The sequence below is a fragment of the Microbacterium sp. Au-Mic1 genome, from assembly GCF_021341785.1.
In the GTDB taxonomy this organism is placed as follows: domain Bacteria; phylum Actinomycetota; class Actinomycetes; order Actinomycetales; family Microbacteriaceae; genus Microbacterium.
This window is the reverse complement of record NZ_JAJTTF010000013.1, coordinates 57,672-114,466: the sequence shown is the minus strand read 5'-3', so window position 1 is coordinate 114,466 and position 56,795 is coordinate 57,672. Positions and strand designations below refer to the sequence as shown.

Here is a 56,795-nt window from a genome sequence, read left to right as displayed (position 1 = left end):
CCGACGGATCCGGAGCGCATCGCCGCGATGCTCGGGCGGTGGGCGGACAGCTGGCGGATCCACGGACTCGGATCCTGGATCGTGCGGCTGCGCGACACCGGCGAGGTGATCGGCAACGGCGGCTGCACGATGCTCCCGGTGCACGAGCCGGGGGTGCATGAGCCGGGGGTGCGGCATCCCGGTGCGGACTCCGGCGACTCCGCCCGCGTGTGGAACCTCGGCTACCGCCTCTCCGCGGACCACCACGGCCATGGCTACGCGACCGAGGTGTCGCGGGCCGCGCTCGTCGCGGCGGCGCAGGTCGCTCCGGAGATCCCGGTGATCGCCTTCCTCGTCGAGCACAACCGTGCCTCAGCCGCGGTGGCGGAGAAGGTCGGGCTGCGTCTGGTGCACCGCGCGCCCGATGCGGGCAACCCGGATCCCGCCGTGATGCGGCTCGTCTACGCGGACCGAGCGCTGACGCCGGCGCAGCAGGAGACGGCGCTGCGGTGAACCCGACAGCGAGCGGGCGCCGTGGAGTCCTGGAGGCGCGAGCCCCGCGGGGCTGGTGGGGATGGTCGAAGTCGCGTATAGTCCAATTCGACTAGTCCACATGGACTAGTCGGGATGGAGTGAAGTGAAGGATCCGGCGCTCACCCCGTTGGGGGTGATGGTGCTCGCACTGCTGAGCGAGGGCGACATGCACCCTTACGAGATGGCGCGGCTGCTGCGCGCCCGCCGCGACGACCGGATCATCCCGATCTCCCACGGCACGCTGTACCACACCGTGTCCCGCCTGCACGGACAGGGACTGCTCGAGGAGGTCGGCGTCGATCGCGACGGCAACCGCCCCGAGCGCACCACCTACGCGGTCACCCCGGCGGGCGCGGATGCGGTGCGCGAGTGGGTGCGCCGCGAGCTCGGCGGCAGCCGGCGGCAGACGCCCTTCCGCGTCGCACTGGCCGAGGCGCACAACCTCGACCGGGACGAGGCGGTCGACCTGCTCACCCAGCGGCTCGCGCTGCTCCGCGAGGAGCTCGAGACGCTGGACGGCGTGCTGGACGGTGCGGAGACCCGCGAGGTCCCCGAGCAGTATCTCCTCGAGCCCTTCCGGCACCGCTTGATGCTGCAGGCGGAGATCGACTGGCTCGGCACGCTGATCCCCCGGATCGCCTCCTCCGACTTCTCCTGGGGGCCCGATCCCGACCACCTTCTTGCCAAACGAAAGGCACACAAGAATGGCTGAAACCATCGGCACGTCGACCGGCGCCTACGCCGCCGGCCACAAGCCGAAGAGCCCGTGGCCCGCCCTCTGGGCGCTGGTCATCGGCTTCTTCATGATCCTCGTGGACACCACGATCGTCTCGGTCGCGAACCCGGCCATCAAGGCCGCCCTCGACCCGTCGACGAACAACCTCGACAACGTCGTGTGGGTGACCAGCGCCTACCTGCTCGCCTACGCCGTGCCCCTGTTGATCACCGGCCGTCTCGGTGACCGGTTCGGTCCGAAGAACATCTACCTGATCGGCCTGACGATCTTCACCCTGGCCTCGCTCGGCTGCGGTCTCTCCAACTCCCTCGGGATGCTGATCGCCTTCCGCGCGGTGCAGGGCCTCGGCGCCGCGCTGATGACACCGCAGACCATGGCGGTCATCACGCGCACCTTCCCGGCCGAGCGCCGCGGTGCCGCGATGGGGCTGTGGGGCGCGACGGCGGGCGTCGCGACGCTCGTGGGCCCGCTCGCCGGCGGCCTGCTGGTGGACGCCTTCGGATGGGAGTGGATCTTCTTCATCAACCTCCCGGTGGGCGTGATCGGCTTCGTGCTGGCCTGGATCCTCGTCCCGCACCTGAAGACGCACGAGCACCGGTTCGACATGGTCGGCGTCGTGCTCAGCGCGCTCGGGCTGTTCCTCATCGTGTTCGGGCTGCAGGAGGGCCAGCACTACGACTGGGCCGGATGGATCTGGGTCATGATCGGGGCCGGCGTCGTCGTGATGGGAGTCTTCATCTGGCAGCAGGCGAAGACCCGCAGCGAGCCGCTGGTGCCGCTCGGCCTGTTCCGCGACCGCAACTTCTCGGTCGCGAACTTCGGGATCGCCGCGGTCGGCTTCACCGTGACGTCGATGTCCCTGCCGATGATGTTCTTCTACCAGCTCGCCCGCGGTCTCACGCCGACCCAGGCGGCGCTGCTGCTGATCCCGATGGCGGTGCTGTCTGGTGTGCTCGCCCCGATCGCGGGTCGCATCCTCGACCGGGTGGATCCGCGGATCCTGCTCGTACCGGGACTCGGGCTCACCACGCTCGCGCTGATCTGGTACGGCCTGCTGATGAACCCGGACACCCCGATCTGGATGTTCCTGCTCCCGTCCGCGCTGATGGGCATCGGCCAGGCGGGGATGTGGGGCCCGCTGGCCACCACCGCGACGCGCAACCTCGCGCCGCGGCAGGCGGGCGCGGGTGCAGGCATCTACAACACGACCCGCACCATCGGATCCGTCCTGGGATCGGCCGCCATCGCCGCGCTCATGCAGGGCCGGCTCGAGGCGAACCTCCCGGGGGCCGCCAGCCACGGCGGCGACTTCGGCACCGGCAAGCTGCCCGAGTTCGTGGTGGCGGGGTTCTCCACGGCCATGGCGCAGTCGATGATCCTGCCCGCCGTCGTGCTGTTCCTCGGCGTGATCGGGATCCTCTTCATGCAGCGTCCGGAGCACCTCGTGAAGCGCTGAGGTCGGTCTCGCCGCGGACTGGCCCACCTGGCGCGGGCTCATCTCGCCGATACCCCCTCTGAGCGCCGATACCCCCTCGCACGGACGTCCGTGCGAGGGGGTATCGGCGCCGCGAGGGGGTATCGACGTTGAGCGTGGGTCGACGTCCGCGGCGGACGGAGTCCGGCCCGCCCCGCCTACTGTGCGACGCGGGCGGCGATGTCGGTGCGGTACTGCGCACCGTCGAGGCGGATCCGGCCGATCGCCTCGTAGGCGCGGGCGCGGGCGTCGGCGAAGTCGGATCCGGTCGCGACCACGTTCAGCACCCGGCCGCCGGTGGCGATGAGGTTGCCGCCCGGTGCGTCGGGGCCCGCGGTCGCGGCGTGCACGATGCCGACGCCCTCGACGGCCGCCGCTTCGGCCAGGCCCTCGATCGGGCGGCCGGTCTGCGGCGCCTCGGGGTAGCCCTCGCTCGCGAGCACGACGGTGATCGCGACGTCGCCGGAGAACTGCGGCTGCGGCTGGTCCTCGAGGGTGCCGGTCGCGGCGGCGAGCAGCAGCTGCGACAGCGGGGTGCGCAGGCGCGGCAGCACGACCTGGGTCTCGGGGTCGCCGAAGCGCGCATTGAACTCGATCACGCGCACGCCGGCGGGGGTGAGGATGAGGCCGGCATAGAGCAGGCCGATGAACGGCGTGCCCTCGGCGTCGAGCTGCTTAACGACGGGGAGGGCGACGGTGCGGGTGACCTCCTCGACGAACGCCGCCTCGCTGCCGAACTGCTCGTCGAGCCAGGGCAGCGGGGAGTAGGCACCCATGCCGCCGGTGTTCGGCCCCTCGTCGCCGTCGAGGGCGCGCTTGAAGTCCTGTGCGGGGCTCAGGGCGCGCACCGTGTCGCCGTCGCTGAGGAAGAACAGCGAGACCTCGGGTCCGGTGAGGAACTCCTCGATGAGCACCGGCCCGTGCGGCAGGTAGTGCTCCGCGTGCGCGAGGGCGGCGGCGCGGTCGGAGGTGACGATCACGCCCTTGCCCGCGGCCAGGCCGTCGGCCTTCACGACGTACGGCGCACCGAAATCGTCGAACGCCGCCTCGACCTGCGCCGTCGTGGCCGCGCGCACGGCGCGACCGGTCGGCACGGAGGCCGCCTCCATGATCCGCTTCGCGAACGCCTTGGACCCCTCCAGCTGTGCCGCGGCGCGACCCGGGCCGAAGACGGGGATCCCGTGCTCGCGGACCACATCGGCGACGCCCGCGACGAGCGGCGCCTCGGGGCCGATGACGACGAGGTCGACGGCGTGCTCGTCGGCGAAGGCGCGCACGGCGGATCCGTCCATCGGATCCACCTCGACCAGGGTCGCGTGCTGCGCGATGCCGGCGTTGCCGGGGGCGCAGAGGATCTCGTGGCCCCTGCGCTCGGCGCGCAGGGCGAGGATGATCGCGTGCTCACGGGCACCGGAACCGAGGACGAGGATCTTCACCCCGCAAGCCTACCGAGCGGGCGCATGCGGATGACGGTCGGCAGCGGATGCCCGGGCGGTGTGACGGACACCAGCTCGGGCGGCGGGGTGGCCGGTCGATACAACGGATGCCAGCTCGGGCGTCGGGTGGTGGGGCGGTGCGACGAACACCGGCTCGGGCGGCGGGTGCCCGGCGGTGCGACGGATGCAGGACCGTGCGACGGATGCAGGGCCGGACCGCCGGAACGGTCCTGCATCCGTCGCGTGATCCTGCAGACGGCGCTGCGGATCCGGGCAGGATCCGCACGGCAGCACGGCAGCACGGCACGATGCGGCCGCGCCTCACAGCGTGATCGGGCGCTCCACGGATCGATCCCACGGGATCGTCCACCCGGCGGCCTCGAACAGGCCGTCCAGCACGCCGGCGGTGAAACCCCACACGATCGTGCCGTCGATGTCGAACGCCGGCCCGCGATAGGTCGCACCAGCACGGCTCAGCGTCGAGGTGAACCGGCTGGCGGGGTCGAGCAGCTGCGCGACCGGGACCCGGAACACCTCCACAGTCTCGGCGTGGTCGACCGCAGCGACGCGCGACGGCACCCGCCACCAGGCGAGCACCGGCGTGACCAGGTGGTTGCTCGCGGCGAGCGGCAGATCCGGCAGCGAGGCGAGCACTTCCACCCCGGACGGATCCAGGCCGGTCTCCTCCTGGGCCTCGCGCAACGCCGTGGCCGCGGCGTCCGCGTCCTCCGGCTCGCTGCGTCCGCCGGGGAACGACACCTGGCCCGGGTGGGAGTTCAGGGTGCGCGCCCTGCGCTGCAGCAGCACGTCCAGGTCGGCGGCGACCGTCGCCTCGTCGGCGCGCGCCGGGATGCTGTCGAGGCGGCCGAACAGCATCAGCACCGCCGCGGGCACGGGCTCGTTGACGATCTGCGGGTACGGCGGCAGCCACGACTCGCCGCGCTGCACGGCGGCGAGGAGCTCGGCGCGCGCGCCGCGCAGGGTCTGTGTGTCCGCGGTCATCGCTCCGAGCCTACGCCCGCCCCACCCGGCAGGCGCGGGAACCCCGCCACCCGCCTACGCTGGATGCATGGCGAGCAGGATCGACACGGCGGCGGGGCGCGCGGCGCTCGACGCAGCCCGTGCCGCGCTCGCCGCCGGGGAGCGGCCCGCGCGTTCCGACTACGCCATGGGCGTGCGCTATCTGCTGCAGCTGCTCGACGAGAAGGCTCCGGGCAACAGCGTGGAGGTGCGGGTCCCGCCGTTCGGCGCCGTGCAGGTGGTGCAGGGGCCGCGGCACACCCGCGGCACCCCGCCGAACGTCGTCGAGCTGGATCCGGCCACGTGGATCGCCGTCGCGACCGGAGCCGAGACCTGGGCCGCCGCCCTCGAGGCGGGCCGCATACACGCCTCCGGCACTCGCGCCGACCTCACCGCGCTGCTGCCGCTGCGGCCCTGATCGCCCTCGGGGACGCGCACAGGTGCGCGTGGGACAATGGATCCATGAGCACGTCGCAGCCGCACCGCACGCCCGAGATCGTCGAGGCACGCGTTCGTCGTGCACCGCGCTGGGGCGTCTTCCTCGGCATCGGCGTAGGGCTGGGCGTGGTTCTCGCGTTCCTGCTGACCGTGTTCGGCAACTTCGACGCCTCGGAGGCCACGCAGGTCGCCTACCCGTTCGGGCAGGTGTTCGGCTTCCTGCTGCTGTGGACGGTGCCGGCCGGCGTCGCCGTGTTCGGCGTCCTCGCGCTGCTGCTCGAGCGAGTGGCCCGCCGCAGCGAGCGCGTGGTGCGCGTCGACCACGAGACCATCGCCGAATAGCACGCGCGGAAGCGCGAGCACCGGGCGCGGCTGGCCCCGTTCGAGCACGTGGGCGCAGGGGGCGGCTGGCCTTGCGCGAGCACCCGCGCGGCCGTTTCGGGGCGTGTTTCCACGTTTTGGGGCGCCTCGCGCCGGGTTTGGCGGTGGTGGCGCGCCCCAAACGGCCAGATCGCGCCCCAAACGGGACCACGCGAGCACCGGAGGCCGAGCAACCTCCCGTCCTGAAGGGGCGGAGCAGCTCCACGCGCCGACCGCGTGAGCGCCGTTCAGGCCACTTCGGCGATGACGGGGCGGATGGCGCTGTCGAAGTCGACCGGGTCGTGCCGGAGGCTGTCGGTCACCGCGATGCTGAACGCCCCGATGCGCCAGATCCCGCGCTGCGCGAGCGGCAGCACGTGCACGTTGAGCTCGAAGGAGTGCGCCCGGCGCCCGGTGTCGCGCTCGAACTCCGCGAGCGCCGCGGCGTAGGCCCGGTACGGGTCACCGGTGCCCGAGACCGACTTCGAATAGCGCTGCTGCGCCTCGTTCGCGTAGCGCACCACCTCTGCGGCGAGCGGTGCGATGGCCGCGCGCAGCCGTTCGGCTCCGACGGCCGGCAGCGCGACGATCGTGTCGAAGCCGTCGATGAGCTCGAGCGGAGCGGCGGAGGGGTGCGTCTCCGGTTCGACCGTCATGTCCCAGTACGCCCGCCATTGACGTTCGAGGGCGTCGTCCGCCCCGGCGTCGTCGAACGCGCGCAGCGGATGATCCCTCAGCGTGGGGAGTTCGGCGGGGGTCCGTATCCCGAGTCGCTGGCGCAGCGCGAGCGCGACGAGCACCGGGATCCCGGCCTCCTCGCGCACCAGCCACTGCGGCTTGTCGACCATGGCCCCATCGTACGGATTCCGGGGGGCTCCGGGCGTGGAGATTCCGGGTTCGAGGAGCGATGTCTGTCGGGTTCGGATCCGAAACGCGACAGACATCGCTCCCCGGCCGAGAGATTCGGCCGGGTCGACTCGGTCAGCGGATCGTGCGGGCGACGGCGTCGAAGGCCTTGATCGTCCACAGCAGCCGCTCCGCGTCCTGCGGGGTGGGCCAGCTGGAGAGCTTGGCGGCAACGACGTTCGCCGGGCGGTTGACGTAGATCATCTGGCCGTGGATGCCGAGTGCGAGGAAGACGTCCGACCCCGGGTACGGGAACCAGAACCCGTTGCGGTACATGCCGCCGGGCATGAGCGTCGGCTCCGCGGCGTTGGCGAAGGCCGCCCGGGAGTCCGGTGCGCCTGTCATCGTCTCGGCGATCCACGACGAGGGGAGCACCTGCTTCCCGTCCATCGCCGCCCCGTCGCGCAGGAACAGCGTGCCGAAGCGCAGCAGATCCCGCAGCGACGCCGAGACGCCGCCGTCGAACATGCCCGCGCCGACCGCGTCCACGCCGACGTTGGCGCCGGACTCCGCCCCCATCGGGCCCCACAGCCGTTCGGACATGAGATCGGCCGCGTGCATCCCCGTCGCGCCCTCGAGCACGAACGCGAGCGCGTCCGTCTCGCAGGACTTGTAGTCGAAACGGCCGCCGTGCGGCCCGTCCGCGCCCAGGGTGGCGAGGAAGTCGCGCAGTGTGCCGGGGGTGTCGGGGTGACGGCGGGGCGCCCAGCCGATGGCCTCCTCGAGCAGGCGGACCTCGGCGTTCTCATCCAGATACGCCTCCGAGAACCGCACACCGGTGCGCATGTCGAGAAGGTCGCGCACGCGTGCGCCGTCGTAGCCGGATCCGATCAGCGCCGGGACGTACGCGGTGACCTGCGCGCCCGCATCCAGCGCGCCGGCGCCCATGAGGGTGCCGGCTACCGCCGTCGTGAGCGACTTGCTCACCGACATCAGCAGGTGCAGCACGCTCGGGGACATCGTGCCGACGTACTGCTCGCCCATGACCGCGCCGTCGCGACAGGCGATCCAGCCGTCCGTGAAGGTCGAAGCCATCACGTCCTCGAACGGCGCCGAGCGCGGCTCCCACGGATGCGGGACGTCGATGTGGCTGAGGTCCGCCGGAACCGAGGGCAGCGCGAGCGTGCGTCCTCGCGAGGAGATCTCGTGCACCGGCAGGAAGTCGGCCATGTGCTGCATCGACCAGCGCAGGTTGGGCTCCTGCTGCCAGGCCTCGAGCGGGGGGATGAACCCGTCGATCGGCCGCGGGCCGTCCGGTGCACCGCCCGTCGCCGGTATCGTGCCGTTCCAGGTGTCCGTCGACGGGGGTGTCACATCACCGCTCATGGTGTCGGTTCGGTTCCGATCTGCTCGCGCTCGTGCTCGTCGATCTCCGCCGCGGGCGGCAGCGGCGTGGCCGCGTACATCGCCCGGATGGACTCGATGAGGTGCTTCGCGCGGATGGACAGGCGCCCCGTGGGCGTCTGCAGCCGGCCCTTGGTGACCAGGATCCCCAGATCCGCGCCCTTCCAACGGTAGTCGCCCGGGCCGTAGATCCGCAGGAAGAACGATTCCGACTCGCTGCCGAGCAGGTGCCAGTCCAGGTCGCCCTGCGAGAACGCGAGGCGGCCGTATGCGTCCAGCACATACCTCCCGGTGGGCGGGGCCACGTCGATGTGCTCCACGGTCGGATCCGTGTGCTTGATGATCATGTGGCTCCACTGGTCGGCGGCGGCGAGCTCCTCCCAGCGGTCGTTGATCTCGTCGACGTCGAGGTCGAACTCCACCCCGGCGTACTCGAGGAGATGGAACACGAACAGCGGCACATCGGCGTAGGCGCCCGCCGTCACGTTCGTGATCGCAGAAGCCCCGGAGATGCGCGGGTTCAGCTCGCCGAGGTACACGTCGCCGGTGTCGGTGTCCAGCAGCACGTCGACCTCGAAGAATCCGCGGTAGCCCTCGGCGCTCAGCGCGTCGCCGAGCTTGCGCACGAGGCTGGTGGCGGTGCGCCGGGTCGCGTCGTCGAGCACATCCGGGAACATCTCGTTGCCGGCCCAGCCGCCGCGATACGGCGTGAGCTCCTTGTGCCCGGTGATCTCGGTCATGAAGGGGCCGACGATCGTGCCGTGCCGGGTGAGCACCGCCTCGACGGCGATCGGGCGGTTGTTGATCCGCTTCATGACCTTGAGCTCGGATCCGATGATCTCCTTCGCGTTCTTGCCGAACGAGGCGGGATCGGTGATGAAGTACGTGGTCTTGCCGGAGTCGCCGTAGGCGGTCTGCACGACGAGATCGGATCCGACTCCCGCCTTCTCGGCCTGCTCCTGCAGGTCCTCGAACGAGCTCACGGTCGTGATGATGTTGGGCACGCTGGGCACGCCCACGGAATCGGCGATCCGGGTGGTCACCATCTTCGAGTCGAGGCGTTCCCGCAGCGACGCCTTGGGCAGGATCAGCTCGTAGCCGAGCTCTTCGCAGATGGCCTCGGTCTCCTCGTCGAAGAACACCAGTGCGATGCGCGGCTTCTCACCGGCCGGAGTGAGCCGGGCGATGTGCGCGCGCACCTCGTGATGGCGCAGCAGCCAGTTGTTGATCTGCTCTCCGCTCTCCCACTCGACGTACGGCTTGTGGATCGGGCTGAACACCCGCGGATGAGCACCCTGCCAGCTGTCGTAGTAGGCGATGTAGGAGAACCCCCGCACCCAGCGGTCCAGCCCCAGCAGGTTGAACGACGAGGCGCCCACGAAGAAGATCGGGGTGCGGTTGGTGCGGAAGTAGTGCCGGATCTCGGACATGTTCCTCAGCCCGTGACGGCGGGCCGGGGCCTGTCCGGCCGCGATCTCGGGATCGAGCGTGGGTGCGGCCACCGGCAGCGGACCCGTGTTCGCCGACGTGGCGGGCATCGGCACCGGCTTGCGTGCGCGCGATCGTGACCCGCTCGTCGTCTTCGCCGCCGGCGTGAGCGGATCCTGGGCGACCGCGTCGCTCGACGCGCGGCGTCGAGGGGTGGGCCTCTTCGCGGCGGGCGTCTCCTCCGCCGGAGCAGGGGCGGATCCCTTGTCCTTCTGCGTGCGTGCCACGATCGTCCTCTCCATTCTCGAGGGCACGGCATCGTCGCCGTGCGATCTCGCTTCCGGTGCGTCCATGCACCTTCAGGGGTCTCTCAGGATCGGGGGAGTCAAGTCTTACCAGGTCCGCCGACGATGCACCAGGACATTTCGGATCCGGGCCGTCCCGGACGTGCGGTCCGGTCCAGATCGCGGCGGTCTCCGCCGGGTCTTCGCACAGCCGCCCGCCGGTAGGATTGACGGGTGTCCTCCCGCACCTATGCTGAGGCCGGCGTCGATACGGCAGCCGGCGATCGCGCCGTCGAACTCATGAAGTCCGCCGTCCGTGCCACGCACGGACCCGAGGTGCTCGGCGGGGTCGGCGGATTCGCCGGTCTCTTCGACGCCTCCGCCCTGCTCGGCTATCGTCGGCCGCTGCTCGCCTCGAGCACCGACGGCGTCGGCACGAAGGTGGCGATCGCGCAGGCCATCGACAAGCACGACACGATCGGGCACGACCTGGTCGGCATGGTCGTCGACGACATCGTCGTGGTCGGAGCCAAGCCGCTGTTCATGACCGACTACATCGCCTGCGGCAAGGTGTTCCCCGAGCGCATCGCCGACATCGTGCGCGGCATCGCCGAGGCCTGCGAGCTCACCGGCACCGCCCTCGTCGGCGGCGAGACGGCCGAGCACCCCGGTCTGCTGGGCGTCGACGACTACGACGTCGCGGGCGCGGCGACCGGGATCGTCGAGGCGGACCGGATCCTCGGGTCCGAGCGCGTGCAGGACGGCGACGTCGTGCTCGCCCTCGCCTCCAGCGGCCTGCACTCCAACGGATACTCCCTCGTGCGGCACATCCTCGCCAAGGCCGGCATCGGCTACGGGGATCGCGCGGCCGACCTGGGCGCGACCTGGGGCGAGGCGCTGCTGACCCCCACCCGCCTGTACACGACCCCGCTGCTCGGGCTGACCGACCGGTTCGAGGGCGCCGTGCACTCGCTCAGCCACGTCACCGGCGGCGGCATCGCCGCGAACCTCGCCCGAGTGCTGCCGCAGGGGTCCTGGGCCGAGGTCGACCGCTCCACGTGGTCGCCGGCTCCGGTGTTCCGCGTGCTGAGCGACCTCGCCGGCACCACGCTGGAGTCCAGCGAGGGCACCTGGAACCTCGGCATCGGCTTCCTCGCGGTCGTCGACGCCTCCTCCGCCACCGCGATCGCCGATGCGCTCACGGCCGGGGGCATCGACACCTGGCAGGTCGGGACGGTGCGGCTCGACTCCGTCGCCGCGCGCCCGGCCGGCGAATTCGAACAGGGCGCCAAGGGCGTCGACGGCGGTGCCGTGCGCCTGGTCGGCGCCTACGCGGACGGAGCGAACTGACACCCATGTGCGGCATCGTCGGAATGGTCGGGCACGCCCCGGTCAACCAGGACATCTACGACGCGCTCCTTCTGCTGCAGCACCGCGGGCAGGACGCGACCGGCATCGCCACGGCCGAGCCCAGCGGCGTCATGCACATGGCCAAGGCGGAGGGCATGGTGCGCGAGGCGTTCCGCACCCGCGACATGCGCTCGCTGCTCGGCAACGTCGGCCTCGGCCATGTCCGCTACGCCACCAAGGGCACCGCGTCGAGCGAGGAGGAGGCCCAGCCGTTCTACGTGAACGCGCCCTACGGCATCGTCCTCATCCACAACGGCAACCTCACGAACACGCGCGAGCTCACCGCCGACATGGCGCACCGCGACCGCCGTCACCTGAACTCCTCGAGCGACACCGAGCTGCTGCTGAACGTGCTCGCGCACGAGCTGCAGACCACGACCTCGACCGTCGATCTCGACTCCGAGCGCATCTTCGAGGCCGTGGCCCGCACGCACAAGCGGATCGAGGGCGCCTACGCCGTCATCGCGATCCTCGCCGGGTACGGACTGCTCGCGTTCCGCGATCCGTTCGGGATCCGGCCGCTGATCCTCGGCAAGCGCGTGCGCCCGTCGGGGGCGTCCGGGATCGATCGGGAGGAGTGGGTCGTCGCGAGCGAGTCGCTCGTGCTCGAGAACGGCGACTACGAGATCGTCCGCGAGGTCGAGCCGGGTGAGGCCGTGTTCATCACCAACGAGGGCGAGCTGTTCACGAAGCAGTGCGCGGCGGATCCGGTCCTCGCGCCCTGCGCCTTCGAGTACGTGTATCTGGCCCGGCCCGACTCGGTCATGAACGGGATCTCCGTGTACGAGTCCCGGCTGCGCATGGGCGATCGCCTCGCCGACACGATCGCGAAGCACGTGCCGCTGGACGAGATCGACGTGGTCATGCCCATCCCCGACTCGTCGCGCCCCGCCGCGATGGAGGTCGCCCGCAAGCTCGGCATCGAGTACCGCGAGGGCTTCTACAAGAACCGCTACGTCGGCCGGACCTTCATCATGCCGGGTCAGGCGGTGCGCAAGAAGAGCGTGCGGCAGAAGCTGAACGCGATGTCGACCGAGTTCAAGGGCAAGAACGTGCTGCTCATCGATGACTCGATCGTGCGTGGCACCACCTCGAAGCAGATCATCCAGATGGCCCGCGACGCCGGGGCGAAGTCGGTGATCTTCGCATCCGCGGCGCCGCCCATCCGGCACCCGCACGTGTACGGCATCAACATGCCGTCCAAGCACGAGCTCATCGCCCACGGCCGCACGATCCCCGAGATCGCGGAGGTGCTCGGTGCGGATCGAATGGTCTTCCAGGAGGTCGAGGACCTCAAGGCCGCGATCATGGAGGGATCCGAGCTCACCGATCTCGATCTGAGCCCCTTCGACGGCCGGTACGTGACCGGAACCGTCACCGAGGAGTACCTGGGCTGGCTCGAGGGGTCGCAGAGCTCGTGACGGCGGGCGGCCCCGAGGTCCGCCCGCTCTGGCGCGGGCGCATCCTGGCGGTGCTCGGCATCGTGCTCGTCGCGTTCTCGCTGCGTTCGGCCGTGGCGTCACTGTCCCCGGTCGTCGACCATGTGGCGCGCGACTTCCCGATGCCGGCGGCCGTCGTCGGCCTGATCGGCACCGCACCGCCGGTGTGCTTCGCGCTGTTCGGGCTGCTCACGCCGCTCATGGAGCGACGGCTCGGCCTCGAGCGGGTCGCGGTGATCGCCCTGGGCGCCGTCACCGTGGGGCTGGTCGCGCGCGGGCTCGCGGTCGACGCGACCACGCTGCTGATCGCCACGGCGCTCGTCTTCGCCGGCGTCGGCATGGCGAACATCCTGATGCCCCCGCTGGTGAAGAAGTACTTCCCCGACCGGCTCGGCCTGATGATGACGCTGTACACGACGGTGATGGCGTTCTCGACGTTCCTGCCCCCGCTGATCGCGGTCCCGGCGGCGGACGTCGCCGGCTGGCGGGTGTCGCTGGCCATGTGGGCCGTGTTCGCGCTCGCCGGGACGATCCCGTGGATCGTGATGCTGCTGCGCGCGCGGACCGAGGCCACGGCCGTCGGTGCCACGGCCCCGCCCGCGGAGACCGAGGACGCGGCCGCGGCAGGAACCGATCGTCTCTCGTTCGAGGACGCCACGGCCCTCTCGACCGGCCCGATCGTCACCGCCCCGTCCAGCTCCCGCGCGTTCTCGCGCCTCGCGCGCATCCCGCTGGCCTGGGTCCTCGCGGGCGTTTTCGGCACCTCCGCGAGCATGGCGTACACGGCGTTCGCGTGGTTGCCGACGATGCTCGTCGAGCACGCCGGGACGACCCCGCAGCAGGCCGGCTTCCTGCTCTCGCTGTTCGCGTTCACCGGACTTCCGGCATCCCTCATCGTGCCCGTGCTGATCGTGCGGTTCCAGGCGACGACCGCGCTCTACGTGATCGGCGCGGTGGGCGCGGTGACGGGTCTGCTCGGGCTCCTGCTGTTCCCCGCCCCGTCGATCGTCTGGCTGTGGGTGCTGTTGTACGGGCTCGCCGGCCTGCTCTTCCCGCTCGCGCTCGTGCTGATCAGCATCCGCGCGCGCGAATCGGAGACCGCGGTCGCGCTGAGCGGGTTCGTGCAGAGCTGCGGCTACGTGCTCGCCGCGGTCTTCCCCTTCCTGCTCGGCGTCGTGCACACCGCGACCGGCGGCTGGCAGGTGCCGCTGATCGTGCTCACCGCGCTGCTCGTGGCGTCGATCCCCGCCGGTGTCTACGCCGGGCGCCCGGTCACCGTCGAAGCCGCGTGGGAGCGCCGCCACGGCCGGCGCTGGTGAGCGCTGACCGTCCGCTGACGCGGTGCGAGACTGCTAGGAGCAGCGAAGATGATGGGCATAGCCATTGCAGCGATATCCCTACTGGTACTCGGCGCCATCGTGGGGCGAGTCGGTCGGAAGCTGGGCACTGCCATTGCGGGTGTGCTCGTGCTGGCCTGGTTCGGCGTGCTGGGCTGGTTCGGACTCACGGGTGAACTCGACGGCCCGGTGGTTCAGGATCTCGCGCTCTACCTCTTGGTCGGCGTCGTCGCTTTTCTCATCGGATCGAATCTCACGAGTCGCTTCTCGCCTGTGACCAATTAGTCGAGACGAAGACGTGGGCCGGCGCTGGCAGCAGCGCGGATCCGAGGACGGCCAGGGCGACGAGAGCACTCACCCGGCGGTCTTCGGATCCGGCGCAGCGCCCCGGCTCCCGGCGCAGGGGAGCAGCGTCTCCTCGATCCGCATCGCCCCGTCGAGGGTGCGCATCCGAAGGCGCAGCGACCCCGGATCCGCCTGGATGTCGATCCAGGTCGCGGCCTCCGCCGAGGAGGCGTCGAGGTCGGGCCCGCCCGCGACGACCTGCGCGTACGGGAACCGTACGTCGGCGGGGATCAGCGCCGGCTCGTGCGTGTGCCCGGAGACGATGAGCTGCGCGCCCCAGGCGACGAGGGCGTCATGCCAGGCGTCGCGGCTGAACCGGCTGAACCAGTCGTAGCCCTCCGCGTCGTAGTCGGCCGGGGTCTCATCGGTCCAGCGCAGCGGGATGTGGCAGAACACGAGGCGGTAGGGCGCGTCGCGGATCTCCGGCCGTGCGATCGCCTCGCGCAGCCACAGCGCCTGCTCGGCACGCAGCGGCTCGAACGCGACGCGACCCTCGAAGGTGGGGTGCGCGTCGGGCTTGTCCTCGCCCGTGTGCAGGAAGAGGCACGCCACAGGCCCGATCCGCGCGGCGGAGAAGGGCCGGCCGTCCCTGGTCGCCACGTAGTCCTGCAGCTGGAACGCCCAGTCCCCGCGGACGTCGTGGTTGCCGATCGTGATCTCGAGCGGCCGGTCGGCGCTGATGTCGCGCTGGGCGGGGGAGAGCACGGTGCTCACGAACTGGCCGGGGGTCTTCCAGTCGTTGCAGAGGTCGCCGTTCCACACCAGCAGGTCGACCGCCGGAGTCTGCTCGTCGAGGGCGCGGATCGTGTCGTCGCGCTGGTGCGTGTCGTTCCACACCGCGATCCGGGCGTGTGCCGCGGACGCATCCAGCAGGCGCACGGTCTTCCATGCGCTCACGTGCTGCGCGCCGGGGTCGCCGACCGCCTCGGTGACCGCGCGCACCTGCACCGTCGTGCCGGGGTGCATCCCCTCGGCGCGCACCCGCAGCACCTGCTCGCCCTGGGGCGTCATGCCGAACGGATCCATCCGCGCTACACCCTCGGCGCGGCCGGTGCGCCACTCGAGCCGTCCGCGGCTGAGCCGACTCACCGCCCACACCGCCTCGAACCCGTCCGGACGCACGGCCATGATCACCAGCGGGCTCGTCACGAGTGCGTGATCTGCGGCGGACGCGCGGCGGACGTCGGTCATCGGTTCTCCTCTGCGAAGGCGGCTGCGCCGTCGAGATCCAGCTCGAACCGGTAGCGCAGATCGTCATCGAACCACATCCGGAAGTTCGTGCCCCACACGTTGTTGTGCAGGTTCACGGCGAATCCGTCGGCCGGATCCGGGATCTCGTCGTCGAAGCGCAGCAGCGCAGGGGTGCCGACCGCGACGAGCGGGGCGTCGATGGTGCACAGGCGCAGCGGACGGGATCCGCTGCGCTCCACGGCCGTCACCGCGTGCAGCGTGCGGTTGCCGTGGCTCACCACGCGCCGGGGGTCCACCGGCACGCCGAGCTTGCGCAGCGCCCAGGCGTCGGCGGCGGCCCCCTCGGCCGGCGCCGGACGGAAGCCGAACCAGCTCGCCTCGGGCAGCCGCGACGCCTCTCGCCCGCACACGTCGAGCAGGATCCGGATCGGCCCTTCGCCCTGCGGGAACCGGTACTCGATGCGGACCCGCCGCGGCGCGCCGGTCTCGGCGACGAGCTCTTCCGGGAGGGTCAGCTCGAGAAGCGCCGTGCCATCGCCCTCCGGAGCGGTGCGGATCGTGAGGCCGCGGAGCTCGGGCGCCGTCACGCGCGCGGGCAGGGTGTCGGCGATCGCGAGTCCGGGGCTCGCCTGGTCGGGGATCGCCCAGACGCCGGTGTGTCCGAGATCGCGGCAGTACTGCTGCAGCCAGCGCTCCTCGTCGCGCTCGTCGAAGGTCTGATGCCGGAAGGCGCCGAGCGTGTGCTCCGGATCCGCCCACACGGCCCCGCGCTCGTCGCGCAGCCCGGTGATCGCGCCGTCCGCCCCGAACGTCACCCGGAACCGCCCCAGCGCGACCTCCTCGCCGATGCTCACCTCGGCCTCGGGGGTGGCGGCGCCGGCGCCGGTATCCGCCGACGGACGCAGCTCGGCCAGCGCCGCGCGCGCCTCGGCGGCGCGCTCAGGGGCGAGCGCGGTGAGAGCGGCATCCAGGTGCGCGCGCTGCTCGGCCCACGACGCCTCGAAGCCGGAGTAGGTGAGGCCCTGCGGCGACGGATGCTCCGCCCACGCCCAGTCGTAGGCGCGGGTGTCCGCGGGATTCGCGGACGGATCCACGACATCGCGGGCGCGCGCAGCACGGAAGTCGGCCTTGGCGTAGTTCACGTAGTCGGGGAGGTACGTCTTCAGATCCTCGCCCCAGGTGTGCTCGACGATGCGCAGCAGGGCGACGCCGAAGTCGTGGTGCTCCGCGGACGACGGATCCAGCGCGCCGTCGCGCAGCCACGTGGTCCGCAGCCCCTGCAGCACGCCCAGTCCCGCCGTGAGCAGGGGATCGGCGCCCGCGCCGTGGATCCAGGTGTCGCCGATCTCCGCGGTCACGACGGGGAGGGCGTCGCGGTGCGCGAGCACGGCGGCGGCGAAGTCGTCCAGGTTCGATGCGACGATCCGTGCGCCGGGGTGCGCGGCCGTCAGGGCGGCGAACAGCTCCTCGACCTCGGCAGCCGAGGGCGGGCCGTTGTTGTCTCCGGTGTGCGCGAGGTGCAGCGCGTCGGATCCGCCCGGCACGACGGCGAGGTCGAGCCCCTCCGAGCCGTAGGAGCGGGCGTAGTTCACCACGACCTCGGCGCCGTCGGGTGCGCGCCACACGAAGAACTCCGGCACGTCCGGCACCGCGGAGGCGCCGTTCACGCCCAGGTGCAGGTATTCGATCCCCGCCGCGGCGAGCACGGGCACGAACCCGATGGAGTGCCCTGGCACGTCGGTCATCTTCGCGGCGATGGTGCGCCGGCCGTATCGGGCGTCCAGCCCCTGTGCGATCGACGCGGCGAACGCGGCGAGCGACGGATCCATGAGCTCGGTGTGCGTCGTGAGCGGCAGTGCGTGCCAGTGGATCCGTCCCTCGCGCAGGGCGGCGTCCAGCCGGTCCTGCTGGGCGGGTGTGCCGGCCCGCAGCACGTGATCGATCAGCCAGGACCCGGTCGTCCAGACGAACCGGGCGGGCCCGCCGCGGCGCTCCAGTTCCTCGGAGAGCTCGATCGCGCGCGGGAGGTAGCGCTCGGTGTACCCGGCGATCACGTCGCGCGCGAGCGCCGTGAAGCCGATGTCGAGGTGGGTCTTGAAGACGACGTGGATCGTGTCGATCACGGCGGATCCTTCCGGGGTGGGGAATGCGGTGCAGGGGGTCGGGTCGAGGGGCGCTGTCGCGTCGCGCAGGATCGTGCGCCTGTCCCGGAGCGACGGTACGCCGTCCGGGACAGGCGCACGGGTCAGTGCAGCGGCTTGCAGAGCAGAGCGCTCGGCACGCCGCCCTGGACCCGCTGATAGGTGTAGGCGATGCCCGCGACGTACTCGCCGTCCGCGCACTGCCCCTTGAAGCGTCCGGGCGCCCAGTCGCTCGCGGTCGACCCTCCGCCCGCGGGCCGGTTGTCGGCGCGGTCGAACCAGAGGGTGCGGCCGTTGCTCTGCGGCAGTGTGGTGGTACTCGGCGCGCAGAGCAGCGTGGACGTGGCCCAGCGGTTGACCGTGCCGATGGTCAGGCTGAGGCCCACGGCGATCTCGCCGTTCGCGCACTGCAGCTTGCTGTAGCCGGCGGCCCAGTCGGACTGCACGTTCGCCTCATTGCCGACGACGTGGCGCACGGTCGTGAGGGACGGCTGCCCGGCGTCGGTGCACAGGGCGCGGTTGCTGCTGCGGGACACGCCCTGGAGGCGCTCGGTGTCCGGGCAGACGCCCTTCCACTGGCCCGGATCCCAGTCGGGACGGTCCTGCATGAGCGCCGAGGCGTTCGTGTCGGGCAGGTAGCTGTCGCTGCCCAGCATGTTCCAGCGCGTCGGGGTGTCGACGTGCCCGGTCTTGCCGACGGAGGTCACGAGCTTCTGCCACCCCGCGTATCGCCAGTCATCGGCGATGCTGATCCTGCTGCCATCCGGCCGGTATCCGAGCAGAGCGTAGGTGTCGGCGAACGTGCCGGCGGCGTCGGCCTGCGTGACCAGCGGCCATGCCGCGAAGTCGGTGTCGTTGGCGGCGAGCAGGTCGGTGAAGTTGTTCCACCAGTCGATGTTCTTCTGATCCGTCTCCCCGGCCCCGCGGATGCCGAACTCGCTCATCCACACCGGCGCCGTGTAGTGCTGCCCGGCGGTGGTGACGAACAGCGCCTCCTGCGTCACGGCATCGGCGAGCTGCGCCGCCGTCATGTCCCGATAGCGCAGGTCGTGGGTCTCGCCCAGGCCCGTGGCGCCGGTGTGCTGCGGGCCGGTGTACGCATACACGTGCGCCGAATAGACGAGCTTGTCCGGGTGCAGGATCGTGTTCGACGTGTTCGCGACCGGCTTCAGCATCGGCCGGTCGTGGAAGAAGCCGTCGATCGGCACCCCCTGCCAGTTGATGCCCTCCATCACGATGAGGACGTCCGGGTTCACCTTCTGGATCGCGATGGCCGCCTGCTGGTACGCCTTGTACAGGTCGTTGCCGTCGCCCATGCCCCAGTTCGCGTCGTCGGTCACATCTCGGCGCACCTCATTGCGCAGATCCATGCCCACGACACGCGGGTTCGTCCGGTACCGCTGGGCCAGCATGACCCAGTCCGAGATCCACTTCTCGGTGGTCTGGCTGCTGTACCACTTGGTGTTGGCGTCCACGCCGCAGCACCACAGCGACGTCGTGGTGTGGTTGTTCAGGATCACGGCGAAGCCGTCGGCGGTGAGCGCGTCGATCACGGCGTCGAAGACCTGCAGGGGCGTCTTGCCGCGCAGCTGCGGGTTCGCCGCGACCGCCGCGTCCGGCACGGCCGCCGTCATCCCGAGCATCTCGTTCGAGAACGGCAGGCGGATGCTGTTGATCCCGATCGAGTGGAAGTCGCTCATCAGGGTCGGCAGCGCTACCCGGTCCAGACCCATCGGGATGTCGTAGCTGTCGCCGCTGTTGTGCGTGGTCGGGTCGGACTTGGATCCGTTCCCGCTCCAATGCCCTTGCGCGCCGTCCCAGTTCGCGGAGATGAGCTTGAACCGGTCGCCGTCCGCGTCTACCACGTAGCGCCCGCGCGTGCTCAGCGGCGCCGTCCAGCTCGCGGAGAGCTCGGCACCGGTGAGCTGCGGGATCTGGGTCGGCGCAGGGCCGGCGGCCGGTCGCGTCGAGGTCGTGGCGGCCTGAGCCGGCGCGGCGAGGGCAAGGGCGAGGATCGCGCCGCTCAGCGCGATCGCCCCCTGCGTCCATCGTCGTCGTTGCATGGATCCAACTCCTTCGTCTTCTGTCCATCTGTTCGGCCTCCGTCTTCCTCCGCACATCGTCCATACGGTGGAACTTCGACGGATTGGCAACGTAAACATCACGTTTCCGAACCGTGAGTTGTTTACGTAACCATAGTGTGCATATAGTGCTCTTGGTAACGCAACCAATCACGAGGAAGTGACTTGATGTCGATGGCGATGACGGGGCTCCGACGCTCCCGGCGGTCGTGGGCCGGCTGGTGGTTCGTCGGTCCTTTCATGCTCGTGTTCACGCTGGTGCTCATCGCGCCGCTGCTGTACGCGATCTATCTCAGCCTGTTCCGCGACTCCCTGATCGGAGGCACGCACTTCGTCGGCTTCGAGAACTACGCACTGGCGATCGTGGATCCGAAGTTCTGGGACGCCACAGGCCGTGTCGTGCTGTTCCTCGTGGTGCAGGTGCCGATCATGCTGATCCTCGCACTCGTCGCCGCCCTGGCACTGGACAGCGCGCGACTGCGCTTCGTGCCGTTCTACCGGCTCAGCATCTTCCTGCCCTATGCGGTGCCCGGCGTCGTCGCCGTGATGATCTGGGGCTACATGTACGGCGACCAGTTCGGTCTCGTCGCTGATCTGAACCGCTGGCTCGGCGACGTCGTGCCCTCCCCGCTGTCGGCGACGTTCATCCTCCCCGCGATCGGCAACATCGTCACCTGGGAGTTCGTCGGCTACAACATGCTGATCTTCTTCTCCGCGCTGCAGGCGGTGCCGCAGGAGCAGTACGAGGCGGCCGAGATCGACGGCGCCGGTGCGCTGCGCACGGTGTTCAGCATCAAGCTGCCGGCCATCCGGGGCGCGATCGTGGTCGCGACCATCTTCTCCATCATCGGCAGCTTCCAGCTGTTCAACGAGCCCGCCGTGCTGCAGAAGATCGCGCCGAACTCGATCTCCAGCTACTTCACGCCGAACATGTACGCGTTCAACCTGTCGTTCGCCGGATCCCAGTTCAACTACGCCGCCGCGATCGCGATCATCTCCGGCGTGATCACGATGATCATCGCCTTCGTCGCGCAGTCCATGGGCTCGAAGGAGCAGAAGTGATGAGCGTCATGACCTCGAACAGCGCGGACTCGATGGACACCGAGGCCGTCGTCACCGGACGGCGCCCGAGCCGGCTCGCGAGTGGACGGGTCGCGCACCGGCCGGCCCGGCGTACGCGGCGCAGCTCGCCGCGTCGCACCCGCACCTCGATCACGCTGATGATCGTGATGACCCTCATGCTGCTGTACAGCCTGGGGCCGCTGTTCTGGCTGGTGGTCAACGCGACCAAGTCGAAGTCCGATCTCTACACGACGCCGGGACTGTGGTTCGGGCCGACCTTCTCCCTGTTCTCGAACATCGCGGACACCTTCACCTACAACGACGGCATCTTCCTGCGCTGGTTCCTGAACACCGTGCTGTACGTCGTGGTCGGGGCCGGCGGAGCCACCCTGCTGGCCACGCTCGCCGGCTACGGCCTCGCGAAGTACCGCTTCCCCGGGCGCAAGGCCGTGTTCGCGATCATCCTCGGCGCGCTCGCCATCCCCGGATCCGTGCTCGCGGTGCCGCAGTTCCTGCTGTTCAGCAAGCTCGGTCTGACGAACACTCCCGCGGCGGTCATCATCCCGTCGCTGGTGAGCGCATTCGGCCTGTACCTGGTGTGGGTCTACGCCGCCGAAGCGATCCCCGACGAGCTCATCGAGGCCGCGCGTCTGGACGGCGCAGGGGAGCTGCGGATCTTCTTCTCGATCTCGCTGCGCCAGCTCGCCCCGGCCTTCATCACCGTGCTGATGTTCGCGGTGGTCGCGACGTGGAACAACTACTTCCTCCCGCTGATCATGCTCTCCAGCCCCGAGTGGTATCCGCTCACGGTGGGGCTCAGCCAGTGGGCGTCCGCCTCCGCCTCGATCGGAACGGCGCCGATCCCGCAGCTGGTCATCACCGGCTCGCTGCTCACGGTGCTGCCCATCTCCGCCGCGTTCCTGTACCTGCAGCGGTACTGGCAGTCCGGCCTCGCCGCCGGAAGCGTCAAGTAGCTGCGCCTCGATCCACCTTCCCCGCATCACGAATCCCACGCACGAAAGATCTCTGCATCACCTCCCGAAAGGAAACCCGCAGTGAAGAAGAACATCTGGATGCGCGCCGCCGTCGTCGTCGGCGCCGCCTCGCTCATGATGGGCGCCCTCGCCGGCTGCCAGAGCGGCAGCGACGCCGCCTCGGGCGGCTCGAAGGCCGACATCGACGCCGCGCTGAAGAAGGGCGGTGAGCTCACCTGGTGGACCTGGGGCGACACGACCCAGGGCTGGGCGGACGCTTTCACCAAGGAGCACCCGAACGTCAAGATCAAGGTCGTCAAGCTCGACAACCCCGACGCGACGGTCACCAAGCTGCAGAACGCGGTCAAGGCCGGATCCGGTGCTCCGGACATCGTGCCGGTGGAGTACCAGACGATGCCGCAGCTCACGATGAGCGGTGCGCTCGCGGACATGACCCCCTACGGCCTGGACGGCTACAAGGACAAGTTCACCGCCTCCACCTGGAACGCGGTCAACGTCGGCGGCAAGCTCGTCGGTATCCCGCTCGACTCGGGCCCCATGGTCATGATCTACAACACGAAGCTCTACGCCGCCGCCGGCATCACCGAGGCGCCGAAGACCTGGGACGAGTTCGTCGCCGACAGCGCGAAGCTGCACGCGGCGAACCCGGACGCCTACATCGCCACCGGCGGCGACGCCGGCTTCTTCACCAGCATGATCTGGGCCTCGGGCGGGCACCCGTTCAAGACCGAGGGGGAGAAGGTCACGATCGACCTGCAGGACACCGGCAGCAAGAAGTTCGCCGACATGTGGGGCGGCATGCTGCAGAAGGGCGAACTCTCCCCGCTCGCCACCTGGTCCGACGAGTGGACCAAGGCGCTCGCGCAGGACAAGCTCGGCACGCTGATGATGGGCTCGTGGATGATCGACATGGGCGAGGACTACGGCGTGGACAAGTGGAAGGTCGCGCCCATGCCGACGTGGGACGGCACTCCCGGATCCGCTGAGAACGGCGGCAGCGGGATCTCCGTCACGGACCAGAGCAAGAACAAGGCCCTCGCCGCCGCCGTGCTGCAGTTCCTCGCCGACGGCAAGGGGCGCGACCTCGTCAACAAGAACGGATTCCCCTCGACCGTCGCCACGTTCGACGACCAGGCATGGGCGAACCGCACCTTCCCCGCCTTCGTGGACGGCCAGAAGGCGAACCAGGTCGGCGCCGCCTCGGCGAAGTCGGTCATCACGGGCTGGCAGTACCTGCCTTTCCAGGGCTACGCGAACAATGTCTTCGGCGACTCGGTCGGCAAGGCCATCGGCGCCAAGGGCGATCTGAACGCGGCGCTGAAGGAGTGGCAGAAGACGCTCGTCGACTACGGCAACCAGCAGGGCTTCCAGGTCAACAAGTAGCCCGGATCCGCCCTCGGGGTGCGGGGTCCGCCGAAGCGGATCCCGCACCCCTTCCGTCCGGCGTCCTCCGACGCCGATCCTCACGAACCCCGGAGCCCTCATGCCCGACTTCGCCATCGGCGAGACCGACTTCCTCCTCGACGGAGCACCGTTCCAGGTGATCTCCGGGGCCATGCACTACTTCCGCATCCACCCGGATCAGTGGGAGGACCGGCTGCGCACCGCGCGGCAGATGGGCCTCAACACGATCGAGACCTACGTGCCCTGGAACGCGCACGAACCACGGCGCGGGGCGTTCGCCGCCGAGGACGGCCTCGATCTCGGACGCTTCCTCGACCTGGTCCAGGCCCAGGGCATGTTCGCGATCGTGCGACCCGGCCCCTACATCTGCGCCGAGTGGCACAACGGCGGCCTTCCCGAGTGGCTCATCGAGGACGGCACGATCGCCGTGCGCTCGCGCGATCCGCGCTATCTCGCCGAGGTCGAGCGGTATCTGGGTGCGGTGTACGACATCGTCCGGCCGCGCCAGCTCACGCACGGCGGCGGCGTGATCCTGGTGCAGATCGAGAACGAGTACGGCGCCTACGGATCCGACAAGACCTATCTGCGCGCGCTCACCGAGATGACCAGGGCGGCGGGCATCGACGTGCCCCTGACCACGGTCGATCAGCCGACCGATGCGATGCTCGACGACGGCACTCTGCCCGAGCTGCTCAGCACGGCGTCGTTCGGGTCGCGCGCGGTCGAAAGGCTCGCGGCACTGCGGCGGCATCAGCCGAGCGGGCCGCTCATGTGCGCCGAATTCTGGTGCGGCTGGTTCGACAGCTGGGGCGAGCCGCACCACACGACGTCGGCGGCCGACAGCGCGGCCGAGCTCGAGGCGATCCTCGCCGCGGGCGCGAGCGTGAACATCTACATGGTGCACGGCGGCACCAACTTCGGGTACATGGCCGGCGCCAACGACAAGGGCGTCTACCGGCCGATCGCGACCTCGTACGACTACGACGCGCCGATCGCCGAGGACGGGACGCCCACCGAGAAGTACTGGCGGTTCCGCGACGTGATCGCGGCGCACGCACCGGTGCCGGATGACCGTCCCGCCCCGCGTTCGCCCGCACGCGTGCTGGAGGCGCCGCTGGAACGCGCCGTCGCGCTCTCGGACGCCGGACTCGAGCGCTGGAGCGCGCACGACACGGCTCCCGCCGCCACCGCCTTCGGGTCGCCGCGCGGACACTCGCGCTACGCGATCGAGATCCCGCACGGTGGCGCGCTCACCGTGGCAGAGGTGCGCGACCGCGCGCACGTGCTGCTCGACGGCCACGCGGTCGGCATCCTCGATCGTGAGGCGCACGACCGCGTGCTCGCGCTGCCCTCGGGCGGGGAGCTGTCGATCCTGGTCGAGCACCTGGGCGGCGTGAACTACGGACCCAGGATCGGCGAGGCCAAGGGTGTGATCGGCCCGGTGCGCCTGGACGGCGAGGAGCTGCACGGCTGGCTCGTCTCGCCCCTGGAGCTGGAGGCCGACGGAGTCCGCGCCGCGCTCGCGGCGCACGGGACGCCGGTGCTGCGGGGGGTCCCGCTCGGCGGGCCCGTGCTGCTGGCCGGCAGCTTCGATGCGGACGCATCAGGTGATCTTCACCTCGACGTGCGGGGGTGGGGATCCGGCGCGGTCTGGATCAACGGCTTCGCGCTGGGCCGCTACTCGGCGCGGGGGCCGCAGGAGACCCTGTACGTGCCGGCTCCGCTGCTGCGCGGGGAGGGCAACGAGATCCTCGTGCTCGAGTTGCGCGGCCTGGAGCGACCCACGGTCCGGTTCGCTCCGGAGCCGCGGCTCGGCCCGACCGAGTTCTGAGGTGCGGTCAGTCCTGAGCCGGCACCGGGCCGGTGCTGTCGCGGACCACGAGCCGGGTCGGGATCAGCGGGTTCTCGGGCAGCGGCTCCCCGTCGATCATCGCGATGAGCAGTTCGGTCGCACGCTGGCCGACGACGTCGAAATGCTGGTGGATGGTGGTCAGCGGCGGCCAGTAGCTGCCGCTGTCGTCGCTGTCGTCGAAGCCGATGACACTGAGGTCCTGCGGAATGCGCAGGCCCGCCTCGTGCGCGGCGCGCATCACGCCCAGCGCCATCTGATCGTTGGCGGCGAAGACGGCAGTGGGTCGCGGCTCCTCGGCGAGGATCTCCCGGCCGGCGGCGTAGCCCGACGCCGCGGACCAGTCGCCGCGGTGCCGGGCGGGGGTGGCGAGGGCGTGCTCCTGGCAGACGCGCGCGTAGGCGTCCTCGCGTCGATGCGCGGAGAACGACTTGAGCGGCCCGGCGACGTGGGCGATGCGTCGATGCCCGAGGTCGAGCAGGTGCCGCATCGCGGTGCGAGCGCCCTGTTCCTGATCGGTGTCGACGAGCGTGTGATCCGCCGTCGCGGTCGAATCGACGATGACCAGCGGAAGCCCTGCCGTGAGGGCGTAGTCGTCCGGCGAGCCGAACTCGGCGGACATGATCAGGATGATGCCGTCGACGGCCTGCTCCTCGAGGCGCCCGAAGGCGCCCGCCACCGAGATGCGGGTGGGATCCGTCACGGGGATCAGGGTCGTCGTGTAGCCCGCAGCCGCGCCCGCCTCCGCGACGGCCTCGAGCGTGCGCTCGTTGCCCAGCGTCGTGATGTTGAAGGTGACGACCCCGAGACTGCGGAACCGGCCCGACTTCAGGTTGCGGGCCGCGCTGTTCGGCCGGTAGCCGAGCTCCTTCATCGCGGCGAGCACCTTCTCGCGCTTCTCGGGTCGCACATGCACGTACCCGTTGGCGACCCGCGACACGGTCTGCGGCGACACACCTGCACGCTGGGCGACGTCCTTGATCGAGGCGCGTGGCGCGCCGTCCTTGATCCGTTGCACGTTGGTCCCTTGCATGGCAACGTAAACAATACTCGAACCGCCCAGGAAGGGGAATCATGTCGTCACTGACTCTCGACGGCCATGAGGCGAGCGCCGGAACCGTGGATCTCGGCATCGTGCTGGAGACGGGCGGCGTCGCCCTGGTCCTGGACATCCGGGACGGAGGGCTTCCCGTGGTCGTGCATTGGGGCGCGTCCTGCGGGCCGCTCGACGACGCCGGCTTCGAGGCGCTCGCCCTCTCCGGCGTGTTCCCGGATGCGGGCAGCGAGGTGGATGCGGTCGTGCCGGTGTCGGTGCTCCCCGAGCTCTCCCGAGGCTGGAGCGGAACCCCCGGCATCAGCGGATCCCGGGACGGCGCGCACTGGTCACCGCGCTTCCGTGTGACCGGCGTCGCGATCGACGGTGCTCCCGTCGGAGGTCAGGGCCCGTCGGATCCTTCGTCGGGCGGGCGCCTCATCCTCTCGTCGGGTCCGGCCTCGGTACGCGTCACCGCCCTGGACGACGAGGCGCGGCTGACTCTCGCACTCGACATCGAGCTCACCGGATCCGGTGCGATCCGCACCCGGGCCGCCGTGCGCAACCGGGGCGATGACGTGTACCGGCTCGAGTCCCTGATGCCGACGCTGCCGGTGCCCCTGGATGCGGATGAGGCGCTCGATTTCGCGGGCCGCTGGGCGGTCGAGCGGGTTCCGCAGCGCCGGCGGCTCGGCGTGGGCGCTCACCGCAGGGAGAACCGCCGCGGCCGCACCGGGCTCGGCGCCGCGATGGCGCTGATCGTGGGACGCCACGGCTTCGACTTCTCCTCGGGGGAGGCGTGGGGGATCCATGTGGGTTGGTCCGGCAACCACGTGCATCAGGTCGAGAGGGTCGCCGAGGGGCGGCAGGTGCTCGCGGGCGGCGAGCTGCTGCTGCCGGGCGAGGGCCGCCTCGCGCCGGGTGAGGAGTACGCGACCCCGTGGCTGTACGGGTTCTACGGGGGCGGCCTCGATGCGCTGGCCGTGCAGTCGCACCGGATGCTGCGCGCCCGCCCGCAGCATCCCCGCACCGCCCGCCCGGTCACGCTCAACGTGTGGGAGGCCGTCTACTTCGATCAGAACGAGGAAGACCTCATCGAGCTCGCAGACGCGGCCGCCGCCGTGGGCGTCGAGCGCTTCGTGCTCGACGACGGCTGGTTCGGCGCCCGTCGCAACGACCGTGCGGGGCTCGGCGACTGGACCGTCTCCGCCGAGGTATGGCCGCACGGGCTGCACCCGCTCATCGATCACGTGCGCGGTCTCGGCATGCAGTTCGGGCTCTGGGTCGAGCCGGAGATGGTGAACCCCGACTCGGATCTCGCTCGCGCGCATCCCGAGTGGATCATGTCGGCCCGCTCGGAGTGGCCTCTCACGGGGCGCCATCAGCAGGTGCTGGACCTCGCGAACCCCGACTGCTACGCCCACATCCGCGATGCGCTGCTGGCCCTCCTCGACGAGTACGACATCGCCTACCTCAAGTGGGATCACAATCGGGATCTCGTCGAGGCGGGTTCTGGGCCGCGCCGCGCTCCCGGCGTGCACGGCCAGACCGCGGCGTTCTACCGTCTCGTAGACGACCTCAAGAGTCGTCACCCCGGGCTCGAGATCGAATCCTGCTCGTCCGGGGGCGGCCGGGTCGATCTGGGTGTGCTGGAGCGCACCGATCGAGTGTGGGGATCCGACGACAACGACCCGCTCGAGCGGCAGCGGATCAACGCGTGGACCGCGCAACTGATCCCGCCCGAGCTGATCGGCGCGCATATCGCCTCGGCGCCGTCGCACGTCACCGGTCGCACGCATACGCTCGCGTTCCGCGCGTCCGTGGCACTGTTCGGGCACCTGGGCGTGGAGGCCGACATCCGGGGGTGGGACGACGACGAGCGCGCACAGCTGGCGGGCTGGATCGCCCTGCACAAGCGGGAGCGCGCGCTGCTGCACAGCGGCCGGATGGTGCGGGCGGAGACGCCCGACCCGGCGTTCGCGCTGCAGGGCGTGATCGCCGAGGACGCCGGCCGCGCCCTCTACCTGTTCACGGCGCTGGCCGTCGGAGCGACTGCCAGCGCCGGGCGCTTCCGGCTGCCGGGGCTCGACGACGACCGGCGATACCGGGTGGAGATCGAGCCGCTCAGCCTGCGCGGGCTGAAGGGCAACCTCGCGGCCTGGCAGGGGGAGGGGGTGGTGCTGACCGGCCGGGTCCTCGGGCGCATCGGCATCGTCATGCCCTCCGTGCACCCCGAGACGGCGCTCATCGTGCGCGCGACAGCGGTGGGCTGAGCGCCGCACACGGCACGTCCGCTCTCAGGACGGATTCGCTGGGCCGCGTCGTTTCGACGGGCGCACAGGGGCGATGGGCGGAACGGTCCTGAGAACGGTGCGGCCGGCTCAGCCGAGGCTGACCTCGTCACCCACCCGGATCGTGCCCCCGACGCCCGCGTCGTCGCCCACGGCGCCGCTGACCCCGGGGAGGATCAGCAGCCGGCCGAGCGTCGGCTCATCCTGTCCGAGGGAGCCGGTGAGCGTCTTCAGCACACTCGCGTCGCGCTCGCCGGTGTCAGGGTTGGCGTGGGTCGCGAGGCAGCGCACGATCGGCCCGGCGGTGGCGAGGTGCACGTCGCCGATCGCGACCTCGCCCTGCCAGTCCAACTCGTCCCAGGCGTCGACGCCGCCGATCACGACGTTCGAGCGGAACCGGCGGTCGTCGACCTCCTGCGCGAGCGCGGCGCCGAGTGCGGCGACGCTCGCGTCGCTGTGCACCGAGACGTAGCCCCGGCCTCGGTCCTGGAACCGCGAGCTCACGCCGTCCCCGACGAGCGCCAGGGGCAGCCGCCCCGGCCGCTGCAGGCGCTTGCCGTCGGGGGAGTCGAGCACGAAGGCGGTCACGGCCTCGACGAGCTCGGCCCGGCCCTCATCGTCCAGACCCGCCTCGACGAGCGTCGCCCCGGCATGGTCGATCCGCATGCGCTGCGCTGTCTCGTCGTAGCTCAGCTGCATTGCGGCGAGCCCGGGGAAGGTCTCGAGCGCGAGCCCTTTCGACTTCGGCCAGTGGTCCAGTCCGTCGCGTTCCTCGGGAGCCGCCGCATCGGCGAAGCGGAACGCGAGCACGCGGTCACCGGCGATCCGCCCGTCCGCCTGCACCGTGAGGGCGGGCAGCTTCTCGGGCGTGAACCCCTTGACGGGGTGACGGTAGAGCGCGACGACGTGAGGCATGTCTCCATCCTCGCAGGGCCGCACGGGCGCTCAGGACTGCTCCAGGGCGAGGGCATTGCGGACGGCACCGCGGCGTAGTCCAACGACGAACCCCGCCGCGAGTGGACTCGGGCGGGGTTTCGGACGACGAGGCTCAGGCCTTTTCGAGCTCGTCCTCGTCTTCGTCGGCGTACTGATCCGCCCACTTGTCGACGTACTGGTCTTCGGTCTCAGGATGACCCAGCTCGCGCTCCAGCGCGGAGTAGTTCACATCCGGACTGTACGCCTTGAGTTCGCGGGCAATCTTGGTGTGCTTTGCCTTCTGACGGCCACGGCCCATGCGCGAGACCCCCTTACTGTAAGCAGTGGGCGAAACGGGGCCCGCTGTCTATTTCCGGCACCGGCTCGCGGCCGGTAAGAGTAGCATCCAGGATAGCACGCGGGCCACCTCACCTCGCCGTGACGGGTCCCCGGCACCGCCGCACCGAGAGGAACGACGAGATGAGCGACAACGCCCCCACTCCCGAGGATCAGGAGCTGCAGGATCCCCAGCTCCAGAAGGCCGTGATCGTGGCACTCCGGCCGGGGCAGCCGCCGCGCGTGCTCGCCGAGGCCATCCGCTACGCCGGTCTGCTCCAGGCGCCGCTGGTCGTCGTGCACGTCGACGTCACCCGGTTCGTGACGTTCGAGGATCCGGACGGGATGGTGCACTCGGCGCCGATCGACCTGAACATCGACACGGGCGCGGAGGAGTTCGCCGAGCTGCGTCGGGAGGTCGAGAAGGTGCTGGCCGGATCCGGGCTCACCTGGACCGCACGTCAACTCGTCGGCGATCCGGCGCTCGCGATCAAGCACCTCGCCGGCGCGCTGGATGCGCAGCTGATCGTGGTCGGCACCCGTAGCCGGGGTCTCGGCGAGTCGATCCGCGAGTTCTTCACCGGATCCGTCGCAGCCCGACTCTCCCACCGACAGTCCCGGCCGATCCTGGTGGTCCCGCTCGAGGAGCCGATCGCCGACGACAAGAAGGATCCCTGGGCTGAGTAGCCGCGACTCACCGACCCGCTTTCGGCGCCCGCGACTCACCGACCGCGCCGATCGTGCCCCCAGGCGACCGCGAGACCGAACTTCGTTCCCGAGACCGACGTTCTTATCGTCGGTCTCGGGACGCAGGTTCGGTCTCGCGGTCAGTGCCCGGGGTCAGTGCACGGGGTCAGTGCGCGGGATCGGGCCGGACCCGGTCCGAGGGGGTCAATGCGTGAGCGCCGCCAGGGCCGAGGTCACGGCGCGCGCCGCGTCGTCGAGCGCCGTGTCCAGCTGCGACACGAGCGACGACGGAACGGTGCCGCCGCGTGCGACGTGCGTGCGCAGGTCGGCGCGCACCCTGGCACGGAACTCGTTGATCGAGGCGTCCGCCCGGCGCAGCTCCTCGCGGCTGGCGATCCGCTCGTCGGCGCGGGCGGAGGCCTCGCGATAGGACGAGGACGACGCGCCCTGCTGCTCCTCGCGAGCCGCAGCGGCCAGGTCGGCGCGGAGGCTCTTCATGGCCTCCTGCACGCTCTGGCGCACCTCGTTCGCGATGAGGCGCACCGAGTCGTTGAGTCCGGCCTCGATGCCCTGCAGGTCGCCCTCACGGGAGGCGAGCTCGGCGCGGCCGGCCTCGGTGATCGCGTAGATCGTTGTGCGGCCGTCGACGGTCTTGGTGACGAGGCCCTCCTCCTCGAGCTTCGCGAGGCGCGGGTAGATGGTGCCCGCGCTCGGCGTGTACGTGCCTCCGGTGCGGTCGGTCAGCGCCTGGATGATGCCGTACCCGTGCTGCGGCGACTCGGCCAGCAGCGCGAGCAGGTACAGGCGCAGATCGCCGTGGGAGAAGACGGCGGGGCTCACAGCAGGTCCTCTCCGTCGGAGGTGAACGACACCGGGGCCTCGGCGGCGTCGCGGCGCAGCACCGTGATGTCGCCGGACACCGTGTTCACCCGCACATCCGCGAAGGATCCGGACAGCTCGCCGCGCGAGCCCGTGAACGTGGACGGCCCGGAGGAGCCGCGCGGTACGCCGTCGATCATGATGCGGCCGCTCAGCGCGCGAGCCACGTAGTTCGCGGCGAGGTTCTCGTCCAGGCGCACGGTGGCGTCGCCGGAGACGCTGTTCAGCGACACCGTGTTGACGGGACCGGTCGCGTCGATGAGCATCGCGCCCGAGACGCTGTCGATCGTGGCCTTGCGCACCTCGCCGGTCAGCGCGACGCTGCCCGAGACGGTGTTCGCCATGGCGGTGCCCGCCAGTCCTCGCACCTGCACGTCGCCCGAGACGGTGTTCACGTTCAGGTCGCCGGTGTGGGTGTCCACGATGAGGTCGCCGGAGACCGTGTTCAGACGGGCGTCCTCGGTGAGGCCGGAGACGAGGGCGCCCGCGCTCACGACGCCCAGGTTGAGGGCGATGTCCCGGGGGACGGCGACGCTGATCTCGGCCTTGGGGCCTCCCGCGCCGAAGTTGCGGAACACCTCGAGGAAGTTGTCCCAGCCGATCTGCGGGTGGTCGATCTCGATCTGGGTGCCGTCGGACTCGACGCGCAGGTCCTTGACGGTGACGTTGTGCACCTCGATCCGGATGCCCGGCTCGTCGTGCGCGATGACGTCGACCTGTCCGCCGACGAGTCCGATCTTGAGCTTCGACGCGCGCTCGATGTCGATCACGCGCTCCTGCCCCGGGGCGATGAGCCACTTCTCGGTCATGTCTGTTCTCCTGAAGGTGAGGGGATCCCGGATCCGTTCGACTCGAGATATATCGTGTTTGAGAGCATAACACGATATATCTCGAATCCGTCAAGCCCTGATCCTGAAGATGCGCCGAAGAACGTCGAGACCCCCATAGCGCGGCGAGACCCCCACGTGCAGACGTTTACAGGTGGGGGTCTCGACGGCAGGTGGGGGTCTCGACGGCAGGAGGTCGGGGATCAGCGCGTCGGCGGTGTGTGCCAGATCCGGTCGATGTAGTCGCGGATCGAGCGGTCGGAGGAGAAGAAGCCGCAGCGGGCGACGTTGAGGATCGCGGCGCGGGTCCAGGCGTCCTGGTCGGCATAGGCGGCGTCGACCCGCGCCTGGGCGGCGACGTAGGCGGCGTAGTCGGCGAGCACCATGAACCGGTCGTCGTAGAGCAGGTTCGAGACGACCGGCTCGAACACCGAGCGGTCGCCGCCGGAGAACGCCCCGGATGCGATGAGGTCGATCGCACGACGCAGGCCGGCATCCGCCTGGTAGAACGCGGCCGGGTGGTAGCCGTCGTGGCCGAGCCGGTCGACCTCGGGCTCGGTCATGCCGAACAGGAAGAAGTTCTCGTCGCCGACGAGCTCGCGGATCTCGACGTTCGCGCCGTCGTCCGTGCCGATCGTGAGGGCGCCGTTGAGCGCGAACTTCATGTTGCCGGTGCCCGACGCCTCCTTGCCGGCCAGCGAGATCTGCTCGCTGAGATCCGCCGCGGGGATCACGCTCTCGGCCAGCGTGACGTTGTAGTTCGGCGGGAACAGCACCTGCAGGCGGCCGTCGAGGCGCGGATCCGCGTTGACGACGGATCCGACCGCGTTGATCAGGTGGATGATGCGCTTCGCCATCGCATAGCCGGGGGCGGCCTTCGCGCCGAACAGCACGGTGCGCGGCTGCAGCTGATCGAGCGGGAGGCGGCCCGACACGACGCCCTCGTACTCGCTCACGACGTGCAGCACCTTGAGCAGCTGCCGCTTGTACTCGTGCAGACGCTTGACCATCACATCGACGAGATGGCCGTCGCCGACCCGCATCCCGTCGCGCGCCTGCAGCACGTCGTTCAGGCGGCGCTTGTTGTCCGCCTTCACGGCGGCGAAAGACGCACGGAACGAGGCGTCGTCGGCGAACGGCTCGAGCTCGCGCAGCCGCTCCAGATCGGTGATCCAGCCGTCGCCGATCGCGTCGGTGATGAGGGCGGACAGGCCCGGGTTGGCGAGGCGCAGGAAGCGGCGCGGAGTGACGCCGTTGGTCACGTTGGTGAACTTCTGCGGGAAGAACTCGGCGAATGCGGGCAGCACCTTCTCGCGCAGCAGCTGCGAGTGCAGCTCGGCGACGCCGTTGACTCTGCTGCCGGCGACCGTGGCGAGATATGCCATGCGCACCGCGCGCACCGGGAACTCGGCGATGATCGACATGTCGCGGATCCGCATCTCGTCGTCGCCGAAGCGGTCGCGCACGGCGGCGAGGAGGTCCTCGTTGATCCGGTAGACGATCTCCAGGTGCCGCGGCAGCAGCCGGCCCAGCAGCTCGACCGGCCAGACCTCGAGCGCCTCCGGCAGCAGCGTGTGGCAGGTGTAGGCGAAGCACTGCTGCGTCACCGCCCAGGCCGCGTCCCACGCCATGCCCCGTTCGTCGACGAGAACGCGCATGAGCTCGGGCACGGCGATCACCGGGTGGGTGTCGTTTAGCTGGAAGATCACCCGCTCGGGCAGACGGGAGAGGTCGAAGCCCTCCGGGAGCTGCGCGAGGAAGTCGCGGATCGACGCGGCGACGAAGAAGTACTGCTGCTGCAGGCGCAGCTCCTTGCCCTGCGGGGTGGAGTCCTCGGGGTAGAGCACCTTGGAGATGTTCTCCGCGAAGGTCTGCGCCCGCACCGCCTGCTCGTAGTCGCCGGAGTTGAAGATGCGCAGATCGAAGGCGTCGGTGGCCTTGGCGCGCCACAGCCGCAGGGTGTTCACACGCTGGTTCTCGAACCCGGGCACGAGGTAGTCGTAGGGCACGGCGCTGACGTCCCAGCCGGGGATCCATCGCGAGCGGACGGTGCCGCCGTCGTCGAACGTCTCCGTGCGCCCGCCGAACGACACGGTCTGCGCGGCCTCGGGCCGGGGCTGCTCCCACGGAGCACCGAGGGTGAGCCAGGCGTCCGGCTGCTCGACTTGCTGGCCGTCCTCGAAGGTCTGCCGGAAGATGCCGTACTCGTAGCGGATCCCGTAGCCGATGCTGGGCACGCCGAGCGTGGCCAGCGAGTCGACGAAGCACGCGGCCAGGCGTCCGAGCCCGCCGTTGCCGAGCCCGGGCTCGATCTCGTGCCGGCGCAGCTCGTCGAGGTCGATCCCGCACGAGGCCATCGCATCGGCCGCGACGTCGGCGAGGCCCCCGGCGAGCAGGTCGTTGTCGAGCTGATTGCCGAGCAGGTACTCCGCGGACAGATAACAGACGGTCTTGGCCTGCAGGTCGGCCTGCCGGTGCTGGTCGGCCAGCCCGTGCACCATCAGGTAGTCGCGCACGGTGCGCGCCAGTGCGAGATAGCGATCGTTCGTGCTGGCGTCGGCCAGCGTCACGCCGCCGGTGAAGTTCAGGTTGCGCAGGAACTGCGCGGTGAAACCCTCTGCGGTGGGCGGAAGGTCGAGCGCGGGGACGGGTGCGTTCGGGGACGTGGCGTCTGCGGTGGTCACGCGACGAACGTACCGCAGGGTTTCACTCCGTCCTCCCGATGCTCTTGACATTGACGCAACGTCAACTTCTACGGTGGTCATATCGACGACGGAAGGAGGAGCCCATGACGTACCGGGACTGGTCGATTCAGGAGATCGCGCGGCTGACCGGCACGACGAGCCGCACGCTGCGGCACTACGACGACATCGGCCTGCTGCCGCCGACGCGGGTCGCCTCGAACGGCTACCGGCACTACGACCAGGGCGCGCTCCTGCGGCTGCAGCGCATCCTGCTCCTGCGCGAGCTGGGGCTGGGGCTGCCGGCGATCGCCGAGGCGGTCGGGGAGGTCGCGGAGGGATCCGGATCCCCTCGGTCGGCGAACATCGCGATCGAGGCGGCCGCCCTCGAGAAGCACCTCGCGCTGCTGCGCGCAGAGCAGACCAGGCTGTCGCGACAGATCGCGTCGGTCGAGAACACCATCACCACATTGAGAGAAGGAGAGGACCTCATGCCCGAGAACATGTTCGACGGCTTCGACCACACCCAGTACCAGGACGAGGTCGAGACCCGCTGGGGCACCAAGGCCTACGCCGACGGCGACCGCTGGTGGCGCGGGCTGAGCGCGGAGGAGAAGGCGGCGTGGAAGCAGCGCGTCGTCGACCTCGGCGCCGACTGGATCGCGCTCGCCGAGGCGGGCGCGGACCCGGCCTCGCCCGAGGCGCAGGACGTGGCGCGCCGTCACGTCGAGTGGCTCACCGGCATCCCCGGCACACCCGCCTACGGGGCTGCCGGCGACCGCAAGGCCTACGTGATCGGACTCGGCGAGATGTACGTGGCGGACCCGCGCTTCGGTGCGAACTACGCCACCGGTGCCGACCGCGCCGGGACGGAGCGGGGAGCCACGGGCACCGCCGGCGCGGAGTTCGTCCGCGACGCGCTCCGCATCTACGCCGACGGCAACCTGTAATCGGATCCGGATCCCCGGGGTCGTTGAGCGAGGACGCCGCAGGCGACCGAGCCGAAACGCGGCGCTCACGCAAGGGCACGGCGTTTCGTCTCGCTGCTCCTTCGCCGCTGCTCGCTCAACGACCCGGGTGACCTTCCCGACGCCCGGGATAGGCTGGCACCACGATGGGCATCTCGCGGCGAACCCTGCTCGTCGGCGCCGGAGCCGGTGCCGTCGCGGTCGTCCTCGCGGCCTGCACCCCCGGGCCGCAGCCCACGAGGTCGCCCACCACCGCCCCGCCCTCGCCGACGCCGACGGTGCCGCCCGGCGCCGCGCCGGAGCCCACCGCGTGGATGCGCAGCACCTGGTCGACGGACGCGTACTCGCGCGGCGCGATGAGCTATCTGCCGGCCGGGGCGACGCCTCAGCTGCGCACGGATCTCGCGGAGCCGATCGGCGATCGCGTGTTCCTCTCCGGCGAGACGACGGATCCGGATCATCCCGGAACGGTCCCGGGCGCGATCGACGCGGGGCAGCGGGCCGCCGCCCTGGTCATCGCAGCCTCGACGAGCGGCGAGCGCGTCGCCGTGGTCGGCGCCGGTGCCGCCGGGGCCGCCGCCGCACGCGCTCTCACCGACGCGGGGCGCACGGTGACGGTGTTCGAGGCGCGCGAGCGCACCGGCGGGCGGATCCACTCGGTCGCGGACAAGAAGTGGCCGATCCCGGTGCAACTGGGCGCGTGGCTCTCCGCGGGCGAGGAAGCGGGGACGCTGGGCGGCGAGCTGGCCGCGCAGGGCATCCACCGGCTGACGTTCGACACCCCCACGGGCTGGTCGAAGGACGGGGCGGCGCCCGCGGTCGACGAGGCGCCGCTGCGGCACGCGATCGAGCAGGCGGCGAACGCACCGGCCGACATTCCGGTCGACGCCGCACTCAAAGCCGCCGGCGCCGACCCCGCCGATCCGGCGCTCGCCGCGGCGCTCGCGTGGCTGCAGGCCACCACGGGCGCGGATGTGGAGAAGGCGTCGAGCTGGTTCCCGCCGACGTTCGTGCCCGACTCCCTCGTGGGCGCCGACGGCGACGTCGGCGTGCTCGTGAACACTCCCCTCGACGGCATCAAGGTCACACTCGCGTCGCCGGTGACGCGCATCGCCTACGACGACTCGGGAGTGAGTCTGCGCCTGGGCACCGGCGAGTCGCTGTCCTTCGATCGTGTGATCGTGACGGCCCCGCTCGGCGTGCTGCAGCACGGGGCGATCGAGTTCGCCCCGCCGCTGCCGTTCGCGCACCGGGGTGCGATCGCGGCCCTCGCCTCGGGATACGTGGAGACGGTGTGGGTGCAGTTCGACGAGGCGTTCTGGAACGTCGACGCCGACCTGTGGCACGTCGTGGGCGGTGACGCCCCAGTCCGCACCTGGCTGAACCTCCAGCCCGTCACCGGCAGGCCCGTGCTCGTGGGTCTCGTCGGCGGCCCCGAGGCGGAGACCTTCGCGAAGCTCGGAGACGGCGATGCGGAGGCCGTCGTCCGCGAGTCCCTGCGTGTCTTCGTCGCGGCGACGCCCACGCCCTGACCTCAGTGCGGATCCGATCCTTCGGCATCCGCCCGCGACGGTCTCGCCAGATCCGTCCGCGCCATGGTGGGCAACCGGCTCAGCGCCACCAGACCGCTCGCGACCAGGGCGAAGATCGCCAGCGCGATCAGGCAGGTGACGATCATCTCGGGCAGGCCCGACACCTGCCGCGGATCGAGGAAGTAATACGGGTACCAGCCGACCACGCCGCCCCGCCAGATCGTGAAGACGCCCCAGGCGGCGGGGTACAGCAGCACGTAGGGCACGATCCGCCAGGAGGCCGTGCGCCGGCCGGGGCCGAAGACCCAGGCGATGACGGTCCATGCCGGAAGCACGAAATGCAGCACCACGTCGGACCACGGTACCCAGATCGGAATGCCGTGCAGTCCCGCCTGCCAGACGATGAGGGCGAACGCGAGCCCCGCCGTGATGGTCCAGCTCAGCACGACCGCGCGGGCGGTGGTGAGCCAGGCGGGATCCTCCGGCGTGCGCAGCGCGATGATCCCGGCGATCAGGGCGAGGACCGCGAACACGATGTTCGACTCGATCGTGAGGTACGCGAGGAAGTTCTGACCGGCGATGGTCTGCGAGCCCAGACCCCAGAACAGACGGTCCACGAGGGCGACTCCGCACACGGCCGCGGTCAGCAGCCGCGACCAGCCGAAGGCCGACCTCATAGTCACGCGTGCATCGTCCTCCTCGGCCGCATCGGCAGGGCGGCCGGGCAGGTCCCCCGCCACCCGGCCGAGTCTACGTAACCGGGCTGGCAGCAGGGCCAACCGCGTGCCGTTCGTCGAGTGCGCCGGGGCGCGAGGTCTAGGCTGACGGGCGTGAACTCGCCCGTCCCGCTCCGCCTCGCGCTCGTGGTGGTCGGGGGCGTGATCGGCACCGCCGCACGGCTCGGTCTGGGGCTGGCGCTGCCGACGCCGAGCGGTCACGGGCTGTCCGCCGTGCCCTGGGCCACACTCATCGCCAACGTGGTCGGCGCCTTCCTGATCGGCGTGCTCGCCGCGCGGCTGCCCGGCTCGCATGCGGTGCGGGTGCTGCTGGGCACCGGTGTGCTCGGCGGGTTCACCACCTACAGTGCGTTCGCCGTCGGCACGGTGACGCTGTGGCACGCCCAGCCCTGGCTCGCCGCGGCGTATGCGATCGGCAGCGTCGTGCTGGGCATCGGTGCCGCGGCGCTCGGTCTCGGCGCCGGCCGGCCTGGCCGCTGGCGCTGGGCACGCCCCCGCGCGGCGCACACGCAGGCGCACGGATGACCCCGCTCACCTTCCTGTTCGCCGCTCTCTCCGGAGGCGCGGGCGCGGGGCTGCGCTATCTCGTCGACCTCGGGGTCGCCCGCCTCGTCGGCTCGCGGTACCCCTGGGGTGTCCTGGTGATCAACCTCACCGGATCGTTCGCGCTCGGGTTGATCACCGGGGGGTTCCCGGGCGCCGCCTTCATCGTCGGCGCGGGTCTGCTCGGCGGCTACACCACGTTCAGCACCGCCATGCTCGACACCGTCGCGCTCTGGCGGGACGGATCCTCGCGCGCAGCCGCGTTCAACGCCGCCGGGATGCTGCTGCTCGGGATCCTCGCCGCGATCGCCGGGCTCGCGCTCGGCGCGGCCATCGCCGGCTGAGGCCGGGGCCGGGTCCGGCTCAGTCCCGCACGCGCACCGACAGGCAGGTCACGCAGCCTTCGAGCTTCTCGAACTCGGAGACGGGGGTCTCGATCACCGTGAGGCCGCGATCCCGGAAGAGCTGCGCGCTCTGCGGGGCATCGGCCGACATCAGCACCGTGTTCTCGTCGAGCACGACGACGGCCGTGCCGTGCTCCTCCGGCACCGCGAGGAACTGCGGGTAGATCGTCGGGTCGTCGACGAGCGGCGGATAGCCGATCACGGTGCCGTCGGGCAGGGCGGTGACGCCGCTCTTCAGGTGCAGCACCTTGGTGACCTCGACCGGGACGACGGTCCAGCCGCGCGGGGCGAGCAGCGCGTCCATCTGCCGGATCCCCTCGGCGTTCGTGCGCAGGGTCTGCCCGACGTAGACCGTGCGGCCGACCTTGAGCACGTCTCCGCCGTCGAGCGTTCCGGGCGCCTCGATCGCGGCGAACTCGATGCCCGCCTTCTCGAGGGCCGCACGGGTCGTGTCGATCTCGCCGCGCCGCGAGTCGGCGCCGGGCCGGGTGAGCAGGGCGATGTCGCCGAACATGACCACGGTGTCCTCGACGAACACCCCGTCGGCGTGCGCGTCGTCGGGATCGATGTCGATCACGTCCCAGCCGAGGGAGCGGTACACCTCGACGTAGGCCTCCCACTGCCGCAGTGCGAGTTCCGGATCCACCGGGACCCGCTCGAGGTGCGTGAGCTCGCCTTCGGCGAGGCGGGGCGAAGGACGGCGGACGAGGAGGCGCGACATCGTCCCAGAATAGACGGGGCGGTCGGGCGGGAGATCTCGATACACGAACGCATCTAGACTCATCACGTATTCGGGGTCACCCCGTGCCGCAGGCTGCGCACCGGCCGTCCGCACGCACTGATCGAGAGGATCCGACGTGTCCACACTCGCCGTCCTGAGCCTGCGCAACCGCGCCCTGATCGCGCTCATCACGATCGTCGCCGCCGTGTTCGGCGGCCTCGCGCTCACGAACCTGAAGCAGGAGCTGATCCCGTCGATCGAGTTCCCGCAGCTCGCGATCGTCGCCAGCTACCCCGGCGCCTCGCCCGAGGTCGTCGAGCACGACGTGTCCACCCCGATCGAGACGGCGATCCAGGGCGTCCCTGGCCTGGACACCTCGACCGCGACGAGCACGACGAACTCCTCCGTGATCCAGGCGTCCTTCGCCTACGGGACCAACCTCGCGACGGCCGAACAGAAGATCAACCAGGCGATCGGTCGGATCAAGTCGCAGCTGCCCGACGGCGTGGATCCGCAGGTCATCACGGCGTCGATCGACGACTTCCCCGTGATCCAGGTCGCGGTCACCGGCTTCTCCGACGCGGAGGCGGCGCAGCAGCGCCTCACGAACACGATCATTCCGAAGATCGAGCGGCTCAAGGGCGTCAACGCGGCTTCGCTCGTCGGCGGCCAGGGCAAGCGCCTCACGATCACGCCCGACACCACCGCCCTGCTGGCGGCGGGGCTCTCCTCGAGCGCGATCAAGGATGCGCTGCAGCAGAACGGCACCCTGTTCCCGGGCGGGTCGATCACGGAGAACGACAACACGCTCACCGTGCAGACGGGGGAGAAGCTCACCAGCGTCGAGCAGGTGCAGGCGATCCCGCTGATCCCGACGGCGGCGACGCCCGGCGCACCCGCGGCGGCCCCCACCACGATCGGGGCCGTGGCGAAGGTCGAGATCGACGGGGATCCGGTCACCTCGCTCTCTCGTGTCGACGGCAAGACCGCGCTCACGATCGCAGTGACCAAGCTGCCGTCGGCGAACACGGTCGACGTGTCGAAGGCCGTCACCGCGCTGATCCCGCAGCTCAAGAAGGACCTGCCGGGCGCGACGTTCACCACGGTGTTCGACCAGGCGCCGTTCATCCAGCAGTCGATCGAGTCGCTCGCTCAGGAGGGGCTGCTGGGCCTGCTCTTCGCCGTGCTCATCATCCTGGTCTTCCTGCTCTCGGTGCGCTCGACCCTGGTCACCGCGATCTCGATCCCGACCAGCGTGCTCATCACGTTCATCGGGATCCAGGCCTTCGGCTACTCGCTCAACATCCTCACGCTCGGCGCGCTCACGATCGCGATCGGCCGCGTCGTCGACGACTCGATCGTCGTGATCGAGAACATCAAGCGGCACTACGTGCAGGGCGCCGACAAGAAGACCGCGATCCTCAGCGCCGTGCGCGAGGTCGCGATGGCGGTCACCGCCTCGACCATCACCACGGTCGCCGTGTTCCTGCCGATCGCCTTCGTCGGCGACATGACCGGGGAGCTGTTCCGACCGTTCGCCCTCACGGTGACCATCGCGATGACGGCGTCGCTGCTCGTCGCCCTCACGATCGTGCCGGTGCTCGCGTACTGGTTCCTGCGCCCGGGCAAGCCGCTGCTCGGCCCGGACGGCCACGCGATCGACCCCGAGCACGAGGACGCCCCGCCGAACTGGCTGCAGCGCCGCTATCTGCCGATCCTGCGCTGGACGCTCAAGCACTCGTGGACCACGCTGGTGCTCGCGGTCGTCGTGCTCATCGGCACGATGGCGGCCGCCCCGCTGATGAAGATCAACTTCCTCGGATCCAGCGGCCAGAACACCTTCACGATGACCCAGTCTCTGGGCCAGGCGCCGAGCCTCGAGGCCGAGGACACCGCGGCGCAGAAGGTCGAGGAGGCGATCAAGGACATCCACGGCATCAAGACCGTGCAGGTCTCGATCGGATCCAGCGGATCCGCCCTGCGGGACGCGTTCTCCGGTGGCGGCGCCGGCATCACCTACTCGATCACGACGGATCCGTCCGCGAATCAGGAGACCGTGCAGGCCGATGTCCGCGCCGCCGTGAAGAAGCTCGACGGTGTCGGCGACATCACGATCGCGGCCTCGGAGGGCTTCGGATCCAGCGACATCCAGGTGAAGATCACCGCGCCGGACGAGAAGACCCTCACCACGGCGACCGATGCGCTGGTGACCGAGCTCAAGGGCTCGGCCGGTGTGAACCAGGTCACCAGCAACCTCTCCGCCTCCCTCCCGTACATCTCCGTGCAGGTCGACCGCGCTGCCGCGGCGAAGGCGGGGCTCAGCGAGGTCGCGGTCGGCGGGATCGTCTCGCAGGCGATGCGCCCGCAGCAGATCGGATCCGTGGAGATCGACGGATCCTCGCTCACCGTCTACCTGCAGAGTGCGAACCCGCCGACCACGGTCGACGAGCTGAAGGCGCTCACCGTCCCGAGTCGCGCGGGCCTGATCCGGCTCGATGCGATCGCGACCGTGCAGCAGAGCGAGAGCCCGGCGTCGGTCACGACCCAGCGCGGACAGCGCACCGCGACCGTCTCGGTCACCCCGAAGGGGAACGACCTGGCGAGTGCCTCGGCCTCGGTGTCGAAGGCGATCACGAACGCCAAGCTCCCCTCGGGGGCCGACGCATCGCTCGGCGGCGTGGTCACGCAGCAGCAGGACGCGTTCGGCCAGCTCGGACTGGCGATGCTCGCGGCGATCCTCATCGTCTACATCGTGATGGTGGCGACCTTCAAGTCGCTGCGCCAGCCGATCCTCCTGCTGAGCTCGGTGCCGTTCGCGGCGACCGGCGCGATCCTGCTGCAGATCGCGACCGGCGTGCCGCTCGGCGTCGCCTCCCTCATCGGTGTGCTCATGCTCATCGGCATCGTGGTCACGAACGCGATCGTGCTCGTCGATCTCGTGAACCAGTACCGCGAGAAGGGGATGAACGCGCACGACGCCACGATCGCGGGCGGATCCCGGCGTCTGCGCCCGATCCTGATGACCGCGCTCGCCACGATCTTCGCGCTCACCCCGATGGCCCTCGGCATCACCGGGCACGGCGGTTTCATCTCGCAGCCGCTCGCGATCGTCGTGATCGGCGGTCTCGTGTCCTCGACCGTGCTCACGCTGCTCGTGCTGCCGACGCTCTACAACCTCGTCGAGGGGGCGAAGGAGCGCCGGGCGGCGAGGCGCGCGGCGAAGGCCGGCGGATCACCGGACGGCACGGACACCTCGGATCCGGGCACCCCGACGGCACCGGAAGCGCCCTCGGGCAACGGGTCTCCGGCCGCGGCGGAGCAGGGGAGCGAGCCGTCCGCGGTCGCGGACGAAGCAGCAGGAGAAGCGGTCGCCTCGGCGTCCCCCGTGGCGGCGCCTGCGGCAGATCCGTCCGAACCGCCGACCTCGACCTCGCAGTTGTCCGCCATCGCGGCGGCCTACGTGGAAGGCGCGGAGTCCCCCGCGCATCACCCCACCCGGCGCGAGCTGCGCGAGCACGGCCTGTCCGACGTCTGAGCCCGCGGCGCGGGGCAGGACCTCAGCCGAGCTCGTGCTCGTGGATCGCCGTCGTCAGGCTCGTGCCGTTGAGGTCGAGGTAGAGCGTGCGCTCGGTGACGGTCATGGTGACGCTGTTGCGGCGCTCCAGCAGGGGCACCGCTGACTCGATGAAGCCCGGATCGAAGCTGTAGACGCGGATGTGCTCGGCGCGGTGGATCCGCTTGCCCTCCCACGGCGCCATGACCTTGGCCGGATCCCGATGCGTGTACACGACGGTGCGCTCGGCCAGCCGGGATCCGTAATGCAGGCGCTCGGCATCGGGGGCGCCGACCTCGATCCAGCCGGTGGTGCGCCCGGTGAGGTCGCGCACGACCACGGCGGGCTCCTCCGTGCTGGAGAGCCCCTCGCTGAAGGCGATGCCCGCGGCGAACTCCAGCCCGTAGGCGAGCAACCGGGTCAGCATGTAGGCGTCGGTCTCGGACGGGTGCCGCGCGACGCGCAGCGAGTAGTCCTCGTAGACGCCGCGGTCGGTGTCCGCCAGTTGCACGTCGAACGTGTGGATCGTCGCCCCGATAGCCATAGGCGTCCCACCTTACGCGGCCGGGCTCAGGGGGCTCCCTCGACGGCGCGTCCAAGGGCTGCGGCCACGGCGTAGAAGATCGAGTCCGCGGGAGTGATCCCGGCGGCCCCCACGGGATGATCGCTGTTGACCTCGACGACCACCGTCGTGTCCGTGCGGGTGTCGTAGTACAGGGCCGTGTTGTATCCGGGCACCTGTCCGTTGTGACCGAGCCAGCCCTGCACGCAGTTCAGCCCGATGCCGTATCCCGCCGGGGTGGGGAAGGAGGACAGACGCGCGATCTGCGCATCCCGGGGGAGCAGGTCCTGTCCGGTGCCGAGGGCGCGGCCGTACACGAGCAGGTCGTCGACGGTGCTGACGATCTCGCCGGAGGCGCCCGCCTGGGACACGTTCCACGCGGTGGAGTCCCGGATCGGCGCGTTCCCGCTGATGGTGTCGTCGACGATTCCGAGGCTGGTGTATCCGTGCGCGTGCGGCTCGGGCAGGACGGCGGAGGCCAGCGGGTACGAGGTGTGGGTCAGCCGGAGCGGATCGAAGATCCTCCGCTGAAGCTCCTCGGCGAGAGGGTGCCCGGTGATCTTCTCGATGACCTCCCCGAGCAGCACGGTGTTGGTGTTGGAGTAGTGGAACTCGGCGCCGGGTGCCGAGGTGCGCGGCATCGCGAACGCCGTCGCCAGCCGCTGATCGACCGTCCAGATGATGCTGTAGTCGGTCAGGTACAGCTTCATGAACTCGAGATCGTCGGTGTAGTTGGCGATGCCGCTGGTCATGTTCGCCAGCTCGAGGATCGTGATCTCGGATCCGTGCGGCACATTCGGCACGTAGTCGCTGATCGGATCACTCAAAGACAGCTTCTTCTGCGAGACCAGCTGCATGATCACCGTGGTCGTGAACGTCTTCGTCACCGATCCGATGCGGTGGTAGACGTCGGGGGTCAGGGGTTCCTTCGTCGTCAGGTCCGAGACGCCGTAGGCGTTGACCCAGGTGCCCTGCGGGGAGCGCACCGCGACGACTGCGCCGGGCGCAGCCGTCGCCACGAACGCCGCAGCGGCCGCAGTGTCGAGCGACGTGGACTGCGCCGAAGGCAGCTTCCCGGTGGCTGCGGCGACTTGCGTACGGTCGATCACCGATCCGGGATCCGGGACGCACGCCGAGGGATCGACCGCAGGTGAAGACGGCGGACGGGTGGAGGGCGGTGGCGTCGTCCCGTTCGCGGTGCACCCGGTCACGGTGAGCAGGGCGCCCACCAGCACCGCCAGGAGAGCTGCGCGCCCGTGATGGTGGAGTCGTGGTGCCCTGGCGTGCAGGTGCTGCGCGTCGATCATGGGAGAGACCGCCCCTCATCGCTGAGAGCGGTGCCCCAGCGCTGCCCTCTGAGCACACTGTAGGGGGTGCGCGCGGGCTGCGTCGATGGCGGAGTGCCGGTGTCAGCGGTGGTCGCCGCGGCCGCTCAGCTGTGCCAGCAGATGATCCAGGATCGGATCCAGCACCGCGAGGCCGTCGCGCACGCCGCCGCGCGAGCCGGGGAGGTTCATCACGACGGTGCGCCCCGCGACTCCGGCGACTCCGCGGGTGAGCAGGGCCATCGGGGTCGCGGCGAGGCCACGGCGACGCAGCTCCTCCATGAGGCCGGGGATCTCCCGGTCGAGCAGCGCGGCGGTCGCCTCGGGGGTACGGTCATCCGGCGAGAGCCCGGTGCCTCCTGTCGTGAGCAGCAGATCCGGAGCACCGTCGAGTGCGGCCGCGAGCGCCTCCGCCACGGAGGCGTCGGCGGTGACGACCGGATCGCCGACCGCGAATCCGCGCTCGGCCAGCCACGCGCGGATGACGGGCCCGGTCTCATCGGTGTACACGCCCGCCGAGGCTCGGGTCGACACCACGAGCACGGTCGCGGACCTGGTGGACGACGGCTCCGTGGTCACTCCGCGGTCCAGTCGCCGCTCTTGCCGCCGGACTTCGCGAGCACGCGGATGTCGCCGATCACGGCGTGCTTGTCGACGGCCTTGATCATGTCGTAGAGGGTGAGCGCCGCCACAGTGGCGGCCGTGAGCGCCTCCATCTCGACCCCGGTGACGCCCTTCGTGACCGCCGTGGCGAGGATGCGCACCCGGTCGCCCTCGGGCACGAGGTCGATCTCGACGCGGCTCAGCGGCAGCGGGTGGCAGAGGGGGATGAGCGTCGAGGTCTGCTTCGCCCCCATGATCCCTGCGATGCGGGCAGTGCCGAGCGCCTCGCCCTTGGGCAGCGTGCCGTCCGCGATCTTCGCCACGACGTCGGCCGTCGTCTGCAGCACGGCCTGTGCTCGCGCTTCACGGCGCGTGACGGCCTTGTCGGTCACGTCCACCATGTGCGCGGATCCATCGGCCCGCAGGTGGGTCAGATCGCTCATGCTCGTCTCCTCCGGCTCTTGTCTTCCCACTACGGCCCCAGATCACCGAGCTTGTCACGTTTCGCCGACGGATCCGCCGGTAATCTCGGCCAGACGGGACATCGTCGGCGATTCGGGACCCGATCCGCGGGATCCAGACGGGCATGGGCGTCCCGGGGTGCGTCGGCGGAACGGATTCGCCGAACTCAGCCGCCGGCGAACGGCGGCAGGATGTCGACCGTCTCGCCGAGGGGGCGGGAGTCGTCGCGGCTGACGGTGCCGTCGACGAGGAACGAACCGGACTTCAGCACCTTCGCCATCGGAGCGCCATAGCGTCCGAGCAGCTCCGCGCGCAGGGCGCCCACCGTCGACAGGGCGCTGCCGGCATCGACGGTCAGCTGCTCCTGATCGCGTCCTGCTGCCTCGGCGGCCGCGGCGAAGTACCGCACGGTGATGGTGGCCATGTCCTCAATCTTACCCGTATCGCGGAAAATAGCATCCGCATCATGGAAAGCAGGCGGTCCAGCGAGGGGTTCCCCGCGTACACTCGATCCTATGATCGCGCTCGTCGAGCCGGGGCCGGAACTGCCGCCCGAACACATCGCCCGGTACAGCCGCCAGCTCATGCTGCCCGGCTTCGGCGAGACGGCGCAGCGACGTCTGCGCGCGGCCCGCGTGCTCGTGATCGGTGCCGGCGGCCTCGGCAGCGCCCTCGTCCCTGCGCTCGCCGGAAGCGGTGTCGGCACGATCGGAGTGATCGACGACGACGTCGTGGAGCTGTCCAACCTTCATCGCCAGCTCAGCCATGGTGTGGACGACATCGGGCGATCCAAGGTCGGCTCGCTCGCCGACACCGTGCGCGACATCGATCCAGGGATCCTGGTGCGCCCGTACCGGGAACGTGCGACCGCCGAGACGCTGCCGGGGATACTCTCCGAGTACGACCTCCTCGTCGACGGCAGTGACAACTTCCCGACCCGGTACCTCGGGGACGACGCCGCGCGCCTCGCGGGGAAGCCCCTGGTCTGGGGATCCATTCTGCGCTTCCAGGGCCAGGTGGGTGTGGCCGTGCCCGAGGTCGGCTTCCGCGATCTGTTCCCCGCGCCGCCGGCCGCGGGCGAGGTGCTCTCGTGCGAGCTCGGCGGGGTGCTCGCGAGCCTGTGCACGGCGATCGGATCGTTCATGGCGACCGAGGTCGTGAAGCTCATCACGGGCATCGGCGAGCCCCTGGTCGGCCGCGTGCTGTTCTACGACGCGCTCACCGCGCGCACCCGTGAGATCGGGTTCGATCGGGCCGAGGACGCCCCGGCCGTCACCGATCTCGTCGATTACGAGCTGTTCTGCGGCACCGGCCCCGACAAGGACGCCGAGGACGCCGCGGCGCTGTCGGCTGCCGAGGTGCTGCGGCTGCAGCGCGAGGACGGCGTGCGGCTGCTCGACGTGCGCGAGCCGCACGAGACTCTGCTGCGGGGGATCCCCGGCGCCGGCACGCTGCCGCTCGGTGCGCTCGAGGGCGGCGCCGCGATCCCCGCGTTCCCCGAGTCGAGCGCGGGGCCTCTCGTCGTGTTCTGCGAGAAGGATCCGCGCTCGCGGCGTGCGGTGCAGATGCTGCGCGAGCGCGGCATCGAGGCGCGCTACCTCGTGGGCGGGATCGGAGCATTCGCCGCCGTGGGCGGAACGACGGAAGGGGCGGGCGCATGAGCGAACGCGCGATCATCAGCGACCAGCCGCTGGACGAGGCGGTCATCCGTGCGGCGGTGGGCGACGCGGCCCACGGAGCGACGGTGATGTTCTGCGGCATCGTGCGCGATCACGACGGGGGTCAGTCCGTGCGCTCGCTGGACTACCGCGCGCACCCCGACGCGGAGCGCTTCCTCGAGGAGATCGTGGAGCGCGTGACGGCGGAGACGGGGCTGCTCGTCGCGGCCGCGCACCGGGTCGGCGACCTCCGCATCGGCGACGTCGCCCTGTTCGCCGCGGCATCGGCGGGCCACCGCAAGGAGGCGTTCGAAGCGTGCGAGCACCTGGTCGAGGAGATCAAGCGCGGGGTGCCGATCTGGAAGCGCCAGCACTACGTCGACGGCGTGTCGGAGTGGGTCGGGCTCTGAGCCGAGTCCGGCGCGGTCACTCCCGCCGTCGGTGCTGGCTGGGGCGGTGCTCCCGGGGTCATCGCTCCCGGGGTCGTTGAGCGAGCCCCGAGCGGAGCGAGAAGCAAGACGAAACGGCGGTGCTCTCGCGAGAGTGCGGCGTTTCGTCTCGGTCGGCTTCGCCGTCCTCGCTCAACGACCCCGGGGCTGGGGAGGCTCAGCCTCCGATGTAGCTCATCTCGATGCGGTGCCGGTCGGCGCGCAGCTCGGGAGTGAGGCTCCCGCGGATCTCGGAGTAGCGGTCGTCGCGCACTCCCCAGATCCGCGCGAGGGTCGCCGCGAGCTCGGCGTCGTCGGCGCCGCCGCGCAGCAGTGCGCGCAGGTCATGCCCCTCGGTCGCGAACAGGCACGTGAACAGGCGTCCCTCGGTGGAGAGACGGGCGCGGTTGCAGGTGCCGCAGAACGCGTTCGTGACCGATGAGATCACGCCGATCTCACCGGATCCGTCGACATAGCGCCAGCGCTTCGCGGTCTCGCCGGTGGCGGCCGGAGCGATGGGCTCGAGCGGGAAGCGCGCATCGATGGTCGCCACGATCTCAGCCGAGGGGACGACCTCGTCCAGGCTCCAGCCGTTCGTGGCGCCGACGTCCATGTACTCGATGAAACGCAGCACGTGACCGGTGCCGCGGAAGTGCTCGGCGAGGCTCAGGATCTCGCTGTCGTTGACGCCGCGCTTGACCACGGTGTTGAGCTTCACGGGCATGCCGGCGGCCTGTGCCGCGTCGATACCCTGCAGTACGCGCGCAACAGGGAACTCGACGTCATTCATCCGCCGGAACAGCTGATCATCCAGAGAATCGATGGAGACGGTGATGCGATCGACGCCCGCGTCCTTGAGAGCTTCCGCCTTGACGGCGAGGGCGGATCCGTTCGTCGTCAGCGCGATCTCGGGCTTGGTGCCGTCGAGGGTGCGCAACGCCGCGAGCCGGGCGACAAGATCCTCGATCCCGCGACGCAGCAGCGGCTCCCCGCCGGTGAGGCGCAGCTTGCGGACGCCGTTCGCGAGCGCGGCCCGGGCGATCCGCTCGATCTCCTCGAAACTGAGCAGTTCATGCCGTTCCAGGAATGCATAGTCGCGACCGAAGACCTCGCGCGGCATGCAATAGACGCAGCGGAAGTTGCACCGGTCGGTGACCGAGATCCGCAGGTCGCGCAACGGGCGATCGCGGGCGTCGAGGACACCGGACGACGGCAGCCGCGTGGGGGGCATCGCTGGGCCTCCTTTCGAGGGGCAACCGTAGCACCGGCGTGAGGGAGCAGGATCCGGATGAAGGCATTTCGGGGTCGTTGAGCGAGGACGCCGCAGGCGACCGAGACGAAACGCGGCGATCTCGCAGGGGACCGCGTTTCGTCTCACTCCTCGCGCAGACCCGCACTGAGCGAGCGCAGCGAGTCGAAGTGTCGGTGTTCGCTCAACGCCCCGGAGGGTTCGCCGGTGCTCGCTCAGCGACCCCGAGGGGGCTCGGCGCGCACCGACACATCGGCATCGTCGATGCGGAACGCGAGGCGCTGCCCGGGGTGCAGCCCGAGTGCGACGGCATGCGTGGACGGGCAGTCGACGGCGACGCCGGGATGCTCGGCCGTGCGCAGACGGATCCCGCCGGGGATGGGATCCAGTTGCGTCACCCGACCCATCCAGTGGTTCGGATCGGTGGCGGATCCGGCATCGGCGCGCTCCTGGAGCGGCTCCGTCCGCACGGATCCCGGCGCGAACACGGCGCTGCCGGTCTCGCCGACGCCCAGCGCATCGCCGTGCCCGCGCAGCATGAGCCCGCCCGCGTGCACGACGTCGCCGTCGGCGCCGACCGCTTCGAGGCGGTTCACGCCGGCGAGCGCCGCCACGAATTCCGTGCGTGGGTGCCCCAGCACCTCGGCGGTGCTGCCGCCCTGCACCACAGCGCCGTCGTGCATCACCAGCGTGCGCGCGGCGAGGATCAGCGCGTCCATCGGGTCGTGCGTGACGAGCAGGATCGGGATCGCGGGGTTCTGGCCCTGCTGCGCGGCGATGAGCCGCCGCGCCTGTGCGGCGGAGGGGGCGTCGAGCGCGGCGAACGGCTCGTCCAGCAGCAGGGCGTCGGGCTCGGCGGCGAGGGCGCGCGCGATCGCGGCCCGTTGCTGCTGTCCGCCGGAGAGCTCGGCGGGGCGACGCGCGGCGAGACCACCCAGCCCGACCTCCTCCAGCCGCATCGAAGCGCGACGACGGGCCTCGGCCCGCGGAACCCCTTGTGCGCGCGGTCCGAACGCGACGTTCTCGCGTATGGACAGGTGCGGGAACAGCAGCGGGCGCTGGCCGAGCAGTGCGATGCGGCGCCGGGACGGCGGCACGTGAGTCCCGCGCGGCGCACCGGGACCGGCAGGGGCGTCGAGCACGCGGTCGCCGACGACGACGGAGCCCGCGGCGGGCAGGAGTCCGGCGATCGCGTTCAGCAGCGTCGACTTGCCGGATCCGTTCGGTCCGATCACGGCGAGGATCTCACCCGGCTGCGTTTCGAAGGCCGCGGACATCGCGAACGCGCCGCGACGGGTGTGCACATCGACCCTCATCGCACGCTCCCCGCTCGCCACCCGCGCACCAGCACGAGCACCGCGAGGGCGACGAGGATCAGCAGGAGCGAGAGCGCGATCGCCGTGTCCTCCTCGACCCCGGCGCCGTTGAACGCCGTGTAGATCGCGAGCGGCATGGTGCGGGTCACCCCGGCGGCGTTGCCGGCGAACAACGCGGTCGCCCCGAACTCGCCGAGCGCCCGCGCGAAGCACAGCACGGTGCCGGCGAGGAGCCCGGGGGCGGCGAGCGGCAGCGTCACCCGGCGGAACACGGTGAACCGGCTGGCCCCGAGCCCTGCCGCGACCCGCTCGTGCTCGGTGCCGATCGCCCGCAGCGCGCCCTCGATCGAGATCACCAGGAACGGCAGCGCCACGAACGCCTGCGCGATGACCACGGCCGTGGTTGTGAACGGGATCCTGATGCCTGCGACGGCGAGGGCTCCGCCGAGCAGGCCGTTGCGCCCGAGCAGGGCGAGCAGCGCGATGCCTCCGACGAGCGGGGGCAGGACGAGCGGCAGCGTGGTCAGCGTGCGCAGCACCGAGGCCAGCCATCCGGGGCTGCGCGCCATGGCGACCGCGAGAGGCACGCCGAGGATTGCGCAGATCACGGTCGCGATCGCGGCAGTGGTCAGCGAGAGCCCGAGCGCCTGCAGCGCGGCCGGCGAGGTGATCGCCGCCGGGACCGTCGCCCAATCCAGCCGCACCAGCAGTGCGATGAACGGCAGCACCAGCAGCAGCACCGCGACGATCGCGGGGATCAGCAGCCAGGCGGGAAGGCTCTCGCCGCGCCGGCGCTGGGCGGACGGGAGAGCCGCCGATGCGGTGTGCGGGGTCGGGGAGTCGCCGCGCGCGGCCGTCGTCGACGACGACACGACCGCGCGCGGGTCCCTCCGGCCCCCCGTTCTCATGCGCCGCCGAACCCGAGATCCTTGAGGATCTTCTGCCCCTTGTCGGACTGCACGAACTTCTGGAACGCGGTCGCGGCCTCGGCGTTCTTCGAGGCCTTCAGCACCGTGATCGGGTACTTGTTGATCGCCTTGTCGGCGCCGGCGATCGCGATGCCGGTCACCGCGGAGCCCGCGGCCTTGACGTCGGTGGTGTAGACCAGGCCCGCATCGGCCTCGCCGGCCTTGACCTTGGCGAGCACCGCGGTCACGTTCTGCTCCTCGCTGACCGGGGCCGCCGTCACTCCCGCGGCGTCGAGGAGCGTCTTCGCGGCGTTCCCGCAGGGCACCGCGGGGGCGCACAGCACGAGCTTGAGCGCCGGGTCGGTGAGCGAGGTCAGATCCTTCACCTTCAGCGGGTTGCCGGGTGCGACGGCGATCTGCAGCACGTTCGTGGTGAAGACCGGGGCGTCACCGGCGAGCCCCGCCTGGGTGACCTTGTCCATGTTCTTCTGATCGGCCGAGGCGAACACGTCGACCGGGGCGCCCTCGATGATCTGCGTCGCGAGCGTCGAGGACCCGTCGTAGGTGATCGGGTTGACGTGCACCTTCGGGTTCTCCGCCTCGAACTCGGTGGTGATCTGGTCGAAGGCCTTGCTCAGCGAGGCGGCGGCGAACACGGTCAGCTCGCCGCTCACCGTCGAGGCCGCGGCGGTCGGGGTGGGCGTCGGCGTCGCGGCGGGCGACGAGCCCGAGCACGCGGTCAGGGCGAGCGACGCGGCGAGGGCCGTGGCGGCGAGCGCGGAAAGGCGGAACGGCAGGGGGGAGCGGGTCATCGTGACTCGGTCCTTTCGGTTTCGATGATCATCATGGTGGCTTTGGTGACGGCGACGGCTTTGCTTCCGACCTCGAGGCCGAGCTCGGTCGCAGCCTCGGCGCTCATGAGCGACACGATGCGGTGCGGTCCGCTCTGCAGCTCGATCTGCGCCATGAGGCCCTCCACGCGCACGGCGGTGACGAGACCGACGAAGCGGTTGCGCGCGCTGCGCAGCACGTTGCCGCCCGGATCGGGTTGGCCGGCAAGCGCCTGGGCTCGTTCGGCGAGCTCCGCGCCGGGCACGATCTGGTGTCCGGAATCGTCCTTGGAGACGGTGAGGATCCCCTCGGCCGCCCAGCGGCGGATGGTGTCGTCGCTGACGTCGAGAAGGCGTGCTGCCTCACTGATCCGAAAATGCGTCATGGAAGGGATGATAGCGCCGCGAATGCGGAGTTGTGACCATCTTTACCGCAATGTGGAATGTGAGTTCCAAAAAATCATGGACGCGGACAGGGATCGCTGTTATCGTCATTCCAGCCCGAGGCCGCAACAGCCGTCTCGGGTGGGATGACAACCTAGCGGTTCGACGTACTTATCTCGAGGAAGGGCCCGACGAAGGGCTCGACCGGAAGCCGTATCACTGCGACGACAGCAAGGAAGCTCTCCATGAACAGCACCAGTGCGCCTTCGTCCGCTGCTGCGACGACGCCCGCCGAGTATCTCGCTCAGGCCGTCGCCCTCGCCACGGACAACGTCCGAAACGCCGGAGGTCCGTTCGGCGCCATCATCGTCTCGGCCGACGGCCGGGTCTTCGAGGGCGTCAACAGGGTCACCGCGAACCTCGATCCCTCGGCGCACGCCGAAGTGACCGCGATCCGCAACGCGTGCCAGCAGCTCGGCACGTTCGACCTCTCCGGCGCCACCCTCTACACGAGCTGCGAGCCGTGCCCGATGTGCCTCGCCACGTCGCTCTGGGCGCGCGTCGACCGCGTGTACTTCGCGGCGAACCGCGACGACGCCGCCGACGCCGGCTTCGACGACGCGGTGTTCTACCGCTATTTCGAGGGCGGGCCCGAGGACAAGGCCCTCATGCCCGTCTCCGACATCGCCCTGCCGGCTGAGGAGCGCGTCGCGCCCTTCACCGAGTGGAGCCACACCACCACCCGCATCGAGTACTGACGACCCGAAGGAATCAGGAGCAGACAATGACGTCATCCACTCCCAGCCCCGAGACCGAGGGCATGCCCACCGTCTCCGGCGGTGACGTGTTCTCCCGCACGGCGCAGGACCTGCCGCCGCTGAAGACCGGCACCAGCACCACCGTCGACGCCGAGCCGAAGAACGCCTTCGACAGGTTCTTCGAGATCTCGCGTCGCGGTTCGACCGTCGGCCGCGAGATCCGAGGCGGCATCGTGACCTTCGTCACGATGGCCTACATCGTGATCCTCAACCCGCTGATCCTCGGCGGCACCAAGGACGTCGTCGGCCACGCGCTGCAGGCCGCGCAGATCGGCGCCGCGACCGGCCTCACCGCCGGCGTGATGACGATCCTGTTCGGCGTGATCGCCCGCCTCCCGTTCGCGCTCGCCGCGGGACTGGGCATCAACTCCTTCCTCGCCGTCTCGGTCGTCGGTCAGGTGACCTGGCAGGAGGCCATGGGCCTGGTCGTGATCAACGGCGTGCTGATCGTGCTGTTCGGAGCCACCGGCATCCGGACCGCGATCTTCAAGGCCGTGCCCCAGGCGCTCAAGGCCGCGATCACGGTCGGCATCGGCCTCTTCATCGCCTTCATCGGCTTCGTCGACTCGGGCTTCGTGAACCGCACACCGGCGGGGCCCCCGGTCCAGCTCGGGAACGGCGGATCGCTCACCTCGGTCCCCACTCTGATCTTCCTGCTGGGCGTCGTGATCATCGCGATCCTCGTGGCGCGCAAGGTGCCCGGCGGTATCCTGATCGGCATCGTGGCGACGACCGTGGTCGCGCTCATCGCGCAGGCCGTGCTGAACCTCGGACCGTCCTTCAAGGACCCCAACGGCTGGCACATGACGATCCCGCAGCTGCCCAGCACCTGGATCACGGTGCCCGACTTCGGGCTGGTGGGTCAGTTCGACCTGTTCGGAGCCTTCGGCCGGATCGGTGCGCTGTCGGCCACGATGCTCGTCTTCACCCTCGTGTTCTCGAACTTCTTCGACGCCATGGGCACCATGACCGGTCTCGCGAAGAACGCGGGCCTGGCCTACAAGGACGGCACGTTCCCGCGGCTGCGTTCCGCGTTCGTCGTCGAGGGCTTCGGCGCCGTCGCGGGAGGCGTGACCTCCACCTCGTCGAACACGGTCTACGTCGACAGCGCCTCCGGAATCGGCGAGGGCGCCCGTACGGGGCTCGCCTCGCTCGTGGTCGGCGCGCTGTTCCTGCTCTCGATGTTCGTCACCCCGCTCACGCTGGTCGTGCCGATCGAGGTCGGATCCGCGGCGCTGGTCGTCGTCGGCGCGATGATGATGGCTCAGATCCGCGAGATCAAGTTCGACAAGTTCGCGGTGGCGCTGCCGGCCTTCCTCACCATCGTGACGATGCCGCTGACCTACTCGATCGCCAACGGCATCGGCGTCGGCTTCATCTCCTGGGCCCTCGTGAACGCCGCCTCGGGCCGGGCGCGCAAGGTGCACTGGCTGATGTGGGTGGTCGCCGCGGGCTTCGCGCTCTACTTCGTGCGCGGCCCCGTGGAGCAGCTGCTCGGGCACTGAGCCCGGACGATCCGAAGCCCCCGATCCACTGCGGTCGGGGGCTTCGGCGTGCATGGGCCCCAGGGTCGTTGAGCGGGTACCGGCGGAGCCGGAGCGAGACGAAACGGGGTGCTCTCGCCAGGGTGCGGCGTTTCGTCTCGGTCGCCTGCGGCGTCCTCGCTCAACGAACCTGGAAGGGGCGGAAGGGGCGGGAGCCCGGAGCGCGGATCAGCGCGGGACGCGCAGCTCGGGCCAGGACGTGAGGTCGGCGGGCTCGTCGATGTCGTCGCCGCGGCCGAGATCACCGCATTCGACGTCGTCGACGAGGTGCCGGTTGCGCGCGATCCAGGTGCGCGCCGCAGCATCGCCCTCGGCGAGAGCGGCGGCCGCGCACAGGTCGCCGGTGTCGAACACCACCGGGTTCCCCGGCGCACCGCGCCACACCGCGCGGGTGACCCGCCCCGGCACGTGCGCCGCGAACAGGCGGCGGATCACGTGCGCGTCGACGCCGGGCTGATCCACGAGCAGCACGATCACGGCGTGCGGCGGAGCATCGGTCACGACCAGCGGCAGCACGGCGGCGCGCAGCGAGGCGGACATGCCCAGTTGCGCGTCGTGCACCTGGACCACGTGCGCCGCGGGGCAGCGGTCGCGCAGCCAGCTCCGTGCCGCGCGACCACCCGGACCGACCGCGACCGTGACGCTGCAGCCGGCCTCGGCCGCGGCGCGCGCGACCCGGGTGACCAGCACCTCGCGGTTCCACGGCAGCAGGGCCTTGGGGCCGCGTCCGAGGCGAGTGCCGCTGCCCGCGGCGAGCACGATCGCGTGGCGTGAGCGGGTGGTCATGACCGGGCCTGCTCCGCGTCGCGCCCCGCGCCGGACGCGTCGGAAGCCAGGATCGCCGCGTGGATCCGGTCCCGCGTGAACGGCGTCACGGTCATCCGGATGCCGGTCGCGTCGCGGATCGCCGCGGCCAGCGCGGGCGCGACCGGGTTGAACGGCGACTCGCTCATCGATTTGGCCCCGAGCGGGCCGAGCACGTCCGAGGTCTGTGCGAAGTGCACCTCCGAGCGCGGGATGTCCGCGAACGTCGGCACGTGGTACTGGCGCAGGATGTCCGACACGACGGTGCCACTGTCGTCCACGCGCACGATCTCATGCAGCGCGGCGCCGATGCCCTGTGCGATGCCGCCTTCGACCTGGCCCCGGCACTGCTCCGGGTTCACGACCACGCCGGCATCGGCGGCGTGGATCGATCGCAGGATCCGCAGCTCTCCGGTCGCCTCGTCGATCGCGACGCGGAACCCCTGCACGTTGAACGCGACCGAGCGCGGCGTGCCGCCCCAGTACCCCTTCTCCTCGAGCGCCCCGCCGTGAAGCTCCGCGTCGGCGGCGATGTCGGCGAGGGCGACCGACTGCTTGCCGCGGATCACGCGTCCTCCGGTCAGCACGCACTCGTCGACGGGGG

At 70.5% G+C, this 56,795-nt stretch carries 52 protein-coding genes (2 of these 52 cut by a window edge); 24 read left to right on the top strand and 28 right to left on the bottom strand.

What is annotated here, in order from left to right; genetic code table 11:
* The 3 genes from LXM50_RS16210 to LXM50_RS16200 form a co-directional block, all read left to right on the top strand.
* On the top strand, positions 1-492 hold the 3' portion of the coding sequence (locus LXM50_RS16210; RefSeq protein ID WP_233312505.1) for a GNAT family N-acetyltransferase. Its footprint begins 132 nt before the window's first position; 492 of the gene's 624 nt are visible here — the last part of the coding sequence; its start codon lies beyond the left edge, outside the window; the stop codon is at positions 490-492.
* A gap of 124 nt (positions 493-616) precedes the next feature.
* Entirely contained in the window at positions 617-1,225 is a 609-nt protein-coding gene (locus LXM50_RS16205; protein ID WP_233312504.1) for a PadR family transcriptional regulator, read from the top strand.
* Complete coding sequence (locus LXM50_RS16200) at positions 1,218-2,705, top strand: DHA2 family efflux MFS transporter permease subunit (protein WP_233312503.1); 1,488 nt, start codon at positions 1,218-1,220, stop codon at positions 2,703-2,705. The genes LXM50_RS16205 and LXM50_RS16200 overlap by 8 nt, the downstream gene beginning before the upstream one ends.
* Before the next feature lie 176 nt (positions 2,706-2,881).
* Here the strand turns inward: LXM50_RS16200 and purD are convergent, their stop codons facing one another.
* Positions 2,882-4,159 (bottom strand): phosphoribosylamine--glycine ligase, encoded by a 1,278-nt coding sequence (purD, locus tag LXM50_RS16195; RefSeq protein WP_233312502.1) that lies wholly within the window; start codon positions 4,157-4,159, stop codon positions 2,882-2,884.
* Positions 4,160-4,480: 321 nt separating this feature from the next.
* Positions 4,481-5,161, bottom strand: a complete 681-nt coding sequence (locus LXM50_RS16190; RefSeq protein WP_233312501.1) for a CoA pyrophosphatase — start codon at positions 5,159-5,161, stop codon at positions 4,481-4,483.
* 67 nt (positions 5,162-5,228) lie between these two features.
* On the opposite strand from LXM50_RS16190, the gene LXM50_RS16185 reads away from it, so the two are divergent.
* Positions 5,229-5,597, top strand: a complete 369-nt coding sequence (locus LXM50_RS16185) for a sterol carrier family protein (RefSeq protein WP_233312500.1) — start codon at positions 5,229-5,231, stop codon at positions 5,595-5,597.
* Between the two features lie 44 nt (positions 5,598-5,641).
* The gene (locus LXM50_RS16180; RefSeq protein ID WP_233312499.1) at positions 5,642-5,959 is read left to right on the top strand and encodes a potassium transporter Trk; all 318 of its coding nucleotides are present in this window, start codon (positions 5,642-5,644) and stop codon (positions 5,957-5,959) included.
* A gap of 266 nt (positions 5,960-6,225) precedes the next feature.
* Here the strand turns inward: LXM50_RS16180 and LXM50_RS16175 are convergent, their stop codons facing one another.
* The 3 genes from LXM50_RS16175 to LXM50_RS16165 form a co-directional block, all read right to left on the bottom strand.
* Positions 6,226-6,825: a zinc-binding alcohol dehydrogenase gene (locus LXM50_RS16175; protein WP_233312498.1), complete on the bottom strand. Its 600-nt coding sequence runs from the start codon at positions 6,823-6,825 to the stop codon at positions 6,226-6,228.
* A gap of 133 nt (positions 6,826-6,958) precedes the next feature.
* A complete protein-coding gene (locus LXM50_RS16170; RefSeq protein WP_233312497.1) occupies positions 6,959-8,209 on the bottom strand; it encodes a serine hydrolase in 1,251 nt (416 codons plus the stop codon).
* Positions 8,206-9,942, bottom strand: a complete 1,737-nt coding sequence (locus LXM50_RS16165; protein WP_233312496.1) for a biotin carboxylase — start codon at positions 9,940-9,942, stop codon at positions 8,206-8,208. The genes LXM50_RS16170 and LXM50_RS16165 overlap by 4 nt, the downstream gene beginning before the upstream one ends.
* A 231-nt stretch (positions 9,943-10,173) precedes the next feature.
* Here LXM50_RS16165 and purM point away from each other — a divergent pair, with 231 nt between their 5' ends.
* The 4 genes from purM to LXM50_RS16145 are packed head-to-tail and all read left to right on the top strand — an operon-like array spanning position 10,174 to position 14,410.
* A complete protein-coding gene (gene purM, locus LXM50_RS16160; protein WP_308192537.1) occupies positions 10,174-11,289 on the top strand; it encodes a phosphoribosylformylglycinamidine cyclo-ligase in 1,116 nt (371 codons plus the stop codon).
* A 5-nt stretch (positions 11,290-11,294) separates the two neighbouring features.
* Positions 11,295-12,770, top strand: a complete 1,476-nt coding sequence (gene purF / locus LXM50_RS16155) for an amidophosphoribosyltransferase (RefSeq protein WP_233312495.1) — start codon at positions 11,295-11,297, stop codon at positions 12,768-12,770.
* Positions 12,767-14,107 carry an MFS transporter gene (locus tag LXM50_RS16150; protein ID WP_233312494.1) on the top strand — a complete coding sequence of 447 codons (1,341 nt, stop codon included), beginning with the start codon at positions 12,767-12,769 and terminating at the stop codon, positions 14,105-14,107. The genes purF and LXM50_RS16150 overlap by 4 nt, the downstream gene beginning before the upstream one ends.
* 48 nt (positions 14,108-14,155) lie before the next feature.
* Positions 14,156-14,410, top strand: coding sequence for a hypothetical protein (locus tag LXM50_RS16145; protein ID WP_233312493.1), 255 nt, complete (start codon positions 14,156-14,158; stop codon positions 14,408-14,410).
* Positions 14,411-14,479: 69 nt separating this feature from the next.
* On the opposite strand, the gene LXM50_RS16140 is transcribed toward LXM50_RS16145, so the two are convergent.
* The 3 genes from LXM50_RS16140 to LXM50_RS16130 all read right to left on the bottom strand — a co-directional run bounded on the left by LXM50_RS16140 (position 14,480) and on the right by LXM50_RS16130 (position 19,865).
* Complete coding sequence (locus tag LXM50_RS16140) at positions 14,480-15,661, bottom strand: metallophosphoesterase (RefSeq protein ID WP_233312492.1); 1,182 nt, start codon at positions 15,659-15,661, stop codon at positions 14,480-14,482.
* Complete coding sequence (locus LXM50_RS16135) at positions 15,658-17,784, bottom strand: DUF5054 domain-containing protein (RefSeq protein ID WP_233312491.1); 2,127 nt, start codon at positions 17,782-17,784, stop codon at positions 15,658-15,660. The genes LXM50_RS16140 and LXM50_RS16135 overlap by 4 nt, the downstream gene beginning before the upstream one ends.
* Before the next feature lie 122 nt (positions 17,785-17,906).
* Complete coding sequence (locus LXM50_RS16130) at positions 17,907-19,865, bottom strand: glycoside hydrolase family 5 protein (protein ID WP_233312490.1); 1,959 nt, start codon at positions 19,863-19,865, stop codon at positions 17,907-17,909.
* 192 nt (positions 19,866-20,057) lie between these two features.
* Here LXM50_RS16130 and LXM50_RS16125 point away from each other — a divergent pair, with 192 nt between their 5' ends.
* The 4 genes from LXM50_RS16125 to LXM50_RS16110 all read left to right on the top strand — a co-directional run bounded on the left by LXM50_RS16125 (position 20,058) and on the right by LXM50_RS16110 (position 25,175).
* Positions 20,058-20,945, top strand: a complete 888-nt coding sequence (locus LXM50_RS16125) for a carbohydrate ABC transporter permease (protein WP_233312527.1) — start codon at positions 20,058-20,060, stop codon at positions 20,943-20,945.
* 8 nt (positions 20,946-20,953) lie between these two features.
* On the top strand, positions 20,954-21,919 hold the full coding sequence (locus LXM50_RS16120) for a carbohydrate ABC transporter permease (protein ID WP_374107842.1): 966 nt from the start codon (positions 20,954-20,956) through the stop codon (positions 21,917-21,919).
* Positions 21,920-22,000: 81 nt separating this feature from the next.
* Entirely contained in the window at positions 22,001-23,323 is a 1,323-nt protein-coding gene (locus LXM50_RS16115) for a sugar ABC transporter substrate-binding protein (protein WP_233312489.1), read from the top strand.
* Positions 23,324-23,423: 100 nt separating this feature from the next.
* Entirely contained in the window at positions 23,424-25,175 is a 1,752-nt protein-coding gene (locus LXM50_RS16110; protein ID WP_233312488.1) for a beta-galactosidase family protein, read from the top strand.
* Between the two features lie 7 nt (positions 25,176-25,182).
* Here the strand turns inward: LXM50_RS16110 and LXM50_RS16105 are convergent, their stop codons facing one another.
* Positions 25,183-26,226, bottom strand: coding sequence for a LacI family DNA-binding transcriptional regulator (locus LXM50_RS16105; RefSeq protein WP_233312487.1), 1,044 nt, complete (start codon positions 26,224-26,226; stop codon positions 25,183-25,185).
* 41 nt (positions 26,227-26,267) lie between these two features.
* Here LXM50_RS16105 and LXM50_RS16100 point away from each other — a divergent pair, with 41 nt between their 5' ends.
* Positions 26,268-28,499 (top strand): alpha-galactosidase, encoded by a 2,232-nt coding sequence (locus LXM50_RS16100; protein ID WP_233312486.1) that lies wholly within the window; start codon positions 26,268-26,270, stop codon positions 28,497-28,499.
* Between the two features lie 108 nt (positions 28,500-28,607).
* Here the strand turns inward: LXM50_RS16100 and LXM50_RS16095 are convergent, their stop codons facing one another.
* A complete protein-coding gene (locus LXM50_RS16095; protein WP_233312485.1) occupies positions 28,608-29,432 on the bottom strand; it encodes an MOSC domain-containing protein in 825 nt (274 codons plus the stop codon).
* Positions 29,433-29,565: 133 nt separating this feature from the next.
* Positions 29,566-29,751, bottom strand: a complete 186-nt coding sequence (locus LXM50_RS16090; RefSeq protein ID WP_233312484.1) for a DUF3073 domain-containing protein — start codon at positions 29,749-29,751, stop codon at positions 29,566-29,568.
* A 161-nt stretch (positions 29,752-29,912) separates the two neighbouring features.
* Here LXM50_RS16090 and LXM50_RS16085 point away from each other — a divergent pair, with 161 nt between their 5' ends.
* Positions 29,913-30,455, top strand: coding sequence for a universal stress protein (locus LXM50_RS16085; protein ID WP_233312483.1), 543 nt, complete (start codon positions 29,913-29,915; stop codon positions 30,453-30,455).
* A 204-nt stretch (positions 30,456-30,659) separates the two neighbouring features.
* Here LXM50_RS16085 and LXM50_RS16080 read toward each other — a convergent pair whose 3' ends face one another.
* The 3 genes from LXM50_RS16080 to LXM50_RS16070 form a co-directional block, all read right to left on the bottom strand.
* On the bottom strand, positions 30,660-31,295 hold the full coding sequence (locus LXM50_RS16080) for a PadR family transcriptional regulator (RefSeq protein ID WP_233312482.1): 636 nt from the start codon (positions 31,293-31,295) through the stop codon (positions 30,660-30,662).
* A complete protein-coding gene (locus LXM50_RS16075) occupies positions 31,292-32,143 on the bottom strand; it encodes a DUF4097 family beta strand repeat-containing protein (protein WP_233312481.1) in 852 nt (283 codons plus the stop codon). Before LXM50_RS16075 ends, LXM50_RS16080 begins: the two co-directional genes overlap by 4 nt.
* Before the next feature lie 221 nt (positions 32,144-32,364).
* Positions 32,365-34,896, bottom strand: coding sequence for a glycogen/starch/alpha-glucan phosphorylase (locus LXM50_RS16070; protein ID WP_374107840.1), 2,532 nt, complete (start codon positions 34,894-34,896; stop codon positions 32,365-32,367).
* A gap of 53 nt (positions 34,897-34,949) precedes the next feature.
* On the opposite strand from LXM50_RS16070, the gene LXM50_RS16065 reads away from it, so the two are divergent.
* Positions 34,950-35,792: a TipAS antibiotic-recognition domain-containing protein gene (locus LXM50_RS16065; protein ID WP_233312479.1), complete on the top strand. Its 843-nt coding sequence runs from the start codon at positions 34,950-34,952 to the stop codon at positions 35,790-35,792.
* 164 nt (positions 35,793-35,956) lie between these two features.
* Positions 35,957-37,342, top strand: coding sequence for an FAD-dependent oxidoreductase (locus tag LXM50_RS16060; RefSeq protein ID WP_233312478.1), 1,386 nt, complete (start codon positions 35,957-35,959; stop codon positions 37,340-37,342).
* Positions 37,343-37,344: 2 nt separating this feature from the next.
* On the opposite strand, the gene LXM50_RS16055 is transcribed toward LXM50_RS16060, so the two are convergent.
* Positions 37,345-38,082, bottom strand: coding sequence for a Pr6Pr family membrane protein (locus LXM50_RS16055; RefSeq protein WP_233312477.1), 738 nt, complete (start codon positions 38,080-38,082; stop codon positions 37,345-37,347).
* A gap of 90 nt (positions 38,083-38,172) precedes the next feature.
* On the opposite strand from LXM50_RS16055, the gene LXM50_RS16050 reads away from it, so the two are divergent.
* Complete coding sequence (locus LXM50_RS16050) at positions 38,173-38,604, top strand: CrcB family protein (RefSeq protein ID WP_233312476.1); 432 nt, start codon at positions 38,173-38,175, stop codon at positions 38,602-38,604.
* Entirely contained in the window at positions 38,601-38,966 is a 366-nt protein-coding gene (locus tag LXM50_RS16045) for a CrcB family protein (protein ID WP_233312475.1), read from the top strand. Before LXM50_RS16050 ends, LXM50_RS16045 begins: the two co-directional genes overlap by 4 nt.
* A gap of 19 nt (positions 38,967-38,985) precedes the next feature.
* On the opposite strand, the gene ddaH is transcribed toward LXM50_RS16045, so the two are convergent.
* On the bottom strand, positions 38,986-39,747 hold the full coding sequence (ddaH, locus tag LXM50_RS16040; protein ID WP_233312474.1) for a dimethylargininase: 762 nt from the start codon (positions 39,745-39,747) through the stop codon (positions 38,986-38,988).
* 136 nt (positions 39,748-39,883) lie between these two features.
* Here ddaH and LXM50_RS16035 point away from each other — a divergent pair, with 136 nt between their 5' ends.
* The gene (locus LXM50_RS16035) at positions 39,884-43,282 is read left to right on the top strand and encodes an efflux RND transporter permease subunit (protein WP_233312473.1); all 3,399 of its coding nucleotides are present in this window, start codon (positions 39,884-39,886) and stop codon (positions 43,280-43,282) included.
* A gap of 22 nt (positions 43,283-43,304) precedes the next feature.
* Here the strand turns inward: LXM50_RS16035 and LXM50_RS16030 are convergent, their stop codons facing one another.
* The 5 genes from LXM50_RS16030 to LXM50_RS16010 all read right to left on the bottom strand — a co-directional run bounded on the left by LXM50_RS16030 (position 43,305) and on the right by LXM50_RS16010 (position 46,676).
* The gene (locus LXM50_RS16030) at positions 43,305-43,844 is read right to left on the bottom strand and encodes a YaeQ family protein (RefSeq protein ID WP_233312472.1); all 540 of its coding nucleotides are present in this window, start codon (positions 43,842-43,844) and stop codon (positions 43,305-43,307) included.
* Between the two features lie 26 nt (positions 43,845-43,870).
* Positions 43,871-45,169 (bottom strand): serine hydrolase, encoded by a 1,299-nt coding sequence (locus LXM50_RS16025; protein ID WP_233312471.1) that lies wholly within the window; start codon positions 45,167-45,169, stop codon positions 43,871-43,873.
* A gap of 102 nt (positions 45,170-45,271) precedes the next feature.
* The gene (locus LXM50_RS16020; RefSeq protein WP_233312470.1) at positions 45,272-45,766 is read right to left on the bottom strand and encodes a MogA/MoaB family molybdenum cofactor biosynthesis protein; all 495 of its coding nucleotides are present in this window, start codon (positions 45,764-45,766) and stop codon (positions 45,272-45,274) included.
* Positions 45,763-46,233 carry a cyclic pyranopterin monophosphate synthase MoaC gene (gene moaC / locus LXM50_RS16015; protein WP_233312469.1) on the bottom strand — a complete coding sequence of 157 codons (471 nt, stop codon included), beginning with the start codon at positions 46,231-46,233 and terminating at the stop codon, positions 45,763-45,765. Before moaC ends, LXM50_RS16020 begins: the two co-directional genes overlap by 4 nt.
* A gap of 185 nt (positions 46,234-46,418) precedes the next feature.
* Positions 46,419-46,676, bottom strand: a complete 258-nt coding sequence (locus tag LXM50_RS16010) for a MoaD/ThiS family protein (RefSeq protein ID WP_233312468.1) — start codon at positions 46,674-46,676, stop codon at positions 46,419-46,421.
* Positions 46,677-46,767: 91 nt separating this feature from the next.
* Here LXM50_RS16010 and LXM50_RS16005 point away from each other — a divergent pair, with 91 nt between their 5' ends.
* Both LXM50_RS16005 and LXM50_RS16000 read left to right on the top strand, forming a co-directional pair.
* Complete coding sequence (locus LXM50_RS16005) at positions 46,768-47,913, top strand: ThiF family adenylyltransferase (protein ID WP_233312467.1); 1,146 nt, start codon at positions 46,768-46,770, stop codon at positions 47,911-47,913.
* Complete coding sequence (locus LXM50_RS16000; RefSeq protein WP_233312466.1) at positions 47,910-48,320, top strand: molybdenum cofactor biosynthesis protein MoaE; 411 nt, start codon at positions 47,910-47,912, stop codon at positions 48,318-48,320. Before LXM50_RS16005 ends, LXM50_RS16000 begins: the two co-directional genes overlap by 4 nt.
* 196 nt (positions 48,321-48,516) lie before the next feature.
* Here LXM50_RS16000 and moaA read toward each other — a convergent pair whose 3' ends face one another.
* The 5 genes from moaA to LXM50_RS15975 all read right to left on the bottom strand — a co-directional run bounded on the left by moaA (position 48,517) and on the right by LXM50_RS15975 (position 53,027).
* Positions 48,517-49,569 (bottom strand): GTP 3',8-cyclase MoaA, encoded by a 1,053-nt coding sequence (gene moaA, locus LXM50_RS15995; protein WP_233312465.1) that lies wholly within the window; start codon positions 49,567-49,569, stop codon positions 48,517-48,519.
* A 233-nt stretch (positions 49,570-49,802) separates the two neighbouring features.
* On the bottom strand, positions 49,803-50,903 hold the full coding sequence (locus LXM50_RS15990; RefSeq protein ID WP_233312464.1) for a sulfate/molybdate ABC transporter ATP-binding protein: 1,101 nt from the start codon (positions 50,901-50,903) through the stop codon (positions 49,803-49,805).
* Positions 50,900-51,667 (bottom strand): ABC transporter permease, encoded by a 768-nt coding sequence (locus tag LXM50_RS15985; protein ID WP_233312525.1) that lies wholly within the window; start codon positions 51,665-51,667, stop codon positions 50,900-50,902. The genes LXM50_RS15990 and LXM50_RS15985 overlap by 4 nt, the downstream gene beginning before the upstream one ends.
* Positions 51,668-51,807: 140 nt before the next feature.
* Positions 51,808-52,623: a molybdate ABC transporter substrate-binding protein gene (modA, locus tag LXM50_RS15980; RefSeq protein ID WP_233312463.1), complete on the bottom strand. Its 816-nt coding sequence runs from the start codon at positions 52,621-52,623 to the stop codon at positions 51,808-51,810.
* Positions 52,620-53,027, bottom strand: coding sequence for a molybdopterin-binding protein (locus LXM50_RS15975; RefSeq protein WP_233312462.1), 408 nt, complete (start codon positions 53,025-53,027; stop codon positions 52,620-52,622). The genes modA and LXM50_RS15975 overlap by 4 nt, the downstream gene beginning before the upstream one ends.
* Positions 53,028-53,270: 243 nt before the next feature.
* Here LXM50_RS15975 and LXM50_RS15970 point away from each other — a divergent pair, with 243 nt between their 5' ends.
* Complete coding sequence (locus tag LXM50_RS15970) at positions 53,271-53,783, top strand: nucleoside deaminase (protein WP_233312461.1); 513 nt, start codon at positions 53,271-53,273, stop codon at positions 53,781-53,783.
* 26 nt (positions 53,784-53,809) lie between these two features.
* Entirely contained in the window at positions 53,810-55,348 is a 1,539-nt protein-coding gene (locus tag LXM50_RS15965) for an NCS2 family permease (protein WP_233312460.1), read from the top strand.
* Between the two features lie 207 nt (positions 55,349-55,555).
* On the opposite strand, the gene LXM50_RS15960 is transcribed toward LXM50_RS15965, so the two are convergent.
* Together LXM50_RS15960 and LXM50_RS15955 are read right to left on the bottom strand one after the other, a co-directional pair.
* Positions 55,556-56,173 (bottom strand): NTP transferase domain-containing protein, encoded by a 618-nt coding sequence (locus tag LXM50_RS15960; RefSeq protein ID WP_233312459.1) that lies wholly within the window; start codon positions 56,171-56,173, stop codon positions 55,556-55,558.
* A protein-coding gene (locus LXM50_RS15955) for a molybdopterin cofactor-binding domain-containing protein (protein WP_233312458.1) crosses the window boundary here: on the bottom strand, positions 56,170-56,795 show its final stretch. Its footprint extends 2,323 nt past the window's final position; only the last 626 of its 2,949 coding nucleotides appear in the window; the start codon falls outside the window, past its right edge; it ends in the stop codon at positions 56,170-56,172. Before LXM50_RS15955 ends, LXM50_RS15960 begins: the two co-directional genes overlap by 4 nt.

Bases quoted from the DNA above. Each gene is read 5' to 3' on its own strand.
- LXM50_RS16000 (WP_233312466.1), top strand. From the start codon at position 47,910: ATGAGCGAACGCGCGATCATCAGCGACCAGCCGCTGGACGAGGCGGTC.
- LXM50_RS16045 (WP_233312475.1), top strand. From the start codon at position 38,601: ATGACCCCGCTCACCTTCCTGTTCGCCGCTCTCTCCGGAGGCGCGGGC.
- LXM50_RS16185 (WP_233312500.1), top strand. From the start codon at position 5,229: ATGGCGAGCAGGATCGACACGGCGGCGGGGCGCGCGGCGCTCGACGCA.
- LXM50_RS15975 (WP_233312462.1), bottom strand. From the start codon at position 53,027: ATGACGCATTTTCGGATCAGTGAGGCAGCACGCCTTCTCGACGTCAGC.
- LXM50_RS15970 (WP_233312461.1), top strand. From the start codon at position 53,271: ATGAACAGCACCAGTGCGCCTTCGTCCGCTGCTGCGACGACGCCCGCC.
- LXM50_RS16030 (WP_233312472.1), bottom strand. From the start codon at position 43,844: ATGGCTATCGGGGCGACGATCCACACGTTCGACGTGCAACTGGCGGAC.
- LXM50_RS16110 (WP_233312488.1), top strand. From the start codon at position 23,424: ATGCCCGACTTCGCCATCGGCGAGACCGACTTCCTCCTCGACGGAGCA.
- LXM50_RS16175 (WP_233312498.1), bottom strand. From the start codon at position 6,825: ATGGTCGACAAGCCGCAGTGGCTGGTGCGCGAGGAGGCCGGGATCCCG.
- LXM50_RS16010 (WP_233312468.1), bottom strand. From the start codon at position 46,676: ATGGCCACCATCACCGTGCGGTACTTCGCCGCGGCCGCCGAGGCAGCA.
- LXM50_RS16145 (WP_233312493.1), top strand. From the start codon at position 14,156: ATGATGGGCATAGCCATTGCAGCGATATCCCTACTGGTACTCGGCGCC.
- purF (WP_233312495.1), top strand. From the start codon at position 11,295: ATGTGCGGCATCGTCGGAATGGTCGGGCACGCCCCGGTCAACCAGGAC.
- LXM50_RS16125 (WP_233312527.1), top strand. From the start codon at position 20,058: ATGGCGATGACGGGGCTCCGACGCTCCCGGCGGTCGTGGGCCGGCTGG.
- LXM50_RS16100 (WP_233312486.1), top strand. From the start codon at position 26,268: ATGTCGTCACTGACTCTCGACGGCCATGAGGCGAGCGCCGGAACCGTG.
- LXM50_RS16065 (WP_233312479.1), top strand. From the start codon at position 34,950: ATGACGTACCGGGACTGGTCGATTCAGGAGATCGCGCGGCTGACCGGC.
- LXM50_RS16025 (WP_233312471.1), bottom strand. From the start codon at position 45,169: ATGATCGACGCGCAGCACCTGCACGCCAGGGCACCACGACTCCACCAT.
- ddaH (WP_233312474.1), bottom strand. From the start codon at position 39,747: ATGTCGCGCCTCCTCGTCCGCCGTCCTTCGCCCCGCCTCGCCGAAGGC.
- moaC (WP_233312469.1), bottom strand. From the start codon at position 46,233: ATGAGCGATCTGACCCACCTGCGGGCCGATGGATCCGCGCACATGGTG.
- LXM50_RS16085 (WP_233312483.1), top strand. From the start codon at position 29,913: ATGAGCGACAACGCCCCCACTCCCGAGGATCAGGAGCTGCAGGATCCC.
- LXM50_RS16170 (WP_233312497.1), bottom strand. From the start codon at position 8,209: ATGAGCGGTGATGTGACACCCCCGTCGACGGACACCTGGAACGGCACG.
- LXM50_RS16005 (WP_233312467.1), top strand. From the start codon at position 46,768: ATGATCGCGCTCGTCGAGCCGGGGCCGGAACTGCCGCCCGAACACATC.
- LXM50_RS15965 (WP_233312460.1), top strand. From the start codon at position 53,810: ATGACGTCATCCACTCCCAGCCCCGAGACCGAGGGCATGCCCACCGTC.
- LXM50_RS16090 (WP_233312484.1), bottom strand. From the start codon at position 29,751: ATGGGCCGTGGCCGTCAGAAGGCAAAGCACACCAAGATTGCCCGCGAA.
- LXM50_RS16075 (WP_233312481.1), bottom strand. From the start codon at position 32,143: ATGACCGAGAAGTGGCTCATCGCCCCGGGGCAGGAGCGCGTGATCGAC.
- LXM50_RS16095 (WP_233312485.1), bottom strand. From the start codon at position 29,432: ATGCCTCACGTCGTCGCGCTCTACCGTCACCCCGTCAAGGGGTTCACG.
- LXM50_RS16190 (WP_233312501.1), bottom strand. From the start codon at position 5,161: ATGACCGCGGACACACAGACCCTGCGCGGCGCGCGCGCCGAGCTCCTC.
- LXM50_RS16130 (WP_233312490.1), bottom strand. From the start codon at position 19,865: ATGCAACGACGACGATGGACGCAGGGGGCGATCGCGCTGAGCGGCGCG.
- LXM50_RS15960 (WP_233312459.1), bottom strand. From the start codon at position 56,173: ATGACCACCCGCTCACGCCACGCGATCGTGCTCGCCGCGGGCAGCGGC.
- LXM50_RS16070 (WP_374107840.1), bottom strand. From the start codon at position 34,896: ATGTCAAGAGCATCGGGAGGACGGAGTGAAACCCTGCGGTACGTTCGT.
- LXM50_RS15990 (WP_233312464.1), bottom strand. From the start codon at position 50,903: ATGAGGGTCGATGTGCACACCCGTCGCGGCGCGTTCGCGATGTCCGCG.
- LXM50_RS16140 (WP_233312492.1), bottom strand. From the start codon at position 15,661: ATGACCGACGTCCGCCGCGCGTCCGCCGCAGATCACGCACTCGTGACG.
- moaA (WP_233312465.1), bottom strand. From the start codon at position 49,569: ATGCCCCCCACGCGGCTGCCGTCGTCCGGTGTCCTCGACGCCCGCGAT.
- LXM50_RS16105 (WP_233312487.1), bottom strand. From the start codon at position 26,226: ATGCAAGGGACCAACGTGCAACGGATCAAGGACGGCGCGCCACGCGCC.
- modA (WP_233312463.1), bottom strand. From the start codon at position 52,623: ATGACCCGCTCCCCCCTGCCGTTCCGCCTTTCCGCGCTCGCCGCCACG.
- LXM50_RS16200 (WP_233312503.1), top strand. From the start codon at position 1,218: ATGGCTGAAACCATCGGCACGTCGACCGGCGCCTACGCCGCCGGCCAC.
- LXM50_RS16180 (WP_233312499.1), top strand. From the start codon at position 5,642: ATGAGCACGTCGCAGCCGCACCGCACGCCCGAGATCGTCGAGGCACGC.
- LXM50_RS16120 (WP_374107842.1), top strand. From the start codon at position 20,954: ATGACCTCGAACAGCGCGGACTCGATGGACACCGAGGCCGTCGTCACC.
- LXM50_RS16060 (WP_233312478.1), top strand. From the start codon at position 35,957: ATGGGCATCTCGCGGCGAACCCTGCTCGTCGGCGCCGGAGCCGGTGCC.